The sequence below is a fragment of the Rhodococcus sp. 2H158 genome (assembly GCF_053764755.1).
Genome location: NZ_JBSNCE010000004.1, coordinates 113,792 through 171,109, shown reverse-complemented (window position 1 = coordinate 171,109; position 57,318 = coordinate 113,792). Strand labels below are relative to the sequence as shown.

Here is a 57,318-nt window from a genome sequence, read left to right as displayed (position 1 = left end):
CGAGTTCGTCCGGGGGCAACTGGGACGCGAACGCCTGCAGGTAGGACTGGATCCCCCCGGGCCGGGGCGGAAAGTCGTTGGTGACCAGCAGCGTTCGGGGCATGCGCTCACCGTAGGCGGTGCCGCGGCGGGCGCGGACGCCGGGTCAGCCGACGCGGGCCGGCACCTGCGCCTCGAGCCAGGTCCGCCATCGGGCGACGAGTTGCTCCGCATCCGCGCCGAGCACGTCGCCGAGCGCGGCGTCGAGTTCCGCGGCGTCGACGGGCCCGGTGGCCAGCCGCCGGTACAGGGCGGTGAGACGATCGCCGCCGAACTCCCCGGCGACGAACGTCGCGATCGACCACGCGCTCTCGTACGCCAGACGCGCACCGTCGCCGGCGAAATCGGCGTCCGCAGGCAGCGCGGTGGGCGCCCCGCGCTCGGCGACGGCGGCGGCGAGGGTGGGCGCGATCGCGCCGAGGGCACCGTCGGCGTTGCGGTAGCCCACGTAGTCGGCGTAACCCTCGAGGATCCACAGCGGCGACCCGTCGACCGTGTCGGTGCGGGCCGCGACGTGGGTGAGTTCGTGGCGCAGGATCGCCCGCAGGCCCGCCGCGTCCAGCCGCTGCCCGGCGGCGGGGCTGAAGACGATGCGCTGGCCGGTGGTCTCGCCGCGCTCGTGGTCGACAGCGTCGGACACGGCGACGGCGGCGATCTCCGCGCCGTTGTAGCGGCTGCCGACCTGGGCGGTGAACTCGTCGTGCGAGGCGGTGACGAGCACGAGGGCGCGGCGGGGCCACTCGGTTCCCCACGCGGCGTCCACGGCCTCGACCGCGGCCTCGAGTTCGCCGGCGATGTCCGAGACGAGGGACGAGTGCTCGGGGTGCCCGACGACGAGGGACCGCCCCCCGGCCCCGGTGTCCACGGCCCGGACCAGCAGCGGACCGTAGTCCCACGGCCCCCGCCAGGTGGTGGTCTCCGCGCCCGGCAACGGGCGGTCGTCGACGAGGCGCCACTGCTCACCCCGGCGGGCGAGGAGCAGCGTGACGGGCTTGCGCGTCGGTTCGTCGTCGATGCCCTCGACGGCATAGCGCAGCAGGACGGTGTGGGCGCGGGCCTCGTCGGCGCCGAGGCGGGCCCCGACGTCGTCGGTCACGTCGGTCCCGGGGTCCTGGCCGAGCTCGTAACCGAAGTCCGCCAGCGGCAACGCGGCGAGGGCCTCGGCGCGCCGCACCTCCGCGTCGAGCAACCCCGGGCGGGCCTGCGGGTCCACGAGGGCCGCCAACGCCGCCCGGTCGGCGGAGCGCACGGCCCGGGACCAGGTGTCGAGCAGCCCCTGCACGGCCGTGCGCGACGCCGGTTCGGCCGGCTCGTCGTCGGGCGTGAACGCGAGCGTGAGGCCGACGGCCACGACCGCGACGATCAGTCCGGCAACGCCGAGCCGTTCCCACCGGCGGCTGCCGGGGGGACGGCGGAACGAATCGGGCGCGGGCACGGCGGCCAGTGTAGGTCGCGCTCACACCGGCGCCGTGGGGTGGCGGCACGACGGACGTCAGTACCGGCGGGCGTTGTGGAACGGCATCCTGTCCATCGGGGCGACCTTGACGGGCACTCCGTACGTGGAGGCGTGCAGGACGTTGCCGTTGCCCGCGTACAGCCCCACGTGCGAGGCGTCGTCGTAGAAGGTCACGACGTCGCCGGGCTGGAGCTGGTCGCGCGGGACGGGGGTGCCGCCCTGGGCCTGGGCCTGGCTCGAGCGCGGCAGGTTCTTGCCGATCTGTTTGTAGGCCCACACCACGAGGCCGGAGCAGTCGAACGCGGAGGGGCCGGTGGCGCCCCAGCTGTACGGGCTGCCGATCCGGGTCATGCCGGCCTGCAGGGCACCGCTGCCGCTACCGGGGGCGAGGCCCGACAGGATCTTCTCGGCGTCGAATCCCGGCGGGAACGGCGCGCCGGCCAGCGTGGCCTTCTCCTCGGCACTCAGGTCGGCGAAGGCGGCGAGCACCTCGTCGATCTGGGCCTCGAGCTCACTCTGCTGCCGCTGCAGATCGTCGCGCACGACTTGCGCCTGCTCGGCGGCGGCACGCGCCTCGTCGACCGAGCGCTGGGACGCCAGCGCCGCCTCCGCGGCGGCCGACGACGCGGTGCGGAATCCCGCGACCTGGTCGGCGGTCTCCTGGGCGATGACGTCGAGCGCCGACATCTGGTCGAGCAGCTGCTGGGGCGAGTCGCTGACCATCAGGGCGAACAGCCGGTTGGTGCGGGCACCGCGGTAATTGGCGACGGCGAGCTTGTCCACCGTCGGCCGGAAGACCGCGAGCTCTGCTTCCGCGGCGGCCAGCGCCTCGCGGTCGCGGGCCAGCGCCGCATCGGCGGCGCGCTGGGCCTCGACCTTCGCGTCGAGGTCGATTCCGGCGTTGTGCAGCGCCTCGGTGGTCTGCTCGGACTTGCGCGACAGCTCGGCGAGCCGCTCCAGGGCGACGGTGGGGCTCTCCCCCACCGGGTCGGCTCCGGCCGGGGCGGCCGCGAACGCCACCGTCAGCAGCACCCCGATTGCCACCAGCGCCCGAAGCGACCGTTTCGTCCTGTCCACCACCACGGGACCAGGTCCTTTCGTTCGACGTTGCGCACCCGTTACCCGAAAAATCTCGATCAGGTTACGGAAGGGCATTGGTTCGTGTCTACCCACCGGTAGGTCACGCAGCGCCGGGTAGCAAATCCCGGAAAACCGTTGGGGGCGGGCCGGCATCGACCGGTCCGCCCCCGCTGCGCCACTGCGTGGCAGTCGTCGAGTCGTCGCTCAGTAGCGACGGGCCCCGTCGACCGGCATCGAGTTCACCGGAGCGACCTTCACGGGCTGACCCGAGGTCGACGCGTGGATGACGTTGCCGTTGCCGATGTAGATGCCGGAGTGGCTGCCGCCGTAGAAGGACACGACGTCGCCGGGCTGCAGCGCCGAGACGTCCACGGCGCGACCGGCGGCGGCCTGCTCGTAGCTGGTGCGCGGCAGGTTCAGGCCGGCCTGCTTGTAGGCCCACTGCACCAGGCCGGAGCAGTCGAAGGCGTCCGGGCCGGCGGCGCCGTAGACGTACGGGGCGCCGAGCTTGGCGTGGGCGGCGTCCACGGCGCGCTGTGCGGCCGAGGTGACCGGCGCACTGAAGGGCGCGGCCGGCGCCGGCGCGGCACCCTGCGGGGCCGGCGGGACGAGGTTGGTGACCTCCGGCGGGAGAGTCACGCCGGCCGGCAGCTCGAACGAGCCGACGCCGGGAATGGTGATCGGTTCCGCGAGGGCGGGACCCGCCGAGACAGTGACCGCGCCGAGAGCGAGGGCACCGGCGACGACGGCGCGCCGCACGGTGCGCTTGGAAATCTGAGACGCCACGAGGGGGTTGCTCCATTTCTTCCGTTCGTCCGCCGACCGAGTTAGCTGACGGGTTCGGGCTGGGAAGATCAGCCCTACCCCTCGTTCCGCTGGCGCGGTCGGAGGGGATTCACCCCAGAGGACAGTGGGTCCCCGGCTCGGGCACCCGCTGCGGGTGCGCCGATTAGGCGGTGACCGAGCGGCGTCTCCCCTCTGGTGGTTCGACATCCTCACCGCTTGGTCTCGAAAAGATTACGAAATCGCATCGGAGGATGTCGACCGTCCGCGCCGCGAACGCCGCAGATTGCCGGATATGCCCGATTCGGGGCCGATGGCCCGGCCCGTTCGATCACGGAAACATAACGGTCGGTTCGGGACGCGACGGGCCCGCGGCCGCTCCGGGCACCTCCGGCGGCCTGCGCCCGGAACCCGTCGCGTTGCCGCAGGTCGGACCGGCGATCGCGAGCGCAGCGAGGACCCGAGGCGCCGCCGACCGAGGCGGCACATCCCCTCGGCTCGCGGTATCGATACCCTCTCGCGTCGCCGCCCACACCCGCACGGCCGACAGAAGGTGTGATCCTCGTCTCCCCGGACCGTTCCGGGTGTCTCCGCCCCGCCCCCGGGGTGTCGGACCCGCCCCCTACCCTGGCGTCGTGACCGTGCCCCACCGAACCGAGCCCGCCGTCGGGGTGCAGCTCGGTTTCGACGAACTGGACACGCCGCTGCGGGAGACCACCTTCGTCGTCGTCGATCTCGAGACCACCGGCGGCAGTTCCACGGACGACGCGATCACGGAGATCGGGGCGGTCAAGATCCGCGGTGGCGAGGTGCTCGGCGAGTTCGCCACGCTCGTCGACCCGGGCCGGTCGATCCCCCCGAACATCGTGCAGCTCACCGGCATCACGACCGCCATGGTCCGTGCCGCGCCCCGAATCGGGCAGGTCCTGCCGTCGTTCCTCGAGTTCGCCGCCGGATCCGTACTCGTCGCGCACAACGCGGGCTTCGACGTGGGCTTCCTGCGGGCCGCGGCGTCCCGGTCCGAGGTCGCGTGGCCCCGATTCCAGGTGCTGTGCACGGTCAAGCTCGCGCGCCGCGTCCTCGGCCGGGACGAGGCACCGTCCGTGCGGCTGTCCGCGCTCGCCGAGCTGTTCCGGGTGTCCACCACGCCCACGCACCGCGCCCTCGACGACGCCCGGGCAACCGTCGACGTCCTGCACGCGCTCATCGACCGCGTCGGCAACCAAGGGGTCCACAGCCTCACCGAACTGCGGGACTATCTGCCGGCCGTCACCGCCGAGCAACGCGCCAAACGGTCCCTCGCGGCGCACCTGCCGCGGCGGCCCGGCGTGTACCTGTTCCGCGGGCCCTCGGACGAGGTGCTGTACATCGGTACCGCGGTCGACCTGCGCCGCCGCGTGCGCAACTACTTCACCGGTTCGGAGACCCGGCCCCGCCTGAAGGAGATGGTGGCACTCACCACCCGGATCGATCACGTGGAGTGCGCCCATGCCCTCGAGGCCGGGGTGCGGGAGCTGCGGCTGCTCGCCGCGCACGCCCCGCCCTACAACCGTCGCTCCAAGTTCCCCACCCGGGGCTGGTGGATCGCCCTCACAGACGAGGCGTTCCCCCGGCTGTCCGTCGTCCGCACACCCACCACGGCGTCCCCGCCCCCGACGTGCGGCGGCACGACCGACGCCGTCGGCCCGTTCTCGTCGCGGGCCGACGCCGTCGCCGTCGCCACCACCGTCGCCGAGTTCTGCCTGCTGCGGACCTGCACCCGCCGCATCCCCCGCACGAAACGGCACGGCGAGCACTGCCCTCCGGAGGCCGTGGGGGCCTGCGCCGCCGCCGCGGCCGGGCTGCAGACCCCCGTCGAGTACGCGCGGCAGGTGGACCTCGCCCGGGCGCTGCTGCGCGGGGAGGACGACGCGCCGCTGCATCGGATGCGCGAGCGCATCGAACATCTCGGCGCCGCCGAACTGTTCGAGAGCGCGGCCCGGCTGCGGGACCGGGCGGCCGACGCCGTGTTCGCGCTGCGCCGGACGCAGCGCCTGGCCGCCCTCGCGGCGGTGGACGAGCTGATCGCCGCCCGCCGACGCGCCGAAGGGGGCTGGGAGTTCGCGGTGATCCGGGCCGGCCGGCTCGCGGCAGCGGGAGTCGCTCCACGCGGCGTCCCGCCGATGCCCGTCGTCGACGCGATCGCCGCCGCGGCCGAGACCGTGCGCCCGACGACCGCGCCGCTGCGGGGTGCGCTCGTCGAGGAACTGGGGCTGCTGGCCCGCTGGCTCCACGACGACGGAGTCCGCATCGTCCGGACCACCCAGGGCTGGTCCGAGCCGCTCCACGGCGCCGGGGCGTGGGCGCAGTGGGGTGAGCTCGCCCGAACGGCACGCGCCGGGGCCGAGCCGGTCACGATCGCGCACCCCCTACGCTGAGGGCTCGTCCGCAGGTCCGTCCCCGGAAGCCGAGGAGAGCAATGATCCACGCCATCGTCCTGATCCACGCCGACGCCCACCGCATCCCGGAGACCGCCCAGGCGGTCGCGGACCTGGCCGGCGTCGACAAGGTGTACTCGTGCGCCGGCGACATCGACCTGATCGCGGTGCTGCGGGTGCGCGACCACGAGGAGATCGCCGAGGTGGTCACCCGCGGGATCAACAAGCTCGACGGCGTGACCAGGACGGCGACTCACATCGCCTTCCAGTCGTACTCGAGCGCCGACGTCGAGGCCGGGTTCTCGATCGGCGAATAGGACGGACGCCCCGGCCCGTCGTCGCGCTCAGCCCGCGGCGGCGAGCCGGTTGGTCACCTCGACCCAGCGAGCGAGCACCGCAGCCGCCGCGCCCGAGTCCAGCGCCTCGGCTGCCGTCTGCATCCCCGCCGCCAGGGCACTGGCGAGCGATCCCTCGAACCCCCGGAAGGCGGCGATCGCCCCGGCGGCGTTCAGCAGGACCGCGTCGCGTACCGGCCCGTGCTCCCCTGCGAGCACCGCCCGCGCGATCGCGGCGTTCTCGGCGGCGTCGCCGCCGCGCAGCGCGTCGAGCGGCACCCGGGCGACGCCGAGGTCGGTGGGGTCCAGGCTCACGGTGCTCACGCTGCCGTCCCGGACGACGTACACCGTCGACGTCGTGGAGGTGGTCAGTTCGTCCAGCCCGTCGTCGCCCCGCACGACGAGCGCCGAGTTGCCCCGCTCGGCGAGGACACCGGCGACCGTGCCGATCAGCTCCGGGAAGGCACATCCGATCAGGCCGGCGCGGGGCCGGGCCGGGTTGGTCAGCGGCCCGAGCACGTTGAACACCGTCGGGATACCCATCTCCTTACGCGGTGCGGCGGCGAACCGGAGCGCCGGGTGGTAGACGGGGGCGAAACAGAACCCGATGCCGGCCTCGGCGACCGACTCCGCGACGGCCTCGGGACCGAGGCTGATGTGCACGCCGAGCGCCTCGAGCACGTCCGCGCCGCCGCTCTTCGACGAGGCCGCCCGGTTGCCGTGCTTGACGACGCGGATGCCGCACGCGGCCACCACCAGCGACGCCATGGTGGAGATGTTGACCGTGTTCGCCCGGTCCCCGCCGGTGCCCACGATGTCGACGACGTCGTCGTCCACCGGCACCAGCCGGGCGTGGCCCAGCATCGAGTCGGCGAGACCGAGCAGCTCCTCGGGCGTCTCCCCCTTCATCTTCAGCGCGACGCCGAACGCGGCGATCTGCGCGGCCGTGGCGTTGTCGGACATGATCTCGTCCATCGCCCACTGGGCCTCCGCACGCGCGAGGTCGCGTCCGGCGGTGAGCGCACCGAGAACCGCCGGCCAGCTCCGGGCCACCGCATCCGCCTGTCGTCCAGCGTTCATCGCACCTGCCCTCGCCGCATCTCGCTCCTCGGTGCGCCGCCGTCGTCGGCGGCGCATGCCGGAAGAGCTTAGCCAGCGCCGATCTCCGGCTGCAGGGCGTCCCACCCGAGCGCGGTACCGCCGAGCCGTTGCGCCAGACCGGCCATCCGCGACCGCTCCTGCGAACAGTGCAGCGCATCGAGCACCTGCACCCGCTGCAACAGCACGGCCTCGAGGCCGGGCCCGGCCGGGTTCGTCGGCTGCGCCGGGGTGTACCCGTCCTGCGCGGCCAGGGCGATCGCCCGCTCCACGGAATCGGCCGGCAGCTCGAGGTGGTGCCGCAGGACGGCCTCCGCCTCCGGCGACCAGGCCGGTTCGGTCGCCGCGCCCCGCTCGAGGGCGGTCGAACAGGCCTCGACGTCGTCGAAGGACGAGACCACCACCGCGAGGTCCGGCCGCGCCGGATCCAGGGGCTCCGGACGCCTGCGCGAGAACGCTCGCCGGACCCGGCCCCACACCCCTCCGCCACTGCTCATCGCACCACGATCCCACGCGCCACGGGCGGTGCACGACCGCCCCCGGAAAGTGCGACCGCACGCCGCCCACCAGCGAAGACGCGCCGATTTCGGCCCCGATTGCCCACGAGTTACTACGAGCAGTCATACTTGCGATCGTGACGAGCGCAGTAGGGACTTCAGGAACTGCAATCACCCAGCGCGTGCACTCGCTGAACCGGCCCAATCTGGTCAGCGTCGGCACCATCGTGTGGTTGTCCAGTGAGCTCATGTTTTTCGCAGGGCTCTTCGCCATGTACTTCGTGGCGCGGGCGCAGGCCGACGGCAACTGGCCGCCGGAGCCTGTCCATCTCAATCTGGCGTTGGCGGTGCCGGTCACCCTCGTGCTGATCGCCTCCTCCTTCACCTGCCAGATGGGTGTGTTCGCCGCCGAACGCGGCGACGTGTTCGGCCTCCGGCGGTGGTACATCATCACCCTCGCCATGGGCACGTTCTTCGTGCTCGGCCAGGGCTTCGAGTACACCCAGCTGGTCGGCGAGGGCGTGACGATCTCCAGCATGGTGTGGGGTTCGGTCTTCTACATCACGACCGGCTTCCACGGCCTGCACGTCATCGGCGGCCTCGTCGCCTTCGTGTTCCTCCTCGTGCGCACGAGGGTCAGCAAGTTCACGCCGGCGCAGGCCACCGCGGCGATCGTCGTCTCCTACTACTGGCACTTCGTCGACATCGTGTGGATCGCGCTGTTTGCCACGATTTATTTCATCCGTTAGCCAGCTGAACGCCCAGGCAGCCCCCTGACGTCCAGTCCGTCCCGACATACCAAAGGGATACAGATGAGTTCATCCCCACCTCTCGCTTCCGAGGGTGACATGCCCGGTCAGTCCGCGGCCGCGTCCGCCAAGTCCCGCCGTCAGCGCAAGCTGCGCCGCCGCGTCACCGGTGCGCTGGTGCTCGCCCTCGGCCTGCTCAGCGCCGGCTTCCTCGCCTCCGCGCTGACTCCCGCGCCGCAGGTGGCGACGGCGAACGAGGACCAGTCGGCCCTGATCCGCGAAGGCAAGCAGCTCTACGAGACCTCCTGCGTCACGTGCCACGGCGCCAACCTGCAGGGTGTGCAGGACCGCGGCCCCAGCCTGATCGGTGTCGGCGAGGCGGCCGTGTACTTCCAGGTCTCCACCGGCCGCATGCCGATGATGCGCAACGAGGCCCAGGCCGTGCGCAAGACGCCGAAGTTCGACGCGGCCCAGACGGACGCCCTCGGCGCCTACATCCAGGCCAACGGCGGCGGCCCGACGCTCATCCGTGACGAGAACGGTGAGATCGCCCAGTCCTCGCTGCGCGGCGACGACGTTGCCCGCGGCAGCGAGCTGTTCCGCCAGAACTGCGCCTCGTGCCACAACTTCACCGGCCGTGGCGGCGCGCTGTCGTCCGGCAAGTTCGCGCCGGCACTGGATCCGGCGAACGAGCAGCAGATCTACACGGCGATGCTGACCGGCCCGCAGAACATGCCCAAGTTCTCCGATCGTCAGCTCACGCTGGAGGAGAAGGAGGACATCATCGCCTACGTCAAGGCGTCCGGCGAGACGAACAGCCCCGGCGGATACGGCCTGGGCGGTTTCGGCCCCGCCTCCGAGGGCCCGGCGATGTGGGTGGTCGGGATCGTCGCCGTCGTCGGTGCGGCACTGTGGATCGGAGCAAGGTCATGAGTGGCGGCGAAACGCCGAACAAGCACACGATCGAGAACCTCGATCAGATGAGCCGCGACGATCTCGTCGCGCTCGGCACCAACCTCGACGGCGTGGACGTGGCGTTCCGCAAGGACCGCTGGCCCGTCGCGGGCACGCGCGCCGAGAAGCGCGCGGAACGGAACGTCGCCTTCTGGTTCGGGCTGGCGGGTGTGTCGGCTCTCGCGTTCATCGCGGTCTTCATCTTCTGGCCGTGGGAGTACCAGGGCCCCGGTGAGGACAACTACACGCTGTACAACCTGTACACGCCGCTGCTGGGCCTGACCCTGGGTCTGGCCATCCTCGGCGTCGGCGTCGGCGCGGTCCAGTTCACCAAGAAGTTCATCCCGGAGGAGGTGTCGATCCAGGATCGGCACGACGGAGTCTCCTCGGAGGTCGATCGGCGGACGATCGTCGCCGAGCTCTCCGACTCGCTGGACACCTCCACGCTGCCGCGTCGCAAGCTGATCAAGCGCACGGCGCTGTTCGGTGGCGGCGCGCTCGGCCTCGGCCTGATCATGCCGCTCGGCGGCCTGATCAAGAACCCCTGGGCCGAGGGCGACGAGTCGCCGCTGTGGGTCTCGGGCTGGACCCCCCGGTACCCGGGCGAGACGATCTACCTGCGCCGCGACACCGGACGCCCGAACGACATCGTCCTGGTCCGCCCGGAGGACCTCGATGCCGGCGGTATGGAGACCGTGTTCCCCTTCCGCGAGTCGGACCGCGGTGACGAGCACGCCCTCCTCGAGGGCCTGCGCGGCATCCGCAACGCCGTCATGCTGATCCGTCTCCGCACCGAGGACACGGCGAAGGCGATCAAGCGCAAGGGCCAGGAGAGCTTCAACTACGGCGACTACTTCGCCTACTCGAAGATCTGTACCCATCTGGGCTGCCCGACGTCGTTGTACGAACAGCAGACCAACCGCATCCTGTGCCCCTGCCACCAGTCGCAGTTCAATGCCCTGGAGTACGGCAAGCCCCTGTTCGGTCCTGCTGCTCGCGCACTGCCGCAGTTGCCTATTACAGTGAACGAAGAGGGCTTCCTCGTCGCCAACGGTGACTTCATCGAGGCTCTCGGTCCGGCATTTTGGGAGCGTCGCCCGTGAGTACTGCAACACCATCCCGCGCCGCCCACGCGGCGGAGAACATCGACTCGCGCTATCACCCGGCGGCCGGGCTGCGGCGTCAGATCAACAAGGTGTTCCCCACCCACTGGTCCTTCCTCCTGGGTGAGATCGCCCTGTACAGCTTCGTGATCCTGTTGATCTCGGGCGTGTACCTGACGCTGTTCTTCGATCCGTCCCTCGCGCACGTCACCTACGACGGCGCCTACACCCCGCTGCGCGGCGTCACGATGTCGCGTGCGTACGAGACGACCCTGGATATCTCCTTCGAGGTGCGCGGCGGTCTGTTCGTCCGGCAGATCCACCACTGGGCTGCGCTGATGTTCGCCGCGTCGATCATCGTGCACCTGCTGCGCGTGTTCTTCACCGGTGCGTTCCGCCGTCCGCGTGAAGCGAACTGGGTGATCGGCTCGCTGCTGCTGATCCTGGCGATGTTCGAGGGCTTCTTCGGCTACTCGCTGCCCGACGACCTGCTTTCCGGCACCGGCCTGCGCGCCGCGCTGTCCGGCATCACCATCAGCATCCCGGTGATCGGCACCTGGATGCACTGGCTGATCTTCGGCGGCGACTTCCCCGGCATGCTCATCATCCCGCGCCTGTACGTCGCGCACGTGCTGCTGATTCCGGGCATCATCCTCGCCCTGATCGCAGCCCACCTGGCCCTGGTCTGGTACCAGAAGCACACCCAGTTCCCCGGCCCCGGCCGTACCGAGCAGAACGTCGTCGGTGTCCGGATCCTGCCGGTGTTCGCGGTCAAGTCCGGTGCGTTCTTCGCCATCACCTTCGCAGTGCTGGCGCTGATGAGCGGTCTGCTGCAGATCAACCCGGTCTGGAACATCGGCCCGTACAACCCGTCGCAGGTGTCCGCCGGCTCGCAGCCCGACATCTACATGATGTGGACGGACGGCCTGGCCCGTATCTGGCCGGCGTGGGAGATCTACCTGTTCGGCCGCTACACGATCCCCGCGGTGTTCTGGATCGCAGTGATCATGGGCCTGGTCTTCACGGTGCTCATCGCCTACCCGTGGATCGAGAAGAAGTTCACCAAGGACGATGCGCACCACAACCTGCTGCAGCGTCCGCGGGACGTGCCGGTCCGGACCGCGATCGGCGCGATGGCTCTGACGTTCTACGCCATCGCGACCATCATGTGCATCAACGACATCATCGCCTACAAGTTCGACATCTCGCTGAACGCGATGACGTGGATCGGCCGCATCGGCATCCTGCTCGGCCCGCCGCTCGCCTACTACCTGACCTACCGGTTCTGCCTGGGCCTGCAGCGCAGCGACCGCCAGGTGCTCGAGCACGGCATCGAGACGGGCATCGTCCGTCGCCTGCCGCACGGCGAGTACATCGAGATCCACCAGCCGCTCGGCCCGGTGGACGAGCACGGTCACCCGATTCCGCTCGAGTACCAGGGTGCTCCGGTGCCGAAGCGGATGAACAAGCTCGGCACCGCCGGCAAGCCCGGCGCGGGCAGCTGGTGGAGCGCGGACCCGGCCGAGGAGGCGACGGCACTCGAGGCCGCGCACCACGAGGCCGAGGTCGAGCAGCGCGCCATCCTGAGCGAGTACCAGACGCGCGTCCACGGCACCACGGACGGCGACGGCAAGGCGCACTGACGGTCGCTCGAGTCCGAAACCACGGGAGGGGCCCCGAACCGGAAACGGTTCGGGGCCCCTCCCGTTTCTCCGTGGTCCTCTGCGGTTTCGTTCCCCTGCGGCCTCCGGTCCGAGCGGGCGACCGGAGCCGGTCCCCGCACCCCACCCCTCCCCCACTGCGACGGACGGCAGGGAACCCCGAGCGGACCGTCGGCTCACCGGCCCTCGGACGGGCCGGGCGTGTCGTGGTACGCGAGTGGTGCGAGCGCGGCACCGCATCGGCGTCGGCCCGGGGCGCGCAGTGTCCTGCCGCCGCGTTCCGCGCAGTGTCCTGCCGCCGCGTTCCGACGGACCACCCGGGTTCGGTTCCGACCCGCGGCGCGGTACCACTCCACCGCCGGCACGACGGCGAGCGCCGCCTCGACGGGGTCCCCGCCGTAGTACATCAGCAGCGCGCCCGCCTGTAGATCCGCCGTGGCCATGCCGGGCGGTGGGTGGGCGTGAAGGCTCTTGGCCAGGATCGCGGGTGCAGCTCCGGCGAGGAACAGGATCACCGCCCGTATCCGAGACCGTAGCGGTGCCGGACGGGGTCGACCTGGCAGATTGCGAGTGCGCCATCGTCAGCGGCACCCGTCGCGCGGGGTCCGGCCGCAGACCTTGCCGCGCTCGGAACTGGCGGTCGACGTACTGCACGAAGCGGTGCACGCCCTCGTCACCGGTGCGGTCGCGGACGTTCCGGCGGCCCGGCGGGGCCTCGGTCCGGGACAGCGGCACGCCGCGCAACTGCCCGGTCGGCACCCCGGCGTCGATCCCTTTCCCCACGACCGGGCCATGGGACGATTCCCCCGGTGGCACCCCGGCGGGCCGTGATGCGAACCGCCGGGCGCGGCGAGAACGACCCGATGCTCCCCCGACCGGGCACGGAAACGGCCGCGGGGCGGCCTCACCGTGTGGTGAGGCCGCCCCGCGGCATCGGATCTACGCGCTGTGTGCGCTCAGTGCTTCTCGGGTCCGACGTGGTACTCGAACACCAGGCCGGCCGCAGCAGCGAGGATCAGGATCACGGCGAGAACGATCAGCCACGGCTGGAAGAACGCCAGCGCGATGGCGGCGAAGGCAGCCGCCCCGGCCAGCAGGATCGGCCAGTAGCTACCCGCGCTGAAGAAGCCCAGGTCGCCTGCGCCGTCGCTGATCTCGGCCTCCTCGTAGTCCTCCGGGCGGGTGTCGAGGCGACGGGCCACGAACCGGAAGTAGGTGCCGACGATGAGCGTCAGGCCGGCGGAGAGCACGATCGCCGTCAGGCCGGCCCACTCGATGCCCGTGCGGGACAGGCCGGTGAACACTCCGTACACGATGGCGACGAGCACGAAGAACACCGTCACGACTTCGAAGAGCTTGGCTTCGATCTTCATATCAGCTTGTCCTTGGTCGGAGGTTTACCGTCAGTTGCCCGCGGTGACGACACCACTGGCCGCGCGATCGGTGCGGTCGGTCTTGAACGGGGTGGTGGACGTCGCGACCGGGGACTCGCCGATGCGCTCGAGCGCCTGCGCGTTGGTCAGGCCCTGGCCACCGTCGTCGCGGGGCTTGCGGAGCTCGATGTACTCCGCGAACCGCTCCGGGCTCACCGCGCGGACCTCGAAGTTCATCATCGCGTGGTAGGTGCCGCACATCTCGGCGCAGCGGCCGACGAACGCGCCTTCCTCCTGGATCTCGGAGATCTGGAAGACCGGATCGGAGCTGTTGTTCAGCGGGTTCGGGTTGACGTCACGCTTGAACAGGAACTCCGGCACCCAGAAGGAGTGGATCACGTCGGACGAGGCGAGCACGAACTCGATCCGGCGATCGGTCGGCAGGACGAGGACAGGGATCTCGTTGCTGGTGCCGATCGTCTCGATCTTGTTGTAGTGCAGGTACGACAGGTCCTCGGTCTCCTGGCCGTGGATCGGGGCCGGGATCTCGTGCTCGCCGCCGGCATGCTCCTCGGTGTCGCCCTCGACCGCGGCCTGCGCGATCTCGTCCGTCCCCTCGTAGCGCGCCGTGCCCTCACCGAGGTCGACGGTGCGGTAGCCGAACTTCCAGTTCCACTGGAACGCCGTGACGTCGACGACGACGTTCGGGTTGTCCTCCTTCTCGAGGACGTAGTTCTGCACCACCACGGTGAAGTAGAACAGCACCGCGATGATGACGAACGGGACCGCCGTGTACAGCAGCTCGAGCGGCACGTTGTAGGCCGTCTGCCGCGGGAACTCCGGCGAGTCCTTCTTCTTGCGGTGGAAGATGACCACCCAGAAGGTCAGGCCCCACACCAGTACACCCATGACGAGGGCGGCGACGACCGACCACGTCCACAGTTCACGCATACGCTCGGCCTGCGGGGTAATCCCCTCCGGCCAGCCGAAACGCAGGACTTCCTCGCTGCTACATCCCGTCAGCAGCACGGCTGCAATACCGAGAGATACTGCCAGCCCGAACCGCCGAAGGATCCGACCTTGCGCCACGTTCACGCCTTCCTGATCGCCGCAATTCCACTAGGGCACACCCGGAGGGCAGACCCAATTACTACGCAGCGTAGACCAAACCCGGCCGCGATCCATCCCCGGGGCGCACACAACGTGTCGCGTCGTCGCGTGCCCGCTGCTCACGCCCCGGGTCGACGCCGGCCACCGGCTGCCGCGACCCCCGGGCTGCGGCATACTGCCATGCAGACCGTCGGTCCCTGCTGCGGCAACATCCCGGGGGCCGAATCCATCCCAACCGGAATGAGGTATCGGACGCCGTGTGCGGACTGCTCGGGTTACTGACCACTGACGGCACCAGCGACGACGCCGTCGCCAGGGTCGACTCCGCGATGCACTGCCTGCGCCACCGCGGACCGGACGAGCACGGCACCTGGCACGACGGCGACCTGGTCTACGGGTTCAACCGGCTGTCGATCATCGACATCGCGCACTCGCACCAGCCGCTGCGGTGGGGCCCGCCGGAGTTCCCGCAGCGCTACGCCCTGACCTTCAACGGTGAGATCTACAACTACGTGGAGCTGCGGGCCGAGCTGGCGGAGAAGTACGGGGCGCAGTTCGCCACCGAGGGGGACAGCGAGACCATCGTCGCCGCGTACCACCACTGGGGCACGGAGGCGGTGCGACGGTTGCGGGGCATGTTCGCGTTCGCGATCTGGGACACCGAGACGCGCGAGCTGTTCCTCGCCCGCGACCCGTTCGGCATCAAGCCGCTGTTCCTCGCCACGGGCACCGGCGGCACCGCCTTCGGCAGCGAGAAGAAGAGCCTGCTCGAGCTGGCCGATCTGATCGGGATCGGCACCGAACTCGACCCCCGGGCCGTCGAGCACTACACGGTGCTGCAGTACGTTCCCGAGCCGGAGACCCTGCACAAGGAGATCCGGCGGCTCGAGTCCGGCTGCTACGCCCGGGTGCGCCCGGGGGGCCGGCCGGAGATCACGCGTTACTTCGAGCCGACGTTCCCTGTCCGGCCCTTTGCCGCGGGCCGCGGGCGCGACCGGTACCGGGAGATCGCCGAGGCGCTTGAGGACTCCGTTGCCAAGCACATGCGTGCCGACGTGACGGTCGGGTCGTTCCTGTCCGGCGGCATCGACTCCACGGCGGTCGCGGCGCTCGCGATGCGGCACAATCCGAACCTGATCACGTTCACCACCGGGTTCGAGCGCGAGGGCTACTCGGAGGTCGACGTGGCGGCCGAGTCCGCCGCCGCGATCGGCGCCCGCCACGTCGTCAAGGTCGTCTCCCCCGCCGAGTTCGCCGCGGCGATCCCCGAGATCGTGTGGTATCTGGACGACCCCGTCGCCGATCCCGCGCTGGTGCCCCTGTGGTTCGTCGCCAAGGAGGCCCGCAAGCACGTGAAGGTGGTGCTCTCCGGGGAGGGCGCCGACGAGTTGTTCGGCGGCTACACCATCTACCGCGAGCCGCTGTCGCTGAAGCCGTTCGAGTACCTGCCGAAGCCGTTGCGGCGCGCGGCCGGGAAGCTGTCGGAGCGCATCCCGGAGGGCACCCGCGGCAAGAGCCTGCTGCATCGCGGGTCGATGAACCTCGAGGAGCGGTACTACGGCAACGCCCGCAGCTTCAACGACGCGCAGCTGCGGGCGGTGCTGCGCGACTTCCGTCCGGAATGGACGCATCAGGACGTCACCGCGCCGATCTACGCCCGCTCCGCCGGCTGGGATCCCGTCGCGCGGATGCAGCACCTCGACCTGTTCACGTGGCTGCGCGGCGACATCCTCGTCAAGGCCGACAAGATGACGATGGCGAACTCGCTGGAACTGCGGGTGCCGTTCCTGGATCCCGAGGTCTTCCGCGTCGCCTCGCAGGTGCCGCTGGATCAGAAGATCACGAAGAACACCACCAAGTACGCGCTGCGCCAGGCCCTCGAGGGCATCGTCCCGCCGCACGTGCTGCACCGCGCGAAGCTCGGCTTCCCCGTGCCGCTGCGGCACTGGCTGCGCGGCCCGGAGCTGTTCGAGTGGGCCCGCGCCGTGATCGCCGAGTCGGGCACCGAGCACCTGCTGGACAAGGCGGCCGTCGGCCGGATGCTCGACGAGCACCGCGAGGGCCGCGTCGATCACAGCCGCCGGCTGTGGACGGTGCTGGTGTTCATGATCTGGCACGGCATCTTCGTCGAGCAGCGCATCGTGCCGGACATCCAGGAGCCGGCCTACCCCGTCGAGGTGTAGGGCCGCTGCGCGGCCGGTGTGTCCTTTGGGCGGTGGGAACCGCCCAAAGGACACACCGGCCGGTCACGGCAGGATCGCGGCGATCTCGTCCGCGGCCGTCTGCCCGTACGCGACCGCCAGCCGCTTGACCGCGTCGGGGCGGTCGAAGGTCCATTCCTGGGTGCCGGTCGTCTCGAGCACGAGCACCGCGACGAGCGAGCCGAGCTGGGCGGCACGCTCGAGGCTGAGGCCCGCGCGGTGTCCCAGCAGGAAGCCCGCCCGGAACGCGTCGCCGACGCCGGTGGGATCCACCTTGGCCCGCTCGGGCACGACCCCGACGTGAATCCGGCGGCCGTCCCGTTCGACGATCTCGACGCCGTGGCCGCCGAGTGTGGTGACGCGCAGGCCGACCATTGCGCGGATCTGCTCCTCGGACAGGCCGGTCTTCTGCTGCAGCAGTCCCCACTCGTACTCGTTGGTGAACAGGTAGGCGGCACCGTCGATCAGCCGGGCCGCCTCGTCGCCGCTGAGACGGGCGAGCTGCTGGGACGGGTCGGCCGCGAACGGCATGCCGAGCTGCCGGCACTCGTCGGTGTGCCGGGCCATCGCCTCCGGGTCGTTGGCGCCGATCAGGACCAGGTCGACTCCGTGCGCCCCGGTCACGTCGGCGAGGGAAATGTCCCGGGCCTCGGACATCGCGCCGGGGTAGAACGAGGCGATCTGTGCCATCGCCTCGTCGGTCGTGCACACGAAGCGCGCGGTGTGCGCGGTCTGCGACACGTGCACGGGGTCGCAGTTGACGCCGTTGCCCTCGAGCCACGCACGGTACTCGGCGAAGTCGGCGCCGACCGCCCCGACGAGCACCGGCGACCCGCCGAGCACGCCCATCGCGTAGGCGATGTTGCCGCCCACGCCGCCGCGACGGACCACCAGGTCGTCGACCAGGAAGCTGAGCGAGATGTGGCTGAGCTGGTCTGCGACGAGCTGCTCGGCGAAGCGTCCGGGGAAACGCATGAGGTGGTCGGTGGCGATGGAACCGGTCACGGCGATGGTCACGTGGCTGGGCCTTTCAGCGAAGGACTGGGACCGATCTCACGCTACCCGCACCCACCCGCACAGCACTGCGGCCCCGACGCGAGTGCGCGTCGGGGCCGCAGTGCGGACCGCGCCCTTCGGACACGGGCGGACTTACGTCAGTTGAACGAATCGCCGCAGGCGCAGGAGCCGGTGGCGTTCGGGTTGTCGATCGTGAAGCCCTGCTTCTCGATCGTGTCGACGAAGTCGATCGACGCGCCTTCGACGTAGGGGGCGCTCATGCGGTCGACGGCGAGGATGACGCCGCCGAAGTCGCGGGTGAGGTCACCGTCGAGCGTCCGGTCGTCGAAGAACAGCTGGTAGCGAAGGCCCGCACACCCACCCGGCTGCACGGCGATGCGCAGCGAGAGGTCGTCGCGGCCCTCCTGGTCGAGCAGCGCCTTCGCCTTGGCGGAGGCGGCCTCGGTCATGGTGACGCCGTGAGTGGCGGTCTCTTCCTGCACAGTCATGGGCGCTCCCTAGTCTTTCGTGTTCAAACCCGGTTGCCTCAACGGTACCGCGCGCGCATCTATTCCTCATGCGCGCCTCGGACCGCACGCGGGCCTGACCGGGGGCGATTTTCCGGCCGGGACGGTTTTCCCATAGCCTGGAGGGGTGAAGTTGCTACGCCGCGGCGGTTCCGACGAATCCGACAACGGGGACCTCGGCGCGTCCGAGTCCGTCGCCTCCCCGCAGTCCGAGGAGGGCAAGGGGACGACCGGCAAGGGTCGCCCGACCCCGAAGCGCCGAGAGGCCGAGGCCCGCCGGCGTGGTCCCGTCGCTCCGGCCCCGTTGACCGCCAAGGAAGCCAGGGCGCGCCGCAAGGCCGCCAAGCAGTCCCTCTCCAAGGAGGAGCGCAAGGCGCAGTCCGCGGAGCGCCGCGCCGCCGCCGGCGAGCGCCGCACCCGCATGCTCGCGGGCGAGGAGAAGTACCTGCTGCCGCGCGACAAGGGGCCCGTGCGGGCCTACGTGCGCGACCTGGTGGACAGCCGCCGCAACCTCGTGGGCCTGTTCATGCCCATGGCGCTGATCCTGATCATGACGATGTTCCTCGGGCCGGTGGTCCAGCAGTACGTGACGCTCGCGATGTTCGCGATGATCGTGCTCATGGTGATCGAGGGGATCTACCTCGGCCGCCTCGTGAACAAGAAGGCCCGGGCCCGCTTCCCCGACACCACGGAGGGCGGCTTCGGCCTGGGGTGGTACGCGTTCGTGCGAGCCTCGCAGATCCGCAAGCTCCGGGCGCCGCTGCCGCGGGTTTCCCCCGGCGACGCCGTCTGACCGCGCGGGCCGGCGCACCGGTCAGTGATGCGGTGCTCGGCGCGCATCGATCGTGCTGCGCACCCAGCCGGCCCACGGGTCGCCCCGGAGGGGCGACGACGGATCCTGCGGCCGGAAGTGATTGTGGCGCCACCAGGCCCGCGTCACCCACCGCGGGGCGGGACGGGAACGGGCCCGCGCGAGTTCGAGGCCGGCGACGAGCGCGGCCAACACGAGGACGATCACGACGACCTGGCTCATGACGGACAGTCTGTCGCCGGTGCAACGCCCGAGACAGTGGCAGCAAAGCCATCTACCGTCGATTTTCTGCCACAGCGCCGGTTGGTAGCGTCCAGCGGTGGCTTCGGCCTCCGCCACTTCGTGAAAGGTGCCCCGTGAGCAGCGACTCCGTCCACTCCGCCGACGTCGTCTTCCCGCCCGTCGTCGCCCCCGACCGGGAGGTCCGCCGGCGCGCCGACGCCCGGCAGCGCGATCTCACCAAGCCTGCCGGTTCCCTCGGCCGGCTGGAGGAGCTGGGGTGCTGGGTCGCGTCCTGCCAGGGGCAGGTGCCGCCCCGCCCGTTCACCCGTCCCCGGGTGGTGGTGTTCGCCGGCGATCACGGTGTGGCCCGCGGCGGCGTCTCGGCGTATCCCCCCGAGGTGACCGCTCAGATGGTCGCCAACTTCCTCGCCGGCGGCGCCGCCGTCAACGTTCTCGCCGCCACCGCCGGCGCCGGGGTCCGGGTGGTGGACATGGCCGTCGACGGGGACACGGATCCGGCGGTCTCCGCACACAAGGTGCGCCGGTCGAGCGGCTCCATCGACCGGGAGGACGCGCTCACCGAAGAAGAGACCCTCCAGGCGATCATCGCCGGGCGAGCCGTCGCCGACGAGGAGGTCGACGCGGGAGCCGACCTGCTCGTCGCGGGCGACATGGGGATCGGCAACACCACCCCCGCGACGGCGCTGATCGCCACGCTCACGGGCACCGAGCCCGTCGCGGCCGTGGGACGCGGCACCGGCATCGACGACGCCGCCTGGATGCGCAAGGTCGCCGCGATCCGCGACGCGATGCGCCGCGCCCGGCCCCACGCCCGCAACCCGGTGGCGCTGCTGCGCACCGCCGGAGGCGCCGACCTCGCCGCGATGGCCGGGTACCTCGCGCAGGCGTCGGTGCGCCGGACCCCGGTCGTGCTCGACGGGGTCGTCGTCACCGCCGCGGCGCTCGTCGCCGAGGAACTCGCCCCGGGAGCCCGGGACTGGTGGATCGCCGGGCACCGCTCCACCGAACCGGCCCACACGCTGGCCCTGCGGCACCTGAACCTGGATCCCCTCGTCGACCTGGGGATGCGCCTCGGCGAGGGCTCGGGGGCGGTCGCCGCGCTGCCGATCCTGCACGGTGCGGTGGCGGTTCTCACGAACATGGCGACGTTCGCCGAGGCCGGCGTGAGCACCCGCGACGAGGACGCCACGCCGGTCGCCGATCCGCGCGACGACTGATGCGTGGCATCGCCCTGCGGCGACTGATGCGCGGCATCGCCCTGCGGCGACCGATGCGCGGCATCGCCCTCGCCCTCTCCTGGCTCACCGTGCTGCCGGTTCAGGGACCGGGGCGCATCGATCGCGGCACCGGGGGCGCGGCCATCGCCGCGGCGCCGGTCGCCGGCCTCGTGCTGGGTCTCGGCGCCGCAGGCGTGCTGTGGGCGGCGGTCGCCGCCGGCTGCACTCCCCTGCTCGCCGGCCTGATCGGGGTGGGTTTCCTGGGCCTCGCGACGCGCGGCATGCACCTCGACGGCCTGTGCGACACGGCCGACGGGCTCGGCTGTTACGGACCGCCGGAGCGGGCTCGTGAGGTGATGAAGTCGGGCGGCGCCGGACCGTTCGGGGTGGCCACCCTGGTGGTCGTGCTCGGTGCGCAGGCCGCCTCGTTCGGGGCGCTCGCCGACGCGCGATCCTGGCCCGCCGTGATCCTCGCTGTCACCGCCGGCCGGGTCGCGGTCGTCCTCGCCTGCCGACGCGGCGTGGCCGCAGCCCCGGGCAGCGGGTTCGGTGCCCTGGTGGCGGGGACACAGCCGCTCGGGGTGGGCGCCCTGTGGGCCGGCGTCGCGCTCGTCGCGGCGGCCTGGTGCGTGCCCGGCTCCTGGTGGGCCGGCCCGGCGACGGTCGCCGTGGCGCTCGGTGCGGCACTGTTGCTGGTGCGGCACTGCGTCCGCCGGTTCGGCGGCCTCAACGGCGACGCGCTCGGGGCCGGCCTCGAGACGACGGTGACGATCGTGGCCGCGGCGCTGAGCGCGGCCGTCGCATAGGCCCGGCCGAGCCGGGCTCAGTGCAGGGCCCGGCCGAGCCGGGCTCAGCGCAGGGTGGTGAGCCAGCCGTGGGTGTCGGCGAACGTCCCCCGCTGGATGCCGGTGAGGGTGTCGCGCAGGGCCATGGTGACCTCGCCGGGCTCGCCGTCGGCCACGGTGAACTCGCCGTCCCGGCTCTTGACGGTGCCGACCGGGGTGATGACCGCCGCCGTGCCGCACGCGAAGACCTCGGTGATCTCGCCGCTGGCGACCTTCGACTCCCATTCCTCCACCGAGATCTTGCGCTCCTCCACCTCGAGGCCGGCGTCCCTGGCCAGGGTGAGCAGGGAGTCACGGGTGATGCCGGGCAGCAGCGAGCCGGACAGCTCCGGCGTCACCAGCCTCGCATCGGCGCCCGATCCGAAGATGAAGCACAGGTTCATGCCACCCATCTCCTCGATGTAGCGGCGCTCGACGGCGTCGAGCCACACGACCTGGTCGCAGCCCTGCTCGGTGGCCTGTGCCTGCGCCAGCAGCGACGCGGCATAGTTCCCGGAGAACTTGGCGTCGCCCGTGCCGCCCGGCGCGGCCCGCACGTACTCCTGCGAGATCCACACGCTCACCGGCTTGACGCCGCGGGGGAAGTACGCGCCAGCCGGGGACGCGATCAGCATGTACCGGTACTGGTTCGCGGGCCGCACGCCGAGACCCGCTTCGGTGGAGAACATGAACGGCCGCAGATACAGCGACTCCTCGCCGCCGGCGGCGGGCACCCATTCGTGGTCGGCCTCGACCAGCTCCGCGATCGAACGGACGAACAACTCGTCCGGCAGCTCGGCCATCGCCAGGCGCCGCGAGGACCGACGCATCCGTTCGGCGTTGGAGTACACGCGGAAGGCCGCGATGCTGCCGTCGGGCTGCCGGTAGACCTTCAGACCCTCGAAGATCGCCTGCCCGTAGTGCAGCACCATCGCGGCCGGATCGAGCTGCATCGGCCCGTACGGCTGGACGGTGGCGTCGTGCCAGCCGCGGCCCTCGGTGTAGTCGATCGTGACCATGTGATCGGTGAAGTACCGGCCGAACCCCGGATCCGCCAATATCTCTCCACGCCGCTCCGCGGAGGCGGGCGAGGGGTGCGGAACGTGGGCGAATTCGAGGACACCGGTCATGACCGTTGATCCTATCGAACCGCCCGCGCCGCCCTACTTGGTGTGGTCGGGGACGAACGGTGGGACGACCAACTGGGCGCGCAGGGCACGTCCCCGGACGTCGACCGCGACCTCGTCACCGGCGGCCAGGCCCGCCGCCGTATCGAGGAGGGCCAGCGCGATGCCGACCTTGAGCGTCGGGGAGAACGTGCCGGACGTGGTCTCCCCCACCGTGTTTCCGTCGCGCAGCACCTTCAGGTCCGGCCGCAGCACGCCACGGTCGAGCGCCTGCAGCCCCCACAGCCGCCGCGCGGGACCGGACTCCTTCTCCGCGACGAGCGCCGCACGCCCCCGGAACGCCGGCTTGCTCCAGCCCACCGCCCAGCCGCAACGGGCCTGCAGGGGCGAGATCGCCTCCGACAGCTCGTGCCCGTGCAGCGGGTAGCCCATCTCGGTGCGCAGAGTGTCGCGGGCCCCGAGCCCGGCAACCTGACCGCCGGCGGCGCGCACGGCGTCGGCCAGCGCCCGGAACAGCACCTCGGCGTCGGCCCAGCGCGGCACCAGTTCGAAGCCGCGCTCACCGGTGTAGCCGGTGCGACACACGCGGACCGGCACGCCGTTCCACTGCGCGTCCACGAAGCTCATGTAGCCGAGGTCGGTGGGCAGCCCCAGCCCCTGCAGAACGGCTTCGGAGTTCGGTCCCTGCACGGCGAAGACGCCGTGGTCGCGGTGCTGGTTCGTCACCGTCACGCCCTCGGGCGCGTTCGCGGCGAGGACGGCGACGACCGCGGCGGTGTTCGCGGCGTTCGGCACGAGGAACAGCTCCTCGTCGGAGACGTAGTAGACGATCAGGTCGTCGGTGACACCCCCGGACTCGGTACAGCAGAGGGTGTACTGCGCCTTGCCCGGGCCGATCTTGCGCAGGTCGTTGGTGAGCGTCGAGTTGACGTAGTCGGCCGCGCCCGGACCGGCGACGAGGGCCTTGCCCAGATGGCTGACGTCGAACAGGCCCACGTTCTCACGCACGGCGGTGTGCTCGGCGACGGTGCCGGCGTACGAGACCGGCATCTGCCAGCCACCGAAGGCCGCGAAGGTCGCACCGAGCTCGGTGTGGACGGCGTGGATCGGGCCCTGCAGCAGTGACTGGTCGCTCATGCGCCCCACGCTATCCCACCCCCCGGGATCATTAGCATCGGTGCCACGACCCCCTTCCCCCTAGGAGACGCCTGTGAGTGCCATTTCGCCCACCCTCCCCGAACTCGTTCTCGCCGGAAGCGTTTCCAAGCGCGCGGACGTCCTCGTCATCGGCCTGACCGCAGGCGACGACGGTCCCGAGGCCCTGCTCGGCGACGGACTGGTAGACGAGGACGTCCTCGGCGGGCTGCTCGACGCCCTGCAGTCCGTGGGCGCCAAGGGCAAGGCCGAGGAGGTCACGCGGATCCCCGCGCCCGCCGCCCTGCCGGTCACCAGCGTGCTCGCCGTCGGGCTCGGCGCCGCCGGCAAGATCGACGCCGAACAGGTGCGCCGCTCCGCCGGCGCCGCGGCGCGCGTCCTCGCCGGCGCCTCCGTGGTCGCGACGACCCTGTCCGCCGTGGATCTCGGCGCCGCCGCGGAGGGCTTCGCGCTCGGCGCGTACACGTTCACCGAGTTCCGCACCGCCAAGTCGAACTCCGACGACGCGCAGCCACCCGCCCGGATCGAGCTGCTCGTCGCGTCGCCGCGCGCCCGCGAGGTCAAGGCCGCGCTGGCCCGGGCGACGGCCGTCGCCGAGGCGGTCGCCACCGCCCGCGAGTTCGTCAACACCCCGCCGAGCCACCTGTTCCCGGCCGAGTTCGCCGACCGCGCGCAGGCGCTCGGCACCGCCGCCGGGCTGCGGGTCGAGGTGCTGGACGAGAAGGCGCTCGAGCAGCAGGGCTACGGCGGCATCGTCGGGGTCGGCAAGGGGTCGTCGCGCCCGCCGCGGCTCGTGCGGCTGAGCTACTCCGCCAAGAAGCGCAAGGCCCCGAAGGTGGCGCTCGTCGGCAAGGGCATCACGTTCGACACCGGCGGCATCTCCATCAAGCCGGCCGCCGGGATGGAGAACATGACGTCCGACATGGGCGGGGCCGCGGCGGTGGTCGCGACGGTCGTGCTCGCCGCGAAGCTCGGGGTGGCGGCAGACGTGACCGCGACGGTGCCGATGGCCGAGAACATGCCGTCCGCGACGGCACAGCGTCCCGGCGACGTGCTCACCCAGTACGGCGGCACCACCGTCGAGGTGATCAACACCGACGCCGAGGGTCGTCTCATCCTTGCCGACGCCATCGTCCGTGCCTGCGAGGACGCGCCCGACTACCTGATCGACACCGCGACGCTCACGGGCGCGCAGATGGTCGCCCTGGGGACGCGGACGCCGGGCGTCATGGGCACCGACGAGTTCCGGGACCGTGTCGCACGGCTCTCGCAGGAGGTGGGCGAGAACGGGTGGGCGATGCCGCTGCCGGCCGAGCTGCGCGCGGACCTGAACTCCCGGGTGGCCGACCTGGCCAACGTCACGCCGCACCGGTGGGGCGGGATGCTCGCCGCCGGCCTGTATCTGAAGGAGTTCGTCGCCGAGGGCGTGCAGTGGGCCCACATCGACGTGGCCGGGCCGGCTTTCAACACCGGAAGCCCGTTCGGCTACGTCGGCAAGGGCGGCACCGGTGTGCCGGTGCGCACCCTCTTCGCCGTCATCGAGGACATCGCGGACAACGGCTGATCCGTCCGGCGCGTCCCTGCCGGGCGGCAGGGACGCGCGGGCGCGCGTGACCCAACCCTCGTCGAACGCCGCGATTGGATCAGTGCAAGGATGGTCGAGGTCATACCCGGCATCGGGTGTGGTCTCAACCGAACACCGCAAGACACCGCACGAGACCGTGGCCTCGAGCACAATGGTCTGCGACCACACAATGGTCCGCGACCATCGGTCGGCACAACTCAACACACCCGAACACAACCGTCGAGGAGTCAACAGACATGGCCTTCTCCGTCCAGATGCCAGCGCTTGGTGAGAGCGTCACCGAGGGAACTGTCACGCGATGGCTCAAGCAGGAAGGAGACACGGTCGAAGTCGACGAGCCGCTGCTCGAAGTTTCCACGGACAAGGTCGACACCGAGATCCCCTCGCCCGCGGCCGGTGTGCTGGTGAAGATCGTCGCCCAAGAGGACGAGACGGTCGAGATCGGCGGCGAGCTGGCGGTGATCGGTGACTCCGCCGACGACGCGGGATCGTCCACCACCCCCGCTGCCGCCCCGACCGAAGAGGCGGCACCCGCGGAGCAGCCCACCCCCGAGCCCGAGCCGGAACCCGAGCCCGCTCCGGCTCCGTCCGGCTCCGACGCCGGCGCCGCCGAGGGCACCCCGGTCACCATGCCGGCGCTCGGCGAGTCCGTGACCGAGGGCACCGTCACCCGGTGGCTGAAGTCCGTCGGTGACGAGGTCGCGGTCGACGAACCCCTGCTCGAGGTGTCCACCGACAAGGTCGACACGGAGATCCCGTCCCCGGTTGCCGGTGTGCTCCTCGAGATCAACGCCCAGGAGGACGAGACCGTCGAGGTCGGTGGGCAGCTCGCGGTGATCGGATCGGGAACCCCGGCCGCGGCGCCGTCGAAGCCCGAGCCGAAGCCGGAACCGAAGCCCGAGCCGAAGCCCGAGCCGGCGAAGCAGGCGGCCCCCGAGCCGGCGAAGCAGCCCGCCCCGGAGCCGGTGAAGCAGGCCGCTCCGGCCGCCGCTCCGGCCCCCGCGGCCGAGGAAACCTCGGGTGGAGCCACGCCGTACGTGACGCCCCTCGTCCGCAAGCTCGCTGCCGAGCACGGCGTCGACCTGTCGACGGTGTCCGGCACCGGTGTCGGCGGCCGCATCCGCAAGCAGGACGTGCTCGCCGCTGCCGAGGCCGCGAAGGCCCCCGCCGCCCAGGCGCCGGCGCCCGCCGCCAAGGCTCCGGCCGCCGCTCCGGCCGCAACCGCCGGTGTCCGTCCCGAGCTCGCCCACCTGCGCGGCACCACGCAGAAGGTCAACCGGATCCGCCAGATCACCGCGATCAAGACCCGCGAGTCCCTGCAGACCACCGCGCAGCTCACCCAGACCTTCGAGGTCGACGTCACCAAGATCGCGCACCTGCGGGCGCAGGCCAAGGCGACCTTCGCCGAGCGCGAGGGCGTCAACCTGACCTTCCTGCCCTTCTTCGCGAAGGCCGTCGTCGAGGCCCTCAAGGCGCACCCGAACATCAACGCCTCCTACGACGAGGACAAGAAGGAGATCACCTACCACGCGGCCGAGCACCTCGGCATCGCCGTGGACACGGAGCAGGGTCTGCTCTCCCCGGTGATCCACAACGCCGGCGACCTGTCGCTGGCCGGCCTGGCCCGCGCGATCGCGGACATCGCCAAGCGTGCCCGCAGCGGTGGCCTCAAGCCGGACGAGCTGGCCGGTGGCACCTTCACGATCACGAACATCGGCAGCCAGGGCGCCCTGTTCGACACGCCGATCCTGGTGCCGCCGCAGGCGGCGATGCTGGGCACCGGTGCGATCGTCAAGCGGCCGGTGGTCGTCACCGACGAGGTGGGCAACGAGTCGATCGGTGTCCGTTCGATGTGCTACCTGCCGCTGACCTACGATCACCGCCTGATCGACGGGGCGGACGCGGGCCGGTTCCTCACCACGATCAAGCACCGCCTCGAGGAGGCGGCGTTCGAAGCCGACCTGGGCCTGTGACCCACGGGGTGTAGCCCGGCACTCACCGGACCCGCAGCGGGGGCATCGTCACACCGACGAGGCCCCCGCTTCCGTGTTCCGGTCCCTGCAGATGCGGGAGAATCACCGGCATGCGCATCCTCGTGGCCGGCTCGTCGGGGTTGATCGGAACTGCCTCGGTCGCGTGGCTGCGGGCGCACGACCACGAGGTGCGTCGCCTGGTGCGGCGTCCGCCGGGGGCGCCGGACGAGTGGTCCTGGGATCCGCGGACGGGTCGGGTCGATCCCGCGGCGCTCGACCGCGTCGACGCTGTGGTGAACCTGTGCGGGTCGAGCGTGGGTGCGCGGCGCTGGTCGGGCGCGGTCAAGCAGGAACTGCGCGACAGCCGGATCGTCCCCACCGACGTCCTCGCCGCCGCCGTCGCGGCCGCCGGGGTGCCGACGCTGGTCAATGCGGGCGCCGTCGGCTTCTACGGGGACACCGGCGAGACGGTGGTGGACGAATGCAGCCCTGCCGGGCAGGGGTTCGTGGCCGACCTGTGCCGCGACTGGGAGGCTGCCACGGCACCGGCGCGTGAGGCCGGGGTCCGCACGATCGTTCTCCGCACCGGGGTCGTGCTCGCGCCGCACGGGGGCATCCTGCGCCGGCTCGAGCCGCTGTTCCGGCTCGGGCTCGGTTCCCGGCTCGGCGACGGCCGGCAGTACATGTCGTGGGTGGCGATCGAGGATGCGGTGGCGGCGCTGGGCTTCGTCCTCGGTCGCGGCGACATCGCCGGACCGGTCGACGTCACCGGCCCGGCCCCCGTGACGAATGCCCGGTTCACCGAGGCGCTGGCGCACTCGGTGCACCGGCCCGCGCCGTGGACGACCCCCGGTTTCGTGGTCGGCGCGGTCGTCGGGGAAATGGCGCGCGCACTGGTGCTCACCGGGCAGCGTGCCCTGCCGGCGGTGCTCGAGTCGGCGGGCTTCGAGTTCCGGTATCCGACGATCGGTGCCGCCCTGGGAAACGCGCTCGCGTCCTGAAGTCACCTCTTCGCGACGGCCCCCCGACGGCGTAGGGTCGAGGACTATGAGCAGCGCATCTTCCTCCGCCCGTTTCGATTCCGAACCCGTCGCGGTGGCGCACCTGGGGCTGATCGGTTACCTCGAGGCGTGGGAGCGGCAACGGGAGATCGCCGCCGACCGGGCTGAGGGCCGCGGTGTCGACACCCTGATGTTGCTCGAGCATCCGCCCGTGTACACCGCCGGTAAGCGCACCGCCCCGGAGGACCGCCCCACCGACGGCACCCCGGTGATCGACGTCGACCGCGGGGGCAAGATCACGTGGCACGGCCCCGGCCAGCTGGTGGGCTACCCGATCATCCGGCTCGGCGAACCCATCGACGTCGTCGGCTACGTGCGACGTCTCGAGCAGGCCCTGATCGAGGTCTGCACCGACCTCGGGCTCACGTGCGGCCGCGTGGAGGGTCGCTCGGGCGTATGGCTGCCGGCCGAGCTGCGCGACGGGCACTGGCTGCCCGAGCGCAAGATCGCCGCTATCGGGGTGCGGGTGCAGCGCGGGGTGACGATGCACGGGTTCTCCCTCAACTGCGACGCCACCCTCGACGCGTTCGACTCGATCGTGCCGTGCGGCATCCGCGACGCGGGTGTCACCTCGCTCACGGGTGAGCTCGGACGGGACGTCACCGTCGCCGAGGTGATGCCGGCGGTGACGGCGGCGGTGATCGACGCTCTCGACGGCCGCCTGCCGGTGACGGACCACGACATCGAGCGGGTGACGTTCGAACAGGCCGTCGGTGCCGAGCCGCCGCAGACCCCGCGGCCGGAGTTCACCACGGTGCGGTACGGCTGATCGTCGCCCGCGAGGGCTGCGCCCCGGGGTGGGTCCGGCCGCCCCGGGGTGGGTCCGGCCGGTGCCGGCGGGCGTAGGATCGAGCCCGTGACTGTGGCCCCAGAAGGACGCAAACTGCTGCGGATCGAGACCCGAAACGCGCAGACGCCGATCGAACGCAAGCCGAACTGGATCAAGACCCGGGCGAAGATGGGCCCGGAGTACACCGAGCTGAAGGGACTGGTGCGGCGCGAGGGCCTGCACACGGTCTGCGAGGAAGCCGGTTGTCCCAACATCTACGAATGCTGGGAGGACCGGGAGGCGACGTTCCTCATCGGCGGCGAGCAGTGCACCCGTCGATGCGATTTCTGCCAGATCGACACCGGTAAGCCCACCGAGCTCGATCGCGACGAGCCGCGCCGCGTCGCCGAGTCGGTGCAGGCGATGGGCCTGCGATACTCGACGATCACCGGTGTCGCCCGCGACGATCTGCCCGACGGCGGCGCGTGGCTGTACGCCGAGACCGTGCGGCAGATCCACGAGCTCAACCCGGGTACCGGCGTCGAGAACCTCATCCCCGACTTCAACGGCAAGCCCGAACTGCTCACCGAGGTCTTCGAGTCGCGTCCCGAGGTACTCGCGCACAACGTCGAGACCGTCCCCCGGATCTTCAAGCGCATCCGCCCGGCGTTCCGCTACCAGCGGTCGCTGGACGTGATCACCGCGGCCCGCGAGTTCGGCCTGGTGACCAAGTCCAACCTGATCCTCGGCATGGGTGAGACGCCGGAGGAGGTCACCGAGGCGCTGCACGACCTGCACGCCGCCGGCTGCGACATCGTCACCATCACCCAGTACCTGCGCCCGTCACCGCGGCACCATCCCGTCGAGCGGTGGGTCAAGCCCGAGGAGTTCGTCGCGCACTCGGAGACCGCCGAGGAGATCGGCTTCGCGGGCGTGATGGCCGGGCCGCTGGTCCGGTCCTCGTACCGCGCGGGCCGCCTGTACGCGCAGGCCATGGCACACCACGGCCGCGAATTGCCCGCCGCCCAGGCGCACCTGGCCGAGGGGGGCACAGCAGCCCAGGAAGCCAGCTCCGTGCTCGCTCGCCTCACGCCGTAGCCGCACCGGACCCGCGGTGGTGAAGAGGCCACCGCGGGGAAAGTATCCTGGGTGCATGGCGAAAGGCAGCAAACCCGACAAGGAAGCGAAGGCCGCAGCGAAGGCCGCGCGCAAGCAGGCGTCGAAGGAGCGGCGAACCCAGCTCTGGCAGGCGTTCCAGCTGCAGCGCAAGGAAGACAAGCTGCTGCTGCCGTGGATGATCGGCGCGATCGTCGTCTCCACCCTGGTGTTCTTCCTGATCGGGCTGATCTTCGGTATCGAGTGGTTCCTCCTGCCGGTCGGCCTGCTCGTGGGGGTGCTGCTCGCGTTCGTCATCTTCGGTCGCCGGGTGCAGAAGACGGTCTACGGCAAGGCCGAGGGCCAGGCCGGCGCGGCGGCGTGGGCGCTGGACAACCTGCAGGGCTCCTGGCGCGTCACGCACGCGGTGGCCGGCACCGCGCAGCTCGACGCCGTGCACCGCGTCATCGGCCGCCCGGGCGTGATCCTGGTGGCCGAGGGATCGCCGCAGCGCGTGAAAGCGCTTCTCGCACAGGAGAAGAAGCGGGTGGCGCGCCTGGTCGGCGATACCCCGATCTACGACGTCGTGGTCGGCAACGACGAGGGCCAGGTCCCGCTGTCGCAACTGCAGAAGCACCTGTCGAAGCTGCCGCGCAACATCGACACCAAGCGGATGGACGCGATCGAGGGCCGACTGGCCGCCCTGAGCACCAAGAAGACCGGCGCCGCGCTCCCGAAGGGTCCGATGCCGGCCGGCGCGAAGATGCGCAGCGTCCAGCGCACCATGCGCCGCCGCTGAGGCCCGCCCCGACGACGGGAGCCTGCACCCGGATCGACCCGGTACAGGCTCCCGTTCGGCGTTTCGTGAAAGGGCGCGTCAGCGGGACCGTACGAGGGCCGTGCCGGTCGCCCGGTCCTGCAGGCCGCGGCCGTCGACGTCGGTGACGATCGCCGGTGCGATGAACACGAGCAGCATCTGCCGCGCCAGGGCGCGAACCGGCCCCACTCGTACGGGCGCGTCGACCCGGGCGACCTGGAGGCCGACCAGATACTGCCCCGGGGTGAACGAGAACAACGTCACCGTGAGCACCCCCACCACGAACCACACCAGCAGGGTGTAGGTGGACAGCTGAGGGTTCTCGAAGGGACGTTCGCCGACGATCGCGGTGGCGATACCGACGGAGGTGAACCAGTCGATTGCCAGAGCGCTCGCCCGCCGGCCGGTGCCCGCGAGCGCGCCCGGCCCGTCCTGGGGCAGGCCGAGCAACTGCCCGCGGTAGTCCTGGGCCTTTTCCTGCCCCTTGGGGATCGCCGCAGCGGGTCCGGAGAGCCAGCTGCCGGTCATACGTGCCATGCTGTCCAGGATAGGGTGCAACGAGCGGACCGGACCGACCCCACGTGCACGCCGGTGACTTCTACCACAAAAGTAGTCCTCACGACACCGGAAGACGAGCTGTAACATCGGTGAAACATGGGATTGATGGTCGGGCAACACCAGCTCAATACGGTCTGTATCCGACGCAGACGCCCCATCCCCATGGCGCGCATTGACTGAAGGAGCACAAGCGTGGCGTTCACCTCGGCCGAAGAGGTCATCAAGTACATCGAGGACGAAAACGTCGAGTACGTCGATATCCGATTCAGCGACCTCCCCGGCGTTCAGCAGCACTTCTCGATTCCCGCGAGCGCGTTCACCAAGGACGTGTTCGAGGACGGCTTGGCGTTCGACGGCTCGTCCGTTCGCGGCTTCCAGTCCATCCACGAGTCGGACATGATGCTGCTGCCCGACGTCACCACCGCGCGCATCGATCCCTTCCGGGCCGCCAAGACGCTGAACATCAACTTCTTCGTCCACGACCCGTTCACTCGTGAGTCCTACAGCCGGGACCCGCGCAACGTCGCCCGCAAGGCCGAGGAATACCTCGTCAGCACCGGCATCGCCGACACCGCGTTCTTCGGTGCCGAGGCCGAGTTCTACATCTTCGACTCGATCCGCTACGACTCGCAGATGAACGGCGCGTTCTACGAGATCGACTCGATCTCCGGTTCGTGGAACACCGGCGTCGAGGTCAACGCCGACGGCAGCCCCAACCTCGGCTACAAGGTCCGCCCGAAGGGCGGCTACTTCCCCGTCGCACCGTACGACCACTACGTGGACCTGCGCGACGAGATCTCCACCAACCTGCAGAACGCCGGCTTCGAGCTCGAGCGCGGCCACCACGAGGTCGGCACCGCCGGTCAGGCCGAGATCAACTACAAGTTCAACACCCTGCTCGGTGCGGCCGACGATCTGCAGCTGTTCAAGTACATCGTCAAGAACACCGCCTGGAAGCACGGCAAGTCCGTGACCTTCATGCCGAAGCCGCTGTTCGGTGACAACGGTTCGGGCATGCACGTGCACCAGTCGCTGTGGAAGGAAGGCAAGCCGCTCTTCCACGACGAGTCCGGCTACGCGGGTCTGTCGGACCTGGCGCGCTGGTACATCGGCGGCATCCTGCACCACGCGCCGTCGCTGCTCGCGTTCACCAACCCGACGATCAACTCGTACCACCGTCTGGTGCCGGGCTACGAGGCTCCGATCAACCTGGTCTACAGCCAGCGCAACCGCTCCGCCGCCGTGCGCATCCCGATCACCGGCAACAACCCGAAGGCCAAGCGCCTCGAGTTCCGTGCCCCGGACTCCTCGGGCAACCCGTACCTCTCGTTCGCCGCGCAGATGCTCGCCGGTCTCGACGGCATCAAGAACAAGATCGAGCCGATGGCCCCGGTCGACAAGGACCTCTACGAGCTCCCGCCGGAGGAGGCCAAGAACATCCCGCAGGCTCCTACCAGCCTCGAATCGGTCATCGACAACCTCGAGCGCGACCACGAGTACCTGACCGAGGGCGGCGTGTTCACCAGCGACCTGATCGAGACCTGGATCTCGATCAAGAGGGAGCAGGAGATCGCTCCGGTCAACCTGCGGCCGCACCCCTACGAGTTCCAGCTGTACTACGACTGCTGAGCCGGTTCCGCACGTAGTTCGTCACGAGTCCACCCGCCTTGCGATTCCGCATGGCGGGTGGACTCGTGTCTGCGGCCTCGTCGCCCGGAGAGCGCGACTCCCCCGCCGCCGGCCGCCCTCGGCGTGCGCCGACTCTGCTATGCGGCGTGCGTCGCGTCCCGCTCGTGGGCGGGAGGTCTGTCGCCCGGTTCGCCCCCTCCGCGCTGCACGGCGAACGTGGCGGCCACGCAGAGCAGTGCGACGACGTAACACGCCAGCGTGTACCACAGGTTTCCCACCGGATCGCCGGTGCTCGTCACGCCGTCGACGGCACGGAAGAATTCGGGCAACGCGGTCGCCCAGAGGATCGCCATGACGCACAGGTACACCACGCTGTAGGCCTGGACGAAGCGGTTCGTGTAGGGAGGAACATCCGGCTCGCCCCGCCGCAGCCGCACCCATCGGCGCACGAGCACCACGCTCGCGACGAGCGTGACGACGACCAGTTCCACCGCGTACAGCACTCCCCGGACCGTCGTACTTCCCATGCCCAGGACCGTCGCCGGGAGCGGGAGGACGAACGTGCCCAGCGACGCCAGCAGGCCGATCACGACCGTGCGCCACACCAGCTCGAGACCGGAGAAGTGCCGGCCACGGTCGACGTGGCGACCGACGAAGAACTGCACGCACAACGCGAGCGCCATCGGCCAGAGCGCGGCGAACACCACCACACTCGGGAGCGGGACCGCATCGAACATGGGCTGGTTGACCGGATTCGTCACCGACCAGTGCCACCATCGCAACTGTGGTCCGAGGTGGTCGAAGATCTCGTAGAACGCGTGGTGAACGAAGCCCACGCAGACCGCACCGACGAGAACTCCGTAGCGCCGGAAAACGCCCAGCATTCTGACGATCTCGAACGCCAGCGTGGCCATCAGCGGGTAGATCGCGATGATGTACAGCGGGAGCCGGCCCCACAGGAACTCCACCGTGAACACGTTGTGGGCGAACATCGTGTCCACGTGCTCCTCGATGCCGAAGGCGGCGGGGAAGTACAGCGGTGGCTCGATGAGGAACAGGTAGGCGGTGGCGCCGAACCAGAGCACCAGGTTGGTGGGATCGCCGTGGCGACGCAGGCGCACGACGGCGAGCACGAGCGCGAGCACGGCGCCGACCACGATGGTGACCTCGAGAACCGGAAGGGTCCAGTTCTCCAGGGCCGACGGGTTGCGGACCTCGACGAGGCCACCGGCCTCCTCGCACGAGAAGCCCAGGGACGTGGCGAGTTCGGCGAAGGTGGGTGAGCACAGGTCGGTCATCGCTCCGGCTCCCTACGATGCGACCGCGTCGGCGGTGTACCAGCGCGTGACGTCGTAGCCGTCCTCGTAGCGCCTGAACCACACGTCCGCGAGTGCCGGTAGCTTCTCGTGGGCCGGGTTGTGCTTCGGCAACTGGCTCCGGACGACTCCCGCCAGGGCGACGAGTTGCTCACCGAGCGGCAGATCGTCGAACGCGCGTGGCATCGGGCCGTGGTCCTCCGCGTGCAGCAGGGGCAACCACGTGCGCAGGCGCTGCTTGCGCCGGTAGGACGCGAACATCGACAGAGCGTCGATCTTCCGGTCCTCCAGCGGAACATGCTCGTTGAATCCCTCGCAGGCCAGCCGGATGACCTTCAGCACATGACGGAAGACGGAGGGGGCCACGCGCATCCGGTAGATGTCGGAGCCGACGACGGAGTCGAAGACGACGAGCGCCGAACTCCGATGTTCGACCTCCTCGACGAAGTGCCAGATGAACAGCGACGCCACCCGGTCGTCTCCGGGCCGGAACAGGGCCGCCTCGTTGTCGAGCATCAGCTTGAACACCGGAGTGAAGGTCGCTTCGAGATCCGCGGTGTAGGCGAGCCGGTAGTTCAGCGAGGTCTCCGCGGTGAGCCGGTCGAACTCTCCGATGACGTCGGCGAGAGTCTCCCGGAGCCCCGGGTACCGCTCGATCAGGGCCTTGACGTGTTGGCGGTGCGCGGTCGAGTGCTGCCCCTCCTGACGCATGAACGCGTCCGCCTCCGCGGCGACCTCGGGGTCGGTGATCAGCGGCTTGGTCTGGAGAATCATCTTCACGATCATCTTCTCGAAGCCGATCGCCAGGAACGAGACCGCGTTGGCCATGCTCGAGAAGGCCGGATTCGCGTCGTTCCACAGGAAGGGCACGTCGTAATCCTCGAACGCGAAGTTCATCTTTCGGATCTGCAGATCGGTCACGCGCTACCCCTCGTCGTCCGGAAATGGGCTGGGCCGGCGCTCCCGCAGAAGCCCCGAGCCACGGTGCCGCGATCATACACAAATCGCCTCATACGTATGATGAGAACGTGTTATCGAAACGGTGGACGGCACCACGAGCGACGGGCCACCCCGTGCTACCGTCGGTCGTTCGAGCGGACGGCCGACAGGCCCCACCATGCGGAGGGCCCGTCGTTCCGGATGCGGTGCGATCCGAGGAAGCGGAGCAGTGGCACGGAGACGCGGGTGGGGCGGCAGCCCCCCGGAGAACGACGACGAAGCGTCCCGCCGGATCGTTTCCGCTGCAGTCGATCTGATCGGGCGTACGGGTTCCGTCATCAGCATCGCCGATGTCGCGGAGTCGCTGGGCGTCATCCGCCAGACGGTGTACCGCTACTTCCCCAGCGCGGATGCACTGATGCGGGCCGCGGCGATCGGGTCGGTCGACGGATTCCTCGCTCGACTGACCCGGCACATCCGCGGCATCGAGGATCCGGTCGACGCGATGACCGAAGGCGTGGTCTACACCCTGGCCGAGGTACGCCGGACGCCGCATCTGGGCATCCTGCTCACGGGCACGTACTCGAACGTCCATCCCGACGGCCTCACCTCCGAAGAGGCACGCGAGTTCGGGATGACGATGATCAAGCGTTTCGACGTCGACTGGGAGCGCTACGGGTACGACGACGCGGCCCTCCACGAGCTCGTCGAATACGTGCTGCGCACGATGCAGTCGTTCTTCGTCTCCCCCGGCAATCCCCCGCGGAGCGACGACGACCTGCGGCGATATCTCCGACGCTGGATGGGCGCCGCGATCCTCGCCCAGTGCCCGACCGCGGCACGCGCCTCCTCCGGCGGCGTCCGAGACGACAGCGCGTGACGGGATCCGGTCCGGACCGGCGCGCCCGGTGAGGCCGCCGGTGCCGCGCGCACGCCGGCGCACGGACGCGGCCCCGGAGCGGTTGCTCCGGGGCCGCGTCCATTCGGCGTGCTACACCGGCTCGGGCTCGCGGACGACCTGCGGCGTCTCCGCCCGCTCGGCCGCCTCGGCCCGCAGCCGCTGCCCGAGCACCGACTTGCGGCGACCGTAGACGAAGTAGATCACCACGCCCAGGGCCATCCAGGCCACGAACCGCATCCACGTCTCGACGGACAGGTTGAGCATCAGCCATCCGCACGCGAGGACCGCGAGGATCGGCACCAGCGGCACCATCGGCACCCGGAACCCGCGCGGCAGGTCGGGGCGGGTCCGGCGGAGCACCATCACGCCGATGCACACCAGCACGAAGGCGAACAGCGTGCCGATGTTGACCATCTCCTCGAGCACACCCATCGGGAACACCGCGGCGAGGACGGCGACGATGCCGCCGACCAGCAGGGTGATGCGTACCGGCGTGCCCTTGCGGCCCGTCGTGGCCAGCTGCCGCGGCATCAGCCCGTCCCGGGACATCGCGAACAGCACGCGGGTCTGGCCGAGCATCATCACCATCACGACCGTGGTGAGGCCGGCGAGGCCGCCGATGTTGATCGCCATCTGCGCCCACGTGATGCCGTGCGCCTCGAACGCGGTGGCCAGCGTGGCGCTGCCGTCGCCGACGAGCGCGCTGCCCGTCCGCAGGTCGGTGTACTTCACCATGCCGGTCAGCACCAGCGTGACGCCCACGTAGAGGACCGTGACGATGGCGAGTGAGGCGAAGATGCCGCGCGGCAGCGCCTTCTGCGGGTTCTTCGTCTCCTCCGCGGTGGTGGCGACCACGTCGAATCCGATGAATGCGAAGAACACCAGGCTCGCGGCAGCGAGCAGGCCGTACCACCCGTAGCTGCTGCCGTCGGCTCCGGTGAGCGCCGAGAACAGCGACTGGTGCACGCCGCTCGCGGTGCTCTGCGCCCCCTCGGCCGGCGGGATGTAGGGCGAGTAGTTGCTCTTGTCGATGTAGAAGACGCCGACCACGATGACCAGCAGGACGACCGCAACCTTGATGGCGGTGACGACGGCCGACACCCGCGAGGACACCTTGGTGCCGACGACGAGCACGACCGTGATCGCGCCGACGATGAGCAGTGCACCCCAGTCGACCGCAAGCGGCCCGAGATGCATCGTGGTGTGCCCGCTGCCGCCGAGCATGCCACCGAGGTACAGCGACCAGCCCTTGGCGACGACGGCGGAGGCGAGCGCGAACTCGAGGATCAGGTCCCAACCGATGATCCAGGCGACGAACTCGCCGAAGGTGGCGTACGAGAAGGTGTAGGCGCTGCCGGCGACGGGGACGGCCGACGCGAATTCGGCGTAGCACAGGGCGGCGAGACCGCACGTGATCGCGGCGAGGACGAATGCCAGCGAGATCGACGGGCCGGCGACGTTGCCCGCGGTGCGCGCGGTGAGGGTGAAGATGCCGGCGCCGATCACCACGGCGACGCCGAACACGGTCAGGTCCTTGGCGGTCAGCTCCCTTCGCAGCCGCGAACAGGGTTCGTCGGTGTCCGCGATCGACTGTTCGACGGATTTGGTGCGCCAGATGCCGACTCCGGGCATGGTGTGCTCCTCGGGATGGGGTTGTGGGGCCCGCCGGACCTCGTGGGCGACCGGGGGCGTGACACTCACACGCGACGCATTGTGGTGCCGCAGAGCGGGATTGCGTGAGCAATTCAGTGCAGCAATCATGGCACTGTCACAATTCGTGTCAACATCTTCCGTACCAGCTATTCACGATGCTCAAATGTGATGCGCATCACAACGGAAAGGGTGTCACCGTGCTCAGTTTCGATCGGCTCGACGCGGCTCTTCTCGCCGAGCTCACACACAACCCGCGGGCCGGCATCGTCGATCTCGCGGCGAAGCTCGGCGTCGCCCGCAACACCGTCCAGTCGCGGATCCGGAAGCTCGAGGAGTCCGGCGCCGTGACGGGGTACCGGCCGGTGGTGGATCTGCCGAAGCTCGGCCTGCCGCTGCAGGCGTTCATCGGCGCAGAACTGGTGCAGGCCCGGATGGGTCACGTCATCGCGGAGCTCGAGCGGTTCCCCGAGGTGCTCGAGGTGCACGCGACGACGGGACGGGAGGACCTGCTGATCCGGATGGCCGCGCAGTCGCAGGAGGATCTGCTCCAGCAGCTCGAACGCATCCATGCGATCGAGGGCGTCGCGCACACCACGACCACGCTGGCGCTGACGACGCCGGTGGCGTACCGGACACAGCCCCTGCTCGAACACCTCACCCGCGACTCCGGGCACGGGCGCTCCGCGCCGGTGAGCGATCGGCGCTGAGGGCCATCGGCCTCCGGGTACGCGAGAAGGGGGAGGCACCGCGGTGCCTCCCCCTCGCCGTACCGCCCGTCAGGAGGCGTCGATACGCTGCTCGGCGACCCGGTTCGCGGCCGCGCCGGGCCCGATGTCCAGGGTCCGCGACATCTCGAAGATCTCGGCCGTGCGGTCGAAGATCGCGTCCACCCGGGACCGGACGACGGTCGGGTCGGATCCGTCGACCTCCCCCGCGACCTGGATCAGGCCGCCGGCGTTGGCGACGTAGTCCGGCACCCACGTGATGCCGCGGTCGCGCAGGATGTCCTCGACCTCCGGGCGGGCCAGCTGGTTGTTCGCCGCACCGCACACCAGACGCGCACCGAGCACCCCGGCGGTCGACGGGGTCAGCGTTCCCCCCAGGGCACACGGTGCGTACACATCCAGCGGCGCCGCGACGACGCCGTCGGCGACCCGTGCCGCCGGGAACTCGGCGGCCACCCGGGCGAGAGCCACCGGGTTCACGTCCGAGACCACCACGTCGGCGCCGTCCGCGGTGAGCAGCCCCACCAGTTCGTAGCCCACCTTCCCGAGCCCCTCCACACCCACGGTGCGGCCGGCGAGAGTCGTTGTTCCCCAGACATGCTCGGCTCCGGCGCGCATCGCCTGGAACACGCCGAGCGCGGTGAGCGGCGAACTGTCCCCGGATCCGCCGGCCGCGGGAGTGCGTCCCACCGCGTGCGAGGTATGGCGGCCGATCACGTCCAGGTCGCCGGCGTGGGTACCGACGTCGGCGGCGGTGATGTAGCGGCCGCCGAGGGACTCGACGAACCGTCCGTACGCGGCGAGCAGCGCCTCGCTCTTGTCCGTGGCGGGGTCACCGAGGATGACGGCCTTGCCGCCCCCGAGGTTCACGCCCGCGACCGCGGCCTTGTAGGTCATGCCCCACGACAGCCGCAGCACGTCCTCGAGCGCCCGGGCCTCGTCGGCGTACGGGTAGAAGCGGGTGCCGCCGAGCGCGGGCCCGAGCGCGGTGGAGTGGATCGCGACGATCGCGCGCAAGCCGGTCGCGGCGTCCTGACAGAAGACGACCTGCTCGTGTGGTCGGTCGGACAGGCGCCGGGATCGGCCGAAGACACCGGGGGCGGCGTCGGAGGTGGTCGGGCGGGCGAGAGTCGAGGTGGTCACGTGATGGGTTTCCTTTCCGGGAGAACGTGTTCGGAGGGTCGAGAATCGGTGGCGGCTCAGAAGTCGATCTCGACGCCGAGTTCGGCGAGCCGCGCGCGGTACTGCTCGACGGTGCGCAGCTTGACGTCCTCGTAGCCGCGGACCGCGTCCGGCAGAACCGCGACCTGCACCGCGCGGTCGTAGGTGTCGGCATCGAGGTCGGCGGCGAGACGATCGACCGTGGCGGTGTAGTGCGCGAGCAGGGCGCGTTCGACCTTGCGGACGTGCGCGTAGCCGAACGGGTCGAGGCGGGTGCCGCGCAGGCGCTTGCCCTTCGCCAGGATCCGCAGCGCCGCGTGCGACTTCGGTCCGAACCCGATCTTCTTCGTGCGCCCCAGAGCCCGCAGGACCGGCGGGTGCAGCCGGTAGGTCAGCTGCTCACCGCCGGGCACCTGAGCACGTACCTCGTCGAGGAACGTGGGGTCGACGAGCAGTCGCGCGACCTCGTACTCGTCCTTGTAGGCGGTGAACTTGAACAGCCCGCGCGCGACGGCCTCGCTGAGGTCGGTGCGGTCGGTGACGCGGCGTTCGGCCGCCCACACGGACTGCACCCGGTCGATGTAGCGGGCGGCGAGGCGTTCGCCCTGGAAGTCGATGAGCGCGGCGGCACGCACCCGCACGAGCCGCAGCACCTCGCCGTCGAGGGTGGTGTCCGCGAACAGGGCGTCCGGGGCGACGGTGACCTTCGGCTGCGGGCGGGCCGGTTCGGTTGCGGCCGCGAACGCGCCGGGGTCGGCGATCGCCACGCGGCCCCACCGGAACGCCGCGATGTTCGCCGCCACCGCGACACCGTTGATCTCGATCGCCTCCTCGACGGACTCGGCAGGGATCTGCAGGCCGCCGAGTTGATGGGCGGCGCCGACGATCAGGAAGTTCGCGGCGGCGGTGTCGCCGAACAGCGCCTGCGCGGCGGCGAGAGCGTCGAACGAGGCCGACCGGCGAGTCGCCGCGTCCAGCCGGGACAGCAGCTCTTGTTCGTCGGGGTGGCGGATCGACCTGTCGTACACCATGTCCCCGGTGGGGGTGCGGCTCGTCGAGGCCACCGCGACGGTCGTGGCAGGATCGGCGTAGGCGAGGTTCTTCGCATCCGCCGCGGTGAGCAGGTCCAGCGCCAGCAGGCACGACGCCCCGCCGGTGGTCACCCGGTTGCCGGGTTCGAGACCGTCGGCGGCGAACCGCAGGTGCGAGACCACCGGGCCGGCCTTCTGGCTCATACCGATCTGGTCCAGGGATTCGACGTCGAAGCCGGCGCGCAGCGCGGCGGTCGCAAGCACCTGGTTGACGGTGACGATGCCGGTGCCACCGATGCCGGCGAGGAAGATGTTGCGGGTGCCCACCGCGGAGCCGGGATCGGGGTCGGGCACGGCCGGGGGCACCGGGACGGTGCGGCGCTGCGGCGTGCGTCCGGGCTCGACCTCGACCGTCACGAACGACGGGCACTCCCCGTCGAGGCAGGAGTAGTCGGTGTTGCACGACGTCTGGTCGATGCGGGTCTTGGACCCGAACTCGGTGTCGACCGGCTGCACCGACAGGCAGTTGCTCTTGACGCCGCAGTCGCCGCAGCCCTCGCACACCGCCTCGTTGATCACCACGCGCGTGGTGCGGGCGGGCAGGGTGCCGCGCTTGCGCTGCCGCCGCGCATCGGCCGCACAGTGCTGGTCGTAGATGAGCACGGTGACGCCCGGGACCTCGCGCAGCAGCCGCTGCGCCTCGTCGAGCCGGTCGCGGTGCCAGACCGTGACGCCGCGGGCGAGGGAGCGCTTGCGGTGCCGCTTCGGCTCGTCGGAGCAGACGATGATCCGCCGCACCCCCTCGGTGGTGAGCTTGTGGGTGAGCGCGGGAATCGTCAACGCGCCCTCGGCGTCCTGCGCCCCGGTCATCGCGACGACGTCGTTGTAGAGCAGCTTGAAGGTGATGTTCACCCCGGCCGCGACGCACGCCTGCACGGCGAGCTGGCCGGAATGGAAATACGTTCCGTCGCCGAGGTTCTGGAACATGTGCGGGATGTCGGTGAACGGTGCCTGACCGATCCACTGCGCGCCCTCACCGCCCATCTGGGTCAGCCCGGTGACGGCGCTGTCCGCGCGGCCGGACATCGTGACGAGCGCGTGGCAGCCGATGCCACCGCCGCCGATCGAGCCCTCCGGCAGGGCGGTGGAGCGGTTGTGCGGGCAGCCGCTGCAGAAGTACGGGGTGCGCTTGGCCGACAGCACCTCCAGGGGCAGCGACGGGAGCGGCGCAGGTCCGAGGTCCACGTGGCCGCGCAGTACCCGGCGCAGCGGCCCGCGGATCCGGCCGGCGGTCAGTTCGCCGTCGACGGGCATCAGCGGCCGGCCGTCGGCGTCCTTCTTGCCGACGATGCGCGGCGGGGCGTCGGTGCCGTAGAGGATCTCGCGGATCTGGGTTTCGACGAACGCGGTCTTGTCCTCGACGACGACGAGTTGGTCGAGGCCGGAGGCAAATTCGCGTACCAGGTCGGGGCCGATCGGGTACGGCATGCCGATGCGCAGCAGCCGGATCCCGGCGCGATGCAGGTCGGCGTCGGTCACCCCGAGGTCGAGCAGCGCCTGCCGCAGCGCGTCGAACGTGGTGCCGGTGGCGGCCAGCCCGATCCGGGCGTGCGGCGGGTCGACCTCCACGACGTCCAGCCCGTTGGCCTTCCCGTAGGCGTGGACCATCGCCCAGCGCGGCCCGTACAGGTCGGCCTCGGCGATCACGCTGTCGCTCGGCGCAGCCATCGGACGCTGACGGTAGACGAACGGCTTTCCCTCCCATTCGATCTCGGGAACCGTGATGCGCAGGTCCGCGACCGAGCCGTCGACGGACCACGCGCCGTCGGCGACGTCCGCGACGATCTTGAGCGCGACGAGGCAGCCCGAGGCGCGCGACAACGCGACCCCGTGCAGGCCCATCGAGACGATCTCGGCGGCGTTGCGGGGGAAGAGCACCGGGATGCCGAGGGCCGCGAGGGACCGTTCGCTCACCGCGGGCACGGTCGACGACTTCGATGCCGGGTCGTCGCCGACCATCAGCAGCACGCCGCCGTTCGGGTCGACGCCGTACATGTTGGCGTGCCGCAGCGCGTCGGTGGCCCGGTCCAGGCCGGGGCCCTTGCCGTACCAGACACCGACGACAGCGTCGTGGGTGGGCGTGCCCGCCCCGAGCCGGCCCTGACTTCCCCACACGGACGTCGCGGCGAGCTCCTCGTTGAAGCCGGGCACGAAGGTGATGTCGTGCTCGGCGAGAACCTTCGGCATGCCGTGCAGCAGCTTGTCGAGGCCGCCGAGCGGGCTGCCGGGATACCCGGAGACGAACGTGGCCACGCGACGTCCGTCGCGGATGTCGCGCACGTGCTGCTCGACGAGCTGCCGGGCGATCGCCTGGACGCCGGTGAGCAGCACCGTGCCCGAGCCGGAGCGATACCGGTCGTCCAGGTCGTAGGGAAGACGCTCGATTTCGCGGACCGCGGTCTCGGTCATCGCACACCACCGTTCCTTTGCTGCGACATGTGTTGTGCAGCGTCGCTCAAGTCACATCAACTGGTGCAGCAATGATCGACATAGCTGATTGAATCCGTCAACACACGAGTTCCCAGCGAATCATAATGTTCAAGTGTGACCCGAGACACACTCCAAAGGTGGTCACCGTGATCAGCGGGCGGGCGTCGCACCACCGGCGACGCGAACCCCGGCCGGCTCGAAGCGCCGTCGCGGACCGGCCCGTCCGCCCTCGCTCCGGGATCCGTCGCCCGGCTTCGTGCGCGGTTCCGTTCGGTGGACAGATCCGGGCCGTGGACACCGACGCCGAAGGCACCGACGCCGAGGACACCCCCCGATGCCGTTCCGGCGAGGCTGCCAGTTCTGCCGGATTTGTCAGGAGCCGGGAGTACCCTGAAGTGGCGCCGGCCGGTTCCGGGCCGGAGCGCCTGGGGAACTGCCGATGAATGCTTGCGCACCCCGCCATGCCGGGGCACTGTCGTCCACGGCCGGACCGTCGTCCGCGCCGCGGGGCCGCGCGCCGCCGCCCGGTCCCGTCCTCCCGACCGCGCCGATAGACCACATCTGACGGACCCCGCTCACCGGCATGCCCGGGCGGAACGGGTGTCCCCCACCGGATTCACTCCATCGCGACATCGTTCCCGAAAGGACGTTGTCATGCGCACCACCCTCCCGGCCGCCCTGTGCGCGGCCGCCGCCACCCTCCTTCTCGGATCCGGCATCGCCGCAGCGCAACCCGCGCCCGACGTCGTCGGCCTCGGCGAACAACAGGCGATCGCCCTCCTGGACGCGGAAGGCATCCCGTACCGGATCACCAACCGCGCCGGCAATCTGTCCGGCGACTGCCGCGTCACCGAACAACGGGATCGCGGCTACCGCACCGAAGTCGACTACGTGTACGACCACGACGACAACGAGTTCGATCGCGTCGAACGGCAGGTGTGGTTGGGCGTCGGCCTCGTCGTAGTCTGCCGCTGACCTCTCGCTTCGCGAACCGCATCGCGCACCCCCGTGCGCCCCTCGCGACCCGGGGGATGCACGGGGGTGCCGCGTGCGCCCAACCGATCCGGCGGAACCGCCTCGACGAACGCGGTCTCCCGCACCATCACCGGGCACGCATCGAGCAACTTGCCCGAATTCTCCAGTCCCGCAGGGGAATCACCCCTCCCCTACTGGCACCCGACGGCCGGGGGCAATCGGCCCTCACGCCTGCGCGGGGATGTCCAACGGCTCGACGCGGGCACGGACCCGGAGGACGTCCGCATCCACCGAGTACAGGGCGTCGAGGAACGCGACGGCGAAGGAGCCCGGGCCCGTGGAGTTCCCGTCGGCGATCTCCGCGGCCACCGCGACGTGGGCGTGCGCGGCGGCGAGTCCGATCAGCGCCGTGGGGGCAACGGCGAGGTATGCCGCAGCGAGCGCACCGAGCGCGCAGCCGGTGGAGGTCACGCGCGGGAGCAGGGCGCTGCCGCCACCGATGCGCAGGCCGGTCCTCGCACCGGCGGCGTCGCGGCCGACGAGGTGGTCCACGGGACCGGAGGCGGACACCGCGTCGGCGTGGGCCAGCAGCGCCAGCGCGGCCGGCACCGCGGCGGCGGGGTCGTCGGAGCTGTCGACGCCGCGGGTGTCGCCGCCCAGGCCGGCCAGCGCGATGATCTCGGAGGCGTTGCCGCGGATCGCCGTCGGACGGAACGGGAGCAGATCCGCGGCCAGGCCGGTGCGCCACGGGAGGCCCCCCACGCCGACGGGATCGAGCACCCACGGGGTGCCCGCGTCCCGGGCGGCCTCGGCGGCGAGGATGAACGCCGCCGCCGTCCCGTCGTCGGGGGTGCCGAGATTGATCAGCACGCCCCCGGCGATGCGGGCGAATCCGGCGGCCTCGTGGACGTTGTCGATGTGGGCGTTGCTCGCGCCGGCGGCGAGCAGGACGTTGGTCAGGAAGTTGGCGGAGACGACGTTGGTGAGCGACTGCACCAGCGGCACCCGGGCGCGGAGAGCGTCGAGGGCGGCGGCGAGATCGTCGACGGTCGGGGGCATCGGGGCAGTGGTCACGATGAATTCCTGAGCTGGTTCCACGGGAGGACGGGCCTCACGTCCCGAACACCCGCTCCACGACCCCCCGCGCACGTCGAGTGACCCGCAGATAGTGGTCGAGGAACTCGGAGGCGTCACCACCCGACCAGCCGGCGACCTGGGCGACCGCCGACAGCAGCTTGCCCGGGCCCGGCAGCTGGTCGGTTCGCTTGCCGCGCACCAGCACGAGCGCGTTGCGGGCGCGGGTGGCGGTGAGCCACGCGTCGCGCAGCAGTGCGACGTCCGCGCTGCTGAGCAGTTCTGCGGCGCCGATCGCATCGAGCGTCTCGAGCGTCGAGGTGTTGTGCAGCGACTCGATGTGGTGCGCGTGCTGCAGCTGCAGCAGCTGCACGGTCCACTCGATGTCGGCCAGGCCGCCGCGGCCCAGCTTGGTGTGGGTGGCGGGATCGGCACCGCGCGGCAACCGCTCCGAGTCGACCCGGGCCTTGATCCGCCGGATCTCGCGCACCGCCTCGTCCGACACGCCGCCGGCCGGGTACCGGGTGGCGTCGATCATGTGCAGGAACCGCAGTCCGAGCTCCGCGTCGCCGGCGACGGCGTCGGCCCGCAGCAGCGCCTGCACCTCCCACGTCTGCGCCCACTGCGCGTAATACGCCTGATAGGACGCGAGGGTGCGCACCATGGGTCCGCTGCGCCCCTCGGGGCGCAGGCCGGTGTCGACCTCGAGCGGCGGATCCGTGCTCGGCGCGCCGAGCAGTGTGCGCACCCGCTCGGCGACCTGGTTCGCCCACTTCACCGCGGCGGTTTCGTCCGCCCCGGCGTTCGGCTCGCAGACGAACAGCACGTCGGCGTCGGACCCGTAGCCCAGTTCGCCACCGCCGAGACGCCCCATGCCGATCACCGCGAGCCGCGCCGGGGCCGGCCCCTCCTCCTGCTCGGACGCCTTGATCACCGCGGTCAGGGCAGCCTCGAGCACCGCCGCCCACACCGCGGACAGCGCGCGGCACACCTGCGGTACGTCCAGCATCCCGAGGATGTCGGCGCTCGCGACGCGGGCGAGTTCGGCCCGGCGCAGCGACCGGGCCGCGTTGATCGCCTTGTCGGGGGCGTCGTAGCGGGCCGAGGAGGTGACGATGGCCTTGGCGACCTCGTCGGGCCGCGGTTCGAGGAGCCGGGGCCCGCCGGCGCCGTCGGCGTAGAGCCGGATGACGTCCGGGGCCCGCAACAGCAGGTTGGACACGTAGGCGGAGGACCCGAGCACGGTCATGAGCCGGTCCGCGACGGACGGCTCGTCGCGCAGCGTCCGCAGGAACCACACCCGGTCGACGAGGGCCTCGGACAGGCGGCGGTAGGCGAGCAGCCCGGCGTCGGGGTCGCTCGTCTCCCCCAGCGCCTCGAGCAGTTGCGGCAGCAGCAGCGCCTGGATGCGGGCCTTGCGGGAGGCACCGCCGGACAGTGCCGTCAGGTGGCCGAGCGCGTTCTCCGGTGCGCTGTAGCCGAGCGCGGCGAGCTGGCGGACCGCGGCGTCGGGCGAGAGCCGCAGCGCCTCCTTGTCCACCCGGGCCACCGACTCGAGCAGAGGCCGGTAGAACAGCTTCGCGTGCAGCTTGCGCACCCGCGCCGAGTTGCGCTTGATCTCCGACTCGAGCACCCCGAGCGCGTCGTGCCGTCCGTCCGGGCGCATGTGCGCGGCGCGGGCGAGCCAGCGCATCGCCTCCCGGTCCTCCGGGGGCGGCAGCGTGTGGGTGCGTTTGAGCCGCTGCAGCTGCAGGCGGTGCTCGAGCAGCCGCAGGAACTCGTAGGAGGCCCGCAGGTTCGCGGCGTCGTCGCGCCCGACATAGCCGCCGTCGGCGAGGGCGGACAGCGCCTGCACGGTGTTCGGTACGCGCAGCGACTCGTCGGCGCGGCCGTGCACGAGCTGCAGCAGCTGCACCGCGAACTCCACGTCGCGCAGGCTGCCCCGGCCCAGCTTGAGTTCCCGCTCGCGCAGCTCGGCGGGCACGAGTTCCTCGACGCGCCGGCGCATCGCCTGCACCTCGGGCACGAACGCCTCCCGCTCGGAGGCCGTCCACACCATGGGGCTGAGCGCCTCGACGTAGCGGCGGCCGAGGTCGAGGTCGCCGGTCATGGGCCGGGCCTTGAGCAGTGCCTGGAACTCCCACGTCTTGGCCCAGCGCTGGTAGTACGCGACGTGCGAGTCCAGGGTGCGGACCAGTTCCCCGCGCTTGCCCTCGGGACGCAGCGCGGCGTCGACCTCGAAGAACGCCGACGTGCCGATCCGCATCATCTCCCCGGCGATGCGGCTGGCGCGGGCGTCGGCCGGCTCGGCGACGAACACGACGTCGACGTCGCTGACGTAGTTGAGCTCGCGGGCCCCGCACTTGCCCATCGCGATGACGGCCAGGTCGACCGGGCAGGGACCGTCCGGGACGACGCTGGCGACGGCCACCGCGAGGGCCGCCGTCAGGGCCGCGTCGGCGAGGTCCGCGAGCCGCTGCCCCACCTCGAGGTACGGCAGGACCGGTTCGTTCTCGACGACGGCCGCGAGATCGGCGGCCGCGAGCAGCGCCAGCTGGTCGCGGTAGCCGCTGCGCAGCGCAGCCACGGCGGCCGGCCCGGTGATCTTCGCCCGGTGGATCAGACGGTTGTCTCCCGTCCCGGCCTCGGGTTCGGCCTCGACGTAGCCGAGCATCCGGTCGGTGAGGGTCCGCCTGTCGGGCAGCTGCAGCGTCCCGGCGAGGCCACGCCACCGATCCGGGTGGGCCACGACGTGGTCGCCCAGGGCGGACGACCCGCCGAACAGGCCGAACAGCCGGCCGCGCAGCCCCTTGTCGGTGCGCAGCGCCGCGTCGAGTTCCGCCCAGCCGTCGCCGAGCGCGTCGTGCAGCCGGGCAAGGGTGCGCAGCGCGAGGTCCGCGTCGGGTGCGCGGGAGAGGGCCCACAGCAGTTCGGTGCTGTCGGTGTCGGTCCAGCCGAGCTGCCGGAGCTCGTCGGGGGCGGTCGGGGCGAGGAGGCCGAGCCGACCGGCGCTCGGTATCGCCGAACGCGCCGTCGGCGGTCTCACCACGGCGCCACCGTCGCTCCGGCGCGGGACACTACCGCCCGAGTGGGCACGGACCTCACCTCTTCGTCGTCGTCAACCGTCCGGTCCGCGGCGACTCCCTCGTGCGGCCGCGGCCGGCAAGGGTTACAAGCCCAGGTACTGATCCAGCTCGTACGGGGTGACCTGGCTGCGGTAGTTCTCCCACTCCGTCCACTTGTTGCGGAGGAAGAAGTTGAACACGTGCTCGCCGAGCGCCTCGGCCACCAGTTCCGACTTCTCCATCTCGCGCAGGGCGATGTCGAGGTCGGTCGGCAGCTCCCGGTACCCCATGGCGCGCCGCTCCGCGGAGGTCAGCGCCCACACGTCGTCCTCGGCCTCCGGGGCGAGCTCGTAGCCCTTCTCGATGCCGCGCAGGCCGGCGGCCAGGAGCACCGCGAACGTCAGGTACGGGTTGCAGGCCGAGTCGGGCGTGCGGATCTCCACCCGGCGCGAGGACGCCTTGCTCGGCGTGTACATCGGCACTCGCACCAGAGCGGAGCGGTTGGACGGGCCCCAGCAGGCCGCGGTGGGTGCCTCGCCGCCGTGCACGATGCGCTTGTAGGAGTTGACCCACTGGTTGGTCACGGCGCTGATCTCGTTGGCGTGCTCGAGCACCCCGGCGATGAATGCCTTGCCGGTGGCCGAGAGCTGCAGCGGATCGTCGGGATCGTGGAAGGCGTTGTTCTCGCCCTCGAACAGGCTCATGTGGGTGTGCATGGCCGAGCCCGCGTGTTCGCGGAACGGCTTGGGCATGAACGTCGCGCGCACGCCCTCCGACATCGCGATCTCCTTGACCACGTAGCGGAAGGTCATCACGTTGTCGGCCATGGACAGCGCGTCGGCGTAGCGCAGGTCGATCTCCTGCTGACCGGGCGCGGTCTCGTGGTGGCTGAACTCGACGGAGATACCCATCGACTCCAGCGCGTCGATGGCGTGGCGGCGGAAGTTCGGGGCCGAGCGGTGCACCGACTGGTCGAAGTAGCCGCCGTCGTCGGCCGGCACCGGCGGCGCGCCCGGTTCACCGTTCTCGACGAGGAAGAACTCGATCTCGGGGTGCACGTAGCAGCTGAAGCCGAGGTCGGACGCCTTGTTGAGCTGGCGGCGCAGCACGTGCCGCGGGTCGGCCCAGCTGGGGGTGCCGTCGGGCATCGTGATGTCGCAGAACATGCGGGCCGAGTACTGCTGACCCTTGCTGTCGGCCCACGGCAGCACCTGGAAGGTCGAGGCGTCCGGCCGGGCGACCATGTCGGCCTCGGAGATGCGGGAGAATCCCTCGATGGCCGAGCCGTCGAACCCGATGCCCTCCTCGAAGGCCCCTTCGAGTTCGGCCGGGGCGATCGCCACGGACTTGAGCGTTCCGACCACGTCGGTGAACCACAAGCGCACGAACCGAATGTCGCGCTCTTCGAGGGTGCGGAGCACGAACTCCTTCTGGCGATCCATACGGCCGAGACTAGGCACAGTGCGTTAAATCCGTGTTACATCCGCGGGTTGTGGTCCCGGCGTGTCGCTCACATCGTCGCGCCGTCAGCACCGCGGGTCCGCCGCCGGCGCCTGCCCGGTCACGAAATACCTGATCACCGGGTCGTCGACGCAGGCCTCGCCGTCGAGCACGACGGTGTGCTGGGTACCCGTGAAGGTGACGAGTGCGCCGCCGAGTTGCCGCGCGAGGTCCACCCCCGCCTGGTACGGCGTTGCGGGATCCTCGGTGGTGGAGACGACGAGCACGGTCGGCAGGCCCGGCACGTCCGGGGTGTGCGGCTCACCGGTGTGCGGCACCGGCCAGAAGGCGCACAGATCCCGCGGCGCGGCGCCGCTCGCGCGGCCGTCGTCGAGGAACGGCGCGGCCTGCCGGTACAGCCGGTCGGCCTCGGCCGCGACGGCCGCGTCCGTCACCGGCGGGTCGTCCACGCACCGGATCGCGTTGAAGGCGTCGGTGGAGTTGGTGTAGGTGCCGTCGTCGCCGCGTCCCTCGTACAGGTCGGCGAGCAGCAGCAACGTGTCGCCCCGGCCCTCGGTCAGCGCCGCGAGCCCCGCCCGCAGCGAGCCCCACAGCCGCGGCGAGTACAGACCCTGCTGCACCCCCGTGATCGCGTCCCGGTGGCTCAGGCCGCGCGGATCCGTGGTCTCCGCGGGCGCCACGATCAGCGGGTCGACCAGGGCCCGGAACCGGCCCACCGCCGCGGCCGGGTCGGTGCCGAGCACACAGTCGTCGTAGCGGGCGCAGTCCGCCGCGAAGGCGTCGAACGCCGTCTGGAATCCGGCCGCCTGGAGCAGGACCTCGTCGAGGGGGTCCTGCTCGGGATCGAGCGCACCGTCGAGCACCATCGTCCGCACCCGGTCGGGGAAGGTCTCCGCATAGAGCGTGCCGATCCGGGTGCCGTACGAGAACCCGAGGTAGTTCAGTTTCTCGTCGCCGAGGACGGAGCGGAGCACGTCCATGTCGCGCACGACTTCGCGGGTGCCCACGTGGGCGAGCAGGCCGGTCCCGGCGCGCTGCGCGCAGGCATCGACGTAGTCGCGGTGCCGCTGTTCCGTCCGTGCGATGCCCTCGGGGCTCATGTCGCCGTCGTCGAACGAGCGGTCGGCATCCGCCTCGGCGTCGGTGCGGCAGCGCACCGCGGGCTCGGAGGCCCCGATGCCGCGGGGATCGAATCCGATCATGTCGAACCGGTCGGTCAGCTCGGTGCCGTCGGCAACGGTGGCGAGCCCGATCCCGGACGCACCCGGCCCGCCGGGATTGACGAGCAGCGAGCCGATCCGCTGCCCGGACGCGGGCGAGCGGGAGATCGCCACCGTGATCGTCTCCCCATTGGGGTCGTCGTAGTCCAGCGGCACCGTGATCCGCGCGCACTGCACCCCGCGGGGCAGCTGCTCGCCGTCGGTGCCGTAGTCCCGGCACGACCCCCACTGCACCTGCTGCCCGTAGAACTGTTCGAGGCCGGCCGGGGCGCCGATCGGCGACGTCCGCGGCGGTGCGGTCTCGGTCGTGGTGCTGCAGCCGGCGGCGAGCAGCACCGCGGCGGCCAGCGCGACGGCGCGCGCCGGGACGCGGAGAGAAAGGGACGACACCCAGCGATGGTGCCACGGCCAGCACCCGCGCCGACGCGGCCGGTTCGGTCCGGTCCGCCGCCGCATCCGGCGGATGTGACCAATCGCACCGCCGGCGCCGCTACTGCCCGAATGGAGCCGGTGGCAGACTGAGACCGTCATCACCCAACCCGGGGACCCGCACGGGCCTCGAGGCAGAAAGGGACCTCTGATGTCCGAATCCACCGCTGCCCTCTACGGCGGCTCCGCCCCGTCCGCCTCGCCTCGGCGCAAGACGCGGGTCCATCATCTGCAGGCCATGAAGGCCGAGGGCCGTCGCTGGGCCGAGCTGACGGCATATGACTACTCGAGCGCCCGCATCTTCGAGGAGGCCGGTATCCCGGTGCTGCTCGTGGGCGACTCCGCCGCCAACGTCGTCTACGGCTACGACACCACCGTGCCGGTCACGGTCGACGAAATGCTCCCCCTGGTGCGCGGCGTGGTGCGCGGCGCGCCGCACGCCCTGGTGATCGCCGACCTGCCGTTCGGCACCTACGAGGCGTCGCCGGAGCAGGCTCTCGCCACCGCCATCCGCTTCATGAAGGAGGGCGGCGCCCACGCCGTCAAGCTCGAGGGCGGCGAGCGGGTCGCCGCGCAGATCGCCGCGATCGCCGCCGCCGGCATCCCCGTCCAGGCCCACGTCGGGTTCACCCCGCAGTCGGTCAACAGCCTCGGCGGATTCCGCGTGCAGGGTCGCGGCGACGGCGCCGAACAGCTCATCGCCGACGCCATCGCCGTGCAGGAGGCCGGCGCCTTCTCCGTGGTCATGGAGATGGTGCCCGCCGACATCGCCGGCCAGGTCACCCGCAAGCTGACCATCCCCACGGTCGGGATCGGTGCCGGCAACGAGTGTGACGCCCAGGTCCTCGTGTGGCAGGACATGGCCGGATACACCAGCGGCAAGACCGCGAAGTTCGTCAAGAAGTTCGGCAGCGTGGGCGACGAACTGCGCCGCGCCGCGGCCGAATATGCTGCAGAGGTGGCGGCCGGGACGTTCCCCGGTCCCGAGCATTCCTTCTGATCCGGCAGGACGAGGGGAACCTGCGGCCGGTCCGGCCGGAGGTTCCGCTCACCCGTAGGCCCGGGCCTTACCGACCCGCGAGGTGCACCCCACATGATTCGTCCCCGTCGCACACTGCTCGCCGTTGCCGTCGCCGGTGCGACGATCGCCGCCCTGGGCGGGTGCGCGTCCGGCGGCCAGCCCGCCCCCACCGGGTCGACCCCCGCGTCGACGCAGCCGACGACCGGCACCGGCGCGGCGACCGCGCCGAGCGCGCTGCCCGGTGGGGTCACCGAGGCCCAGGCCGCCGAGCTGTGCTCGCAGATGGAGGCCCAGCTGCAGAGCTGGCGGACCTACACCCCGTCCATGAGCAAGCCCGGCTTGAACCTGCTGGTCGGCGAGTGGGCGGCCCGCAACGGAATCGACATGCTGGCGCTCGCCCAGGACCGTGACCGTGTCGACACGATCGCCTCGGCCCAGTGCCCGGAGGTGCGCAGCCAGGCGCTCGAGGCCCTGCAGATCCCGACACTGGCCTCCGCGCTGGTCGGTTTCTGATGCCGTTGCGGCGGCCGTACCCGCCGATCGAGCCGTACGAGCAGGGCCTGCTCGACGTCGGCGACGGCCAGCGCATCTACTGGGAGGTCAGCGGGAATCCCGCCGGCAAGCCGGTGGTGTTCCTGCACGGCGGTCCCGGCGGCGGCACCTTGCCCGCCCACCGGCAGTTCTTCGATCCGGAGGCGTACCGGATCGTGCTGTTCGATCAGCGCGGCTGCGGTCGGTCGGTGCCGCACGTCGCCGACGGCGCCGATCTGTCCGCCAACACCACCGAGTATCTGCTCACCGACATCGAGACCCTGCGGCGGCACCTGGGGATCGGCCGCTGGCAGGTGTTCGGCGGCTCGTGGGGGTCGACGCTGGCCCTGGCCTATGCGCAGCGCCACCCGCACCGGGTCACCGAGCTGGTGCTGCGCGGCATCTTCCTGCTGCGCAGCAGCGAGATCGACTGGTACTACAACGGTGGCGCCGGACAGCTGTTCCCCGAGCTGTGGGAGCGTTTCCTGGAGCCGCTGGCCGGTGCGCCGGACGGTGAGCATCCCGTCGACACGTACCACCGGCTGCTGCATTCGCCCGACCCCGACGTCGCGCTGCGGGCCGCCGTGGCGTGGTCGACGTGGGAGGGGGCGACCAGTGCCCTGCTGCCCACCCCGGAGCGGGTCGTGGAGACGTCGGAACCGCGTTTCGCTCTCGCGTTCGCGCGCATCGAGAACCACTACTTCCGCAACCGCGGCTTCCTCGAGGAAGGGCAGCTGCTGCGCGACGCCGGACGGCTGCGCACCATCCCCGGCGTGATCGTGCAGGGTCGCTACGACGTGGTCTGCCCCGCGACGAGCGCGTGGGAACTGCACAAGACGTGGACCGGCTCGGAACTCGTCGTCGTCGACGACGCCGGGCACGCCGCGAACGAGCCCGGCATCACCCATCACCTGCTCGAGGCGACCGACCGCTTCCGCTGATCCTCACTCGAGGCGGCCGAACCCGACGACCGCCGAGTCGGACGTGAAGTCGACGGTGTGGACGCGGATGCGGCCGAGTTCGTTGCCGCCGACCGTCGTCGCGGTGTCGCCGTCGACCGCGACGACGATGTTGGTGTGCTGGCCGACCCACAGCTCGTTCTCGTACAGCACCACGTCGCCCACCGCCGGCCGGTAGCCGTCGGCGGCCTGTTCGAATCGGCCGACCGACTCGTAGTACTCCTGCAGGGTGTACACGCCGGGGATCCGCCAGTGCCCGGAATGCGGATTGGCCAGCGGCCGGTCCGCTTCCCGCATGATCCAGCTGACGAAGTTCGCGCACCAGGGCTCCTCGGCGCCCTCGGAGTAGAACGTCCCGGGCCGCTGCGTCCGGTGTTCGTCCTCGAGCAACTCCACGATCCGCGCCTGCGGGAGCGTCAACGCCGAGGTGTCCACGTCCGGGAAGGCGGCGGTGTCCCAGGGCAGATACCTGCTCGGTGCCCCGCGGAGCACCAGCACCGTGAGGACCACGAGCACCGCCGTGAGGACAGCGAGGCCGACGAGCAGGCCCCGCGGCCGGCGCGGCGGTCGGGATGCGTTCACGGCCGCCGCTCCCATCCGGCAGCGACGTCACGCCGGGTACGCAAACCGCACCTTCCGGGCCTGCGGGTCGGCGTGCGTCAGCCGGATCCGGATGCGGCTGCCCTCCTTCGGCTCGCCGGTGCACGGGGCGATCACGGTGGCGTCGGAAACGAACACCTCGGCGTCCCGGCGGCCGTTCGCCGCACGCAGGACCGTCGCCTCGAACGACTCCCCCACGTGCGGGGCGAGGACCGTCGCCTCGGTGAGTTCGATGCACGCGCGGGTCACCTTCCCGGCGAGCGCGTCGGAGCCGGACATGGTATCGGGAAGCTCCGGGAGCACGGCGCGCACCGGGTCCGGCACGTCGGTGCCCGCGCAGAGCGCCAGGCACACCTCCGTCACGAACCGGTCGGCCAGCCGCCGCAGCGGCGCGGTGACGTGTGCGTACGGCGCACCGATCGCCCCGTGTCCCGGCTGCTCCGGAATCTCACCGTCGAACGCCACGTACGACGCGCCGCGCAGCAGCGCCGGGGCCTCGCTCATCAGCACCAGGGTGCCGGGCAGGTTCACGTCGAGGCCGGCCAGGAAGGTACCCACCGGCACCTGGTCCGGCCACGGCACTCCCAGCGCGGCGGCGGTGCGCCGCAGTTGCGCCACGGCCTCGGGGGCGGCCGGCGGCAGGGTTCGCAGCAGCCCGATCCGCGCGTCGAGCATCAGTTGCGCCGCGCACATCCCGGTCAGCAGCGACACGTGGGAGTTCCAGTCGTCGACCTCGGTGCGCGGCTGGGTGGTCAACCGCCAGCCGTTCCCGTCGGCGACCACGTCCTGCTCGGGCAGGCGCAGTTCGATCGCGCCGCGTGCCCGGGCCGCGGCCTCGCGGAGCCCGCCGAACTCGGGCAGTGCCGCGATCGACGGGTGCACGATCCCGGCGTCGACGCCGGCCTGCACTCCGGCGTAGTCGAACCGGGCGACGGACCGGACCAGTGCGCGCCGCACGCTCACGTCCACGGGCTCGGCGGCGTCGTCGAGAACGATGCGCCACAGCGCCGCCGGACGCAGCCGGCCGGGGAGGAGGCTGGCCGAATCCTCGGACAACGGCCGGGGGTGCAGCGGGACCGACCCGTCGGGCAGATAGTAGGTCTGTCCGCGGCGCCGGCTCTCGCGGTCGAGCGCGCCGTCGGGTGCGACCACGGCCGCGACGTCGGCGATCGCGTAGTGCAGGACGAAGCCGTCGACGGTGCGCTCGAGGTGCAGCGCCTGGTCGAGATCCATCGAGCCCGGCGGATCGATGGTCACCAGCGGCAGATCCGTGCGGTCCACCCGCGCGGCGGACCAGCGGTCGACCGCGGCCTCGGCCTCGGCGACGGCGGGCAGGGGATAACTGTCGTCGAGCGCGAACTCGGCGCGGACGGCACCGAAGTCGATCGCGGGCGCGACGACGATGCGGGTGTTCGTCACCGTGCTGCGGAACCGCTCAGCGGTTCCACTCCTCGTCGGCCTCGTCCGCGGCCTTGTTGCGCTCGGCCGCGATCTCGAGTGCCCGTTCGGCGGTGGCGCGGTCCGGATACGGCCCCATGCGGTTCAGCGCACTGGGGTCCTTTCCCTGGCTGACCTTTCCGGTGTGGACGTCGTAGTACCAGCCCTCGTCGCTCATGACTCCCAGTCTGCCCCAACCGGCGCCGAGTTTCGGGGCAACCCGCACGCGCGGCGCGGCTGGTACCGTCGGCCCCTGGTCCCCGCTCGACGACTCGAAAGGCACCGCATGTCGTACCTGCTCTACGACTTCCTGCTCCCCTACCTGGGGCACGAGGCCGCCTCCTACTGGGCGCACCTGCTGGTCGTCTCCCCGATCTGAGCCGGGTGGGCGGACGAGCCGGCCTGTAAGCCGGATCCTGTACCCCGCCGAGGCGGGGTGGCGACCATCCATCTGGGCACACCGTCGCCGGGTACCTCGAGCGGTTCACCCGCAGGCTCGGGCGAGCAGCCCTCGGACACCTGCGCAGCCGCACCGAACGAGTCGGTGCGGCCTTCAACCTTGCTCCGGGCGGGGTTTACCGAGCCGCCCCGGTCACCCGGGGCGCTGGTGCGCTCTTACCGCACCGTTTCACCCTTACCCACCCCGAGGGGTGGGCGGTCTGTTCTCTGTGGCACTGTCCCGCGAGTCACCTCGGGTTGCCGTTAGCAACCGCCCTGCTCTGTGGAGTCCGGACTTTCCTCGATCCAGGGCCTGGCACCGCCACGGTGCCGGTTCCCTGAGCCGCGGTCGCCCGGCCAACTCGTCCGCGTCGATCAGGGTACTGCCTCACCTGTCGCAAATGCGAACTACGGTACCGCCATGGCGAGATATGTGGCTCTGCTGCGGGGAATCAACGTCGGTGGCATCACCATCGCGATGGCGGATCTGAAGGATGTGTTCGCCGGGCTCGGTTTCGGCAACGTCCGCACCGTGCTCGCTTCGGGCAACGTGGTGTTCGATGCCGACACCGCCGACACCGCCGAAGCGAAGGCACGGATCGAGGCGGCGCTGCGTGATCGATTCGGGTACGAGGCGTTCGTGTTCGTC

At 71.0% G+C, this 57,318-nt stretch carries 51 protein-coding genes, 1 other RNA gene and 1 riboswitch (2 of these 53 only partly in view); of the genes, 24 read left to right on the top strand and 28 right to left on the bottom strand.

The genetic code is table 11. The features are described 5' to 3' along the window. The 4 genes from ACWPOB_RS05485 to ACWPOB_RS05470 form a co-directional block, all read right to left on the bottom strand. A protein-coding gene (locus ACWPOB_RS05485; protein ID WP_455400154.1) for a glycosyltransferase family 4 protein crosses the window boundary here: on the bottom strand, window positions 1–103 show its start. It extends 1,025 nt beyond the left edge of the window; the window shows 103 of its 1,128 coding nt (coding positions 1–103); it begins with the start codon at window positions 101–103; the stop codon falls past the left edge of the window. A 42-nt stretch (window positions 104–145) separates the two neighbouring features. After that, window positions 146–1,474, bottom strand: coding sequence for a peptidase MA family metallohydrolase (locus tag ACWPOB_RS05480; protein WP_455400153.1), 1,329 nt, complete (start codon window positions 1,472–1,474; stop codon window positions 146–148). A 57-nt stretch (window positions 1,475–1,531) separates the two neighbouring features. Beyond that, entirely contained in the window at window positions 1,532–2,578 is a 1,047-nt protein-coding gene (locus ACWPOB_RS05475) for an NlpC/P60 family protein (protein WP_455400152.1), read from the bottom strand. A gap of 201 nt (window positions 2,579–2,779) precedes the next feature. Then, window positions 2,780–3,361, bottom strand: coding sequence for a C40 family peptidase (locus ACWPOB_RS05470; protein ID WP_455400151.1), 582 nt, complete (start codon window positions 3,359–3,361; stop codon window positions 2,780–2,782). 14 nt (window positions 3,362–3,375) lie between these two features. Further along, window positions 3,376–3,541: riboswitch (cyclic di-AMP (ydaO/yuaA leader) on the bottom strand. Window positions 3,542–3,993: 452 nt separating this feature from the next. Between ACWPOB_RS05470 and ACWPOB_RS05465 the strand changes: the two genes are divergently transcribed. Beyond that, a complete protein-coding gene (locus tag ACWPOB_RS05465) occupies window positions 3,994–5,775 on the top strand; it encodes a DEDD exonuclease domain-containing protein (RefSeq protein ID WP_455400150.1) in 1,782 nt (593 codons plus the stop codon). Between the two features lie 41 nt (window positions 5,776–5,816). After that, entirely contained in the window at window positions 5,817–6,092 is a 276-nt protein-coding gene (locus ACWPOB_RS05460; RefSeq protein ID WP_100057742.1) for an Lrp/AsnC family transcriptional regulator, read from the top strand. Between the two features lie 27 nt (window positions 6,093–6,119). Here ACWPOB_RS05460 and trpD read toward each other — a convergent pair whose 3' ends face one another. Both trpD and ACWPOB_RS05450 read right to left on the bottom strand, forming a co-directional pair. Further along, on the bottom strand, window positions 6,120–7,190 hold the full coding sequence (gene trpD, locus ACWPOB_RS05455) for an anthranilate phosphoribosyltransferase (protein ID WP_455400149.1): 1,071 nt from the start codon (window positions 7,188–7,190) through the stop codon (window positions 6,120–6,122). Between the two features lie 68 nt (window positions 7,191–7,258). Continuing rightward, window positions 7,259–7,705 (bottom strand): hypothetical protein, encoded by a 447-nt coding sequence (locus ACWPOB_RS05450; protein ID WP_100057738.1) that lies wholly within the window; start codon window positions 7,703–7,705, stop codon window positions 7,259–7,261. A gap of 137 nt (window positions 7,706–7,842) precedes the next feature. Between ACWPOB_RS05450 and ctaE the strand changes: the two genes are divergently transcribed. From ctaE to qcrB, 4 genes are all read left to right on the top strand, one after another. After that, window positions 7,843–8,454 (top strand): aa3-type cytochrome oxidase subunit III, encoded by a 612-nt coding sequence (ctaE, locus tag ACWPOB_RS05445; RefSeq protein WP_006932077.1) that lies wholly within the window; start codon window positions 7,843–7,845, stop codon window positions 8,452–8,454. Between the two features lie 63 nt (window positions 8,455–8,517). Then, window positions 8,518–9,387 (top strand): cytochrome bc1 complex diheme cytochrome c subunit, encoded by an 870-nt coding sequence (gene qcrC, locus ACWPOB_RS05440; protein WP_377437792.1) that lies wholly within the window; start codon window positions 8,518–8,520, stop codon window positions 9,385–9,387. Further along, entirely contained in the window at window positions 9,384–10,511 is a 1,128-nt protein-coding gene (gene qcrA / locus ACWPOB_RS05435; RefSeq protein ID WP_100057740.1) for a cytochrome bc1 complex Rieske iron-sulfur subunit, read from the top strand. Before qcrC ends, qcrA begins: the two co-directional genes overlap by 4 nt. After that, window positions 10,508–12,154 carry a cytochrome bc1 complex cytochrome b subunit gene (qcrB, locus tag ACWPOB_RS05430; protein ID WP_100057741.1) on the top strand — a complete coding sequence of 549 codons (1,647 nt, stop codon included), beginning with the start codon at window positions 10,508–10,510 and terminating at the stop codon, window positions 12,152–12,154. Before qcrA ends, qcrB begins: the two co-directional genes overlap by 4 nt. A gap of 194 nt (window positions 12,155–12,348) precedes the next feature. Here qcrB and ACWPOB_RS05425 read toward each other — a convergent pair whose 3' ends face one another. The 3 genes from ACWPOB_RS05425 to ctaC form a co-directional block, all read right to left on the bottom strand. After that, complete coding sequence (locus ACWPOB_RS05425) at window positions 12,349–12,687, bottom strand: hypothetical protein (RefSeq protein WP_455400148.1); 339 nt, start codon at window positions 12,685–12,687, stop codon at window positions 12,349–12,351. A 441-nt stretch (window positions 12,688–13,128) separates the two neighbouring features. Next, window positions 13,129–13,545 carry a cytochrome c oxidase subunit 4 gene (locus ACWPOB_RS05420; protein WP_006940002.1) on the bottom strand — a complete coding sequence of 139 codons (417 nt, stop codon included), beginning with the start codon at window positions 13,543–13,545 and terminating at the stop codon, window positions 13,129–13,131. Between the two features lie 30 nt (window positions 13,546–13,575). Further along, on the bottom strand, window positions 13,576–14,640 hold the full coding sequence (gene ctaC / locus ACWPOB_RS05415; protein ID WP_455400147.1) for an aa3-type cytochrome oxidase subunit II: 1,065 nt from the start codon (window positions 14,638–14,640) through the stop codon (window positions 13,576–13,578). 272 nt (window positions 14,641–14,912) lie between these two features. Between ctaC and asnB the strand changes: the two genes are divergently transcribed. Further along, window positions 14,913–16,838, top strand: coding sequence for an asparagine synthase (glutamine-hydrolyzing) (gene asnB, locus ACWPOB_RS05410; RefSeq protein ID WP_455400146.1), 1,926 nt, complete (start codon window positions 14,913–14,915; stop codon window positions 16,836–16,838). Between the two features lie 63 nt (window positions 16,839–16,901). On the opposite strand, the gene ACWPOB_RS05405 is transcribed toward asnB, so the two are convergent. Together ACWPOB_RS05405 and ACWPOB_RS05400 are read right to left on the bottom strand one after the other, a co-directional pair. Next, a complete protein-coding gene (locus ACWPOB_RS05405; protein WP_455400145.1) occupies window positions 16,902–17,873 on the bottom strand; it encodes a carbohydrate kinase family protein in 972 nt (323 codons plus the stop codon). Between the two features lie 137 nt (window positions 17,874–18,010). Next, window positions 18,011–18,361 (bottom strand): HesB/IscA family protein, encoded by a 351-nt coding sequence (locus ACWPOB_RS05400; protein ID WP_029544238.1) that lies wholly within the window; start codon window positions 18,359–18,361, stop codon window positions 18,011–18,013. Between the two features lie 145 nt (window positions 18,362–18,506). Between ACWPOB_RS05400 and ACWPOB_RS05395 the strand changes: the two genes are divergently transcribed. Then, the gene (locus ACWPOB_RS05395) at window positions 18,507–19,172 is read left to right on the top strand and encodes a DUF3043 domain-containing protein (RefSeq protein ID WP_455400144.1); all 666 of its coding nucleotides are present in this window, start codon (window positions 18,507–18,509) and stop codon (window positions 19,170–19,172) included. Window positions 19,173–19,193: 21 nt separating this feature from the next. On the opposite strand, the gene ACWPOB_RS05390 is transcribed toward ACWPOB_RS05395, so the two are convergent. Then, complete coding sequence (locus ACWPOB_RS05390) at window positions 19,194–19,412, bottom strand: hypothetical protein (RefSeq protein ID WP_455400143.1); 219 nt, start codon at window positions 19,410–19,412, stop codon at window positions 19,194–19,196. A gap of 134 nt (window positions 19,413–19,546) precedes the next feature. On the opposite strand from ACWPOB_RS05390, the gene cobT reads away from it, so the two are divergent. Continuing rightward, a complete protein-coding gene (gene cobT / locus ACWPOB_RS05385; RefSeq protein ID WP_455400142.1) occupies window positions 19,547–20,650 on the top strand; it encodes a nicotinate-nucleotide--dimethylbenzimidazole phosphoribosyltransferase in 1,104 nt (367 codons plus the stop codon). A 53-nt stretch (window positions 20,651–20,703) separates the two neighbouring features. After that, window positions 20,704–21,456, top strand: coding sequence for an adenosylcobinamide-GDP ribazoletransferase (locus tag ACWPOB_RS05380; RefSeq protein WP_455400202.1), 753 nt, complete (start codon window positions 20,704–20,706; stop codon window positions 21,454–21,456). 44 nt (window positions 21,457–21,500) lie between these two features. Here ACWPOB_RS05380 and ACWPOB_RS05375 read toward each other — a convergent pair whose 3' ends face one another. Beyond that, the gene (locus ACWPOB_RS05375; RefSeq protein WP_100058817.1) at window positions 21,501–22,604 is read right to left on the bottom strand and encodes a branched-chain amino acid aminotransferase; all 1,104 of its coding nucleotides are present in this window, start codon (window positions 22,602–22,604) and stop codon (window positions 21,501–21,503) included. 33 nt (window positions 22,605–22,637) lie between these two features. Continuing rightward, the gene (gcvT, locus tag ACWPOB_RS05370) at window positions 22,638–23,738 is read right to left on the bottom strand and encodes a glycine cleavage system aminomethyltransferase GcvT (RefSeq protein WP_455400141.1); all 1,101 of its coding nucleotides are present in this window, start codon (window positions 23,736–23,738) and stop codon (window positions 22,638–22,640) included. Between the two features lie 73 nt (window positions 23,739–23,811). Between gcvT and ACWPOB_RS05365 the strand changes: the two genes are divergently transcribed. The 6 genes from ACWPOB_RS05365 (at window position 23,812) to ACWPOB_RS05340 (ending at window position 31,038) form a co-directional block, all read left to right on the top strand. Further along, window positions 23,812–25,320, top strand: coding sequence for a leucyl aminopeptidase (locus tag ACWPOB_RS05365; protein ID WP_455400140.1), 1,509 nt, complete (start codon window positions 23,812–23,814; stop codon window positions 25,318–25,320). Window positions 25,321–25,577: 257 nt separating this feature from the next. Next, window positions 25,578–27,314, top strand: a complete 1,737-nt coding sequence (gene sucB / locus ACWPOB_RS05360; RefSeq protein ID WP_455400139.1) for a 2-oxoglutarate dehydrogenase, E2 component, dihydrolipoamide succinyltransferase — start codon at window positions 25,578–25,580, stop codon at window positions 27,312–27,314. Window positions 27,315–27,424: 110 nt separating this feature from the next. Then, the gene (locus ACWPOB_RS05355; protein WP_455400138.1) at window positions 27,425–28,315 is read left to right on the top strand and encodes a TIGR01777 family oxidoreductase; all 891 of its coding nucleotides are present in this window, start codon (window positions 27,425–27,427) and stop codon (window positions 28,313–28,315) included. 46 nt (window positions 28,316–28,361) lie between these two features. Beyond that, window positions 28,362–29,144: a lipoyl(octanoyl) transferase LipB gene (gene lipB, locus ACWPOB_RS05350; protein WP_100057221.1), complete on the top strand. Its 783-nt coding sequence runs from the start codon at window positions 28,362–28,364 to the stop codon at window positions 29,142–29,144. An 87-nt stretch (window positions 29,145–29,231) separates the two neighbouring features. Continuing rightward, entirely contained in the window at window positions 29,232–30,242 is a 1,011-nt protein-coding gene (lipA, locus tag ACWPOB_RS05345) for a lipoyl synthase (protein WP_455400137.1), read from the top strand. Window positions 30,243–30,297: 55 nt separating this feature from the next. Then, window positions 30,298–31,038 (top strand): DUF4191 domain-containing protein, encoded by a 741-nt coding sequence (locus ACWPOB_RS05340; RefSeq protein ID WP_029544250.1) that lies wholly within the window; start codon window positions 30,298–30,300, stop codon window positions 31,036–31,038. A 78-nt stretch (window positions 31,039–31,116) separates the two neighbouring features. On the opposite strand, the gene ACWPOB_RS05335 is transcribed toward ACWPOB_RS05340, so the two are convergent. Further along, window positions 31,117–31,593: an RDD family protein gene (locus ACWPOB_RS05335; protein ID WP_455400136.1), complete on the bottom strand. Its 477-nt coding sequence runs from the start codon at window positions 31,591–31,593 to the stop codon at window positions 31,117–31,119. Between the two features lie 213 nt (window positions 31,594–31,806). On the opposite strand from ACWPOB_RS05335, the gene glnA reads away from it, so the two are divergent. Continuing rightward, on the top strand, window positions 31,807–33,243 hold the full coding sequence (gene glnA / locus ACWPOB_RS05330; RefSeq protein ID WP_455400135.1) for a type I glutamate--ammonia ligase: 1,437 nt from the start codon (window positions 31,807–31,809) through the stop codon (window positions 33,241–33,243). Window positions 33,244–33,380: 137 nt separating this feature from the next. Here the strand turns inward: glnA and ACWPOB_RS05325 are convergent, their stop codons facing one another. Both ACWPOB_RS05325 and ACWPOB_RS05320 read right to left on the bottom strand, forming a co-directional pair. Then, entirely contained in the window at window positions 33,381–34,541 is a 1,161-nt protein-coding gene (locus ACWPOB_RS05325; protein ID WP_100057218.1) for a hypothetical protein, read from the bottom strand. 12 nt (window positions 34,542–34,553) lie between these two features. After that, the gene (locus tag ACWPOB_RS05320) at window positions 34,554–35,480 is read right to left on the bottom strand and encodes a metal-dependent hydrolase (RefSeq protein ID WP_100057217.1); all 927 of its coding nucleotides are present in this window, start codon (window positions 35,478–35,480) and stop codon (window positions 34,554–34,556) included. A gap of 247 nt (window positions 35,481–35,727) precedes the next feature. Here ACWPOB_RS05320 and ACWPOB_RS05315 point away from each other — a divergent pair, with 247 nt between their 5' ends. Next, entirely contained in the window at window positions 35,728–36,378 is a 651-nt protein-coding gene (locus tag ACWPOB_RS05315; protein ID WP_100057216.1) for a TetR/AcrR family transcriptional regulator, read from the top strand. A gap of 111 nt (window positions 36,379–36,489) precedes the next feature. Here the strand turns inward: ACWPOB_RS05315 and ACWPOB_RS05310 are convergent, their stop codons facing one another. Beyond that, window positions 36,490–38,031 carry an amino acid permease gene (locus ACWPOB_RS05310; RefSeq protein ID WP_100057474.1) on the bottom strand — a complete coding sequence of 514 codons (1,542 nt, stop codon included), beginning with the start codon at window positions 38,029–38,031 and terminating at the stop codon, window positions 36,490–36,492. Window positions 38,032–38,249: 218 nt separating this feature from the next. Here ACWPOB_RS05310 and ACWPOB_RS05305 point away from each other — a divergent pair, with 218 nt between their 5' ends. Continuing rightward, window positions 38,250–38,759, top strand: coding sequence for an Lrp/AsnC family transcriptional regulator (locus tag ACWPOB_RS05305; protein WP_100057475.1), 510 nt, complete (start codon window positions 38,250–38,252; stop codon window positions 38,757–38,759). Between the two features lie 69 nt (window positions 38,760–38,828). On the opposite strand, the gene ACWPOB_RS05300 is transcribed toward ACWPOB_RS05305, so the two are convergent. Both ACWPOB_RS05300 and ACWPOB_RS05295 read right to left on the bottom strand, forming a co-directional pair. Then, window positions 38,829–39,920, bottom strand: a complete 1,092-nt coding sequence (locus tag ACWPOB_RS05300) for a Glu/Leu/Phe/Val family dehydrogenase (RefSeq protein WP_100057476.1) — start codon at window positions 39,918–39,920, stop codon at window positions 38,829–38,831. A gap of 56 nt (window positions 39,921–39,976) precedes the next feature. Continuing rightward, the gene (locus ACWPOB_RS05295; protein ID WP_455400134.1) at window positions 39,977–43,438 is read right to left on the bottom strand and encodes an indolepyruvate ferredoxin oxidoreductase family protein; all 3,462 of its coding nucleotides are present in this window, start codon (window positions 43,436–43,438) and stop codon (window positions 39,977–39,979) included. Between the two features lie 675 nt (window positions 43,439–44,113). Between ACWPOB_RS05295 and ACWPOB_RS05290 the strand changes: the two genes are divergently transcribed. Further along, window positions 44,114–44,434 carry a PASTA domain-containing protein gene (locus tag ACWPOB_RS05290; RefSeq protein ID WP_100057477.1) on the top strand — a complete coding sequence of 107 codons (321 nt, stop codon included), beginning with the start codon at window positions 44,114–44,116 and terminating at the stop codon, window positions 44,432–44,434. Window positions 44,435–44,659: 225 nt separating this feature from the next. On the opposite strand, the gene thiM is transcribed toward ACWPOB_RS05290, so the two are convergent. The 4 genes from thiM to ACWPOB_RS05270 all read right to left on the bottom strand — a co-directional run bounded on the left by thiM (window position 44,660) and on the right by ACWPOB_RS05270 (window position 51,644). Then, entirely contained in the window at window positions 44,660–45,493 is an 834-nt protein-coding gene (gene thiM / locus ACWPOB_RS05285) for a hydroxyethylthiazole kinase (protein WP_455400201.1), read from the bottom strand. 52 nt (window positions 45,494–45,545) lie between these two features. Further along, window positions 45,546–48,557, bottom strand: a complete 3,012-nt coding sequence (locus ACWPOB_RS05280) for a bifunctional [glutamine synthetase] adenylyltransferase/[glutamine synthetase]-adenylyl-L-tyrosine phosphorylase (RefSeq protein WP_455400133.1) — start codon at window positions 48,555–48,557, stop codon at window positions 45,546–45,548. A gap of 120 nt (window positions 48,558–48,677) precedes the next feature. After that, window positions 48,678–50,015, bottom strand: coding sequence for a glutamine synthetase family protein (locus ACWPOB_RS05275; RefSeq protein ID WP_029544266.1), 1,338 nt, complete (start codon window positions 50,013–50,015; stop codon window positions 48,678–48,680). Between the two features lie 84 nt (window positions 50,016–50,099). Further along, complete coding sequence (locus tag ACWPOB_RS05270) at window positions 50,100–51,644, bottom strand: alpha/beta hydrolase (RefSeq protein WP_455400132.1); 1,545 nt, start codon at window positions 51,642–51,644, stop codon at window positions 50,100–50,102. A gap of 190 nt (window positions 51,645–51,834) precedes the next feature. On the opposite strand from ACWPOB_RS05270, the gene panB reads away from it, so the two are divergent. The 3 genes from panB (at window position 51,835) to pip (ending at window position 54,176) form a co-directional block, all read left to right on the top strand. Beyond that, window positions 51,835–52,683 carry a 3-methyl-2-oxobutanoate hydroxymethyltransferase gene (gene panB / locus ACWPOB_RS05265; RefSeq protein WP_100059167.1) on the top strand — a complete coding sequence of 283 codons (849 nt, stop codon included), beginning with the start codon at window positions 51,835–51,837 and terminating at the stop codon, window positions 52,681–52,683. 93 nt (window positions 52,684–52,776) lie between these two features. Beyond that, entirely contained in the window at window positions 52,777–53,217 is a 441-nt protein-coding gene (locus ACWPOB_RS05260) for a hypothetical protein (RefSeq protein WP_455400131.1), read from the top strand. Further along, window positions 53,217–54,176, top strand: coding sequence for a prolyl aminopeptidase (pip, locus tag ACWPOB_RS05255; protein WP_100058197.1), 960 nt, complete (start codon window positions 53,217–53,219; stop codon window positions 54,174–54,176). The genes ACWPOB_RS05260 and pip overlap by 1 nt, the downstream gene beginning before the upstream one ends. Window positions 54,177–54,179: 3 nt before the next feature. Here pip and ACWPOB_RS05250 read toward each other — a convergent pair whose 3' ends face one another. The 4 genes from ACWPOB_RS05250 to rnpB all read right to left on the bottom strand — a co-directional run bounded on the left by ACWPOB_RS05250 (window position 54,180) and on the right by rnpB (window position 57,034). Next, a complete protein-coding gene (locus ACWPOB_RS05250) occupies window positions 54,180–54,791 on the bottom strand; it encodes a CHAP domain-containing protein (protein ID WP_455400130.1) in 612 nt (203 codons plus the stop codon). A gap of 12 nt (window positions 54,792–54,803) precedes the next feature. After that, entirely contained in the window at window positions 54,804–56,213 is a 1,410-nt protein-coding gene (locus tag ACWPOB_RS05245) for an RNB domain-containing ribonuclease (protein ID WP_455400129.1), read from the bottom strand. 16 nt (window positions 56,214–56,229) lie between these two features. Then, window positions 56,230–56,409 carry a hypothetical protein gene (locus ACWPOB_RS05240; RefSeq protein ID WP_006947711.1) on the bottom strand — a complete coding sequence of 60 codons (180 nt, stop codon included), beginning with the start codon at window positions 56,407–56,409 and terminating at the stop codon, window positions 56,230–56,232. A gap of 211 nt (window positions 56,410–56,620) precedes the next feature. Next, an RNA gene (gene rnpB / locus ACWPOB_RS05235) (RNase P RNA component class A) lies at window positions 56,621–57,034 on the bottom strand. A 56-nt stretch (window positions 57,035–57,090) separates the two neighbouring features. Between rnpB and ACWPOB_RS05230 the strand changes: the two genes are divergently transcribed. Next, window positions 57,091–57,318, top strand: the 5' portion of a protein-coding gene (locus tag ACWPOB_RS05230; protein WP_455400128.1) for a DUF1697 domain-containing protein. It continues 297 nt past the right edge of the window; the window shows 228 of its 525 coding nt (coding positions 1–228); the start codon lies at window positions 57,091–57,093; the stop codon falls past the right edge of the window.

What these genes read in the sequence shown, in the direction of transcription:
- ACWPOB_RS05460 (WP_100057742.1), top strand. Translation starts at nt 5,817, where the DNA reads ATGATCCACGCCATCGTCCTGATCCACGCCGACGCCCACCGCATCCCG.
- trpD (WP_455400149.1), bottom strand. Translation starts at nt 7,190, where the DNA reads ATGAACGCTGGACGACAGGCGGATGCGGTGGCCCGGAGCTGGCCGGCG.
- ACWPOB_RS05450 (WP_100057738.1), bottom strand. Translation starts at nt 7,705, where the DNA reads ATGAGCAGTGGCGGAGGGGTGTGGGGCCGGGTCCGGCGAGCGTTCTCG.
- qcrC (WP_377437792.1), top strand. Translation starts at nt 8,518, where the DNA reads ATGAGTTCATCCCCACCTCTCGCTTCCGAGGGTGACATGCCCGGTCAG.
- qcrA (WP_100057740.1), top strand. Translation starts at nt 9,384, where the DNA reads ATGAGTGGCGGCGAAACGCCGAACAAGCACACGATCGAGAACCTCGAT.
- ACWPOB_RS05420 (WP_006940002.1), bottom strand. Translation starts at nt 13,545, where the DNA reads ATGAAGATCGAAGCCAAGCTCTTCGAAGTCGTGACGGTGTTCTTCGTG.
- ACWPOB_RS05400 (WP_029544238.1), bottom strand. Translation starts at nt 18,361, where the DNA reads ATGACTGTGCAGGAAGAGACCGCCACTCACGGCGTCACCATGACCGAG.
- ACWPOB_RS05390 (WP_455400143.1), bottom strand. Translation starts at nt 19,412, where the DNA reads ATGAGCCAGGTCGTCGTGATCGTCCTCGTGTTGGCCGCGCTCGTCGCC.
- ACWPOB_RS05380 (WP_455400202.1), top strand. Translation starts at nt 20,704, where the DNA reads ATGCGCGGCATCGCCCTCGCCCTCTCCTGGCTCACCGTGCTGCCGGTT.
- ACWPOB_RS05375 (WP_100058817.1), bottom strand. Translation starts at nt 22,604, where the DNA reads ATGACCGGTGTCCTCGAATTCGCCCACGTTCCGCACCCCTCGCCCGCC.
- gcvT (WP_455400141.1), bottom strand. Translation starts at nt 23,738, where the DNA reads ATGAGCGACCAGTCACTGCTGCAGGGCCCGATCCACGCCGTCCACACC.
- sucB (WP_455400139.1), top strand. Translation starts at nt 25,578, where the DNA reads ATGGCCTTCTCCGTCCAGATGCCAGCGCTTGGTGAGAGCGTCACCGAG.
- ACWPOB_RS05355 (WP_455400138.1), top strand. Translation starts at nt 27,425, where the DNA reads ATGCGCATCCTCGTGGCCGGCTCGTCGGGGTTGATCGGAACTGCCTCG.
- lipB (WP_100057221.1), top strand. Translation starts at nt 28,362, where the DNA reads ATGAGCAGCGCATCTTCCTCCGCCCGTTTCGATTCCGAACCCGTCGCG.
- ACWPOB_RS05340 (WP_029544250.1), top strand. Translation starts at nt 30,298, where the DNA reads ATGGCGAAAGGCAGCAAACCCGACAAGGAAGCGAAGGCCGCAGCGAAG.
- ACWPOB_RS05335 (WP_455400136.1), bottom strand. Translation starts at nt 31,593, where the DNA reads ATGGCACGTATGACCGGCAGCTGGCTCTCCGGACCCGCTGCGGCGATC.
- ACWPOB_RS05325 (WP_100057218.1), bottom strand. Translation starts at nt 34,541, where the DNA reads ATGACCGACCTGTGCTCACCCACCTTCGCCGAACTCGCCACGTCCCTG.
- ACWPOB_RS05310 (WP_100057474.1), bottom strand. Translation starts at nt 38,031, where the DNA reads ATGCCCGGAGTCGGCATCTGGCGCACCAAATCCGTCGAACAGTCGATC.
- ACWPOB_RS05295 (WP_455400134.1), bottom strand. Translation starts at nt 43,438, where the DNA reads ATGACCGAGACCGCGGTCCGCGAAATCGAGCGTCTTCCCTACGACCTG.
- ACWPOB_RS05290 (WP_100057477.1), top strand. Translation starts at nt 44,114, where the DNA reads ATGCGCACCACCCTCCCGGCCGCCCTGTGCGCGGCCGCCGCCACCCTC.
- thiM (WP_455400201.1), bottom strand. Translation starts at nt 45,493, where the DNA reads ATGCCCCCGACCGTCGACGATCTCGCCGCCGCCCTCGACGCTCTCCGC.
- ACWPOB_RS05275 (WP_029544266.1), bottom strand. Translation starts at nt 50,015, where the DNA reads ATGGATCGCCAGAAGGAGTTCGTGCTCCGCACCCTCGAAGAGCGCGAC.
- panB (WP_100059167.1), top strand. Translation starts at nt 51,835, where the DNA reads ATGTCCGAATCCACCGCTGCCCTCTACGGCGGCTCCGCCCCGTCCGCC.
- ACWPOB_RS05260 (WP_455400131.1), top strand. Translation starts at nt 52,777, where the DNA reads ATGATTCGTCCCCGTCGCACACTGCTCGCCGTTGCCGTCGCCGGTGCG.
- pip (WP_100058197.1), top strand. Translation starts at nt 53,217, where the DNA reads ATGCCGTTGCGGCGGCCGTACCCGCCGATCGAGCCGTACGAGCAGGGC.
- ACWPOB_RS05250 (WP_455400130.1), bottom strand. Translation starts at nt 54,791, where the DNA reads ATGGGAGCGGCGGCCGTGAACGCATCCCGACCGCCGCGCCGGCCGCGG.
- ACWPOB_RS05240 (WP_006947711.1), bottom strand. Translation starts at nt 56,409, where the DNA reads ATGAGCGACGAGGGCTGGTACTACGACGTCCACACCGGAAAGGTCAGC.